This is a genomic window from Rhodococcus sp. NPDC079359 (assembly GCF_040702585.1).
Classification (GTDB): domain Bacteria; phylum Actinomycetota; class Actinomycetes; order Mycobacteriales; family Mycobacteriaceae; genus Rhodococcoides.
This window is the reverse complement of sequence record NZ_JBFBLH010000002.1, coordinates 628576-686246: the sequence shown is the minus strand read 5'-3', so window position 1 is coordinate 686246 and position 57671 is coordinate 628576. Positions and strand designations below refer to the sequence as shown.

53 protein-coding genes (2 of these 53 only partly in view) are annotated in these 57671 nt (G+C 65.3%); 23 read left to right on the top strand and 30 right to left on the bottom strand.

What is annotated here, in order from left to right; genetic code table 11:
* A protein-coding gene (locus tag AB0362_RS07850; RefSeq protein WP_317533459.1) for an ATP-binding protein crosses the window boundary here: on the top strand, positions 1-572 show its final stretch. Its footprint begins 814 nt before the window's first position; only the last 572 of its 1386 coding nucleotides appear in the window; the start codon falls outside the window, past its left edge; its stop codon occupies positions 570-572.
* Positions 573-576: 4 nt separating this feature from the next.
* Here AB0362_RS07850 and AB0362_RS07845 read toward each other — a convergent pair whose 3' ends face one another.
* The 5 genes from AB0362_RS07845 to AB0362_RS07825 are packed head-to-tail and all read right to left on the bottom strand — an operon-like array spanning position 577 to position 5736.
* Entirely contained in the window at positions 577-858 is a 282-nt protein-coding gene (locus AB0362_RS07845; RefSeq protein ID WP_366235391.1) for an alpha/beta hydrolase, read from the bottom strand.
* A 54-nt stretch (positions 859-912) separates the two neighbouring features.
* A complete protein-coding gene (locus AB0362_RS07840) occupies positions 913-1860 on the bottom strand; it encodes a GGDEF domain-containing protein (protein ID WP_366235390.1) in 948 nt (315 codons plus the stop codon).
* 50 nt (positions 1861-1910) lie between these two features.
* On the bottom strand, positions 1911-3182 hold the full coding sequence (locus AB0362_RS07835; protein ID WP_366235445.1) for a glucarate dehydratase family protein: 1272 nt from the start codon (positions 3180-3182) through the stop codon (positions 1911-1913).
* Positions 3179-4105, bottom strand: a complete 927-nt coding sequence (locus AB0362_RS07830) for a 5-dehydro-4-deoxyglucarate dehydratase (RefSeq protein WP_366235389.1) — start codon at positions 4103-4105, stop codon at positions 3179-3181. The genes AB0362_RS07835 and AB0362_RS07830 overlap by 4 nt, the downstream gene beginning before the upstream one ends.
* Before the next feature lie 32 nt (positions 4106-4137).
* Positions 4138-5736, bottom strand: coding sequence for an aldehyde dehydrogenase (NADP(+)) (locus tag AB0362_RS07825; RefSeq protein WP_366235388.1), 1599 nt, complete (start codon positions 5734-5736; stop codon positions 4138-4140).
* A gap of 288 nt (positions 5737-6024) precedes the next feature.
* Between AB0362_RS07825 and AB0362_RS07820 the strand changes: the two genes are divergently transcribed.
* From AB0362_RS07820 to AB0362_RS07800, 5 genes are all read left to right on the top strand, one after another.
* Positions 6025-7371 carry an enolase C-terminal domain-like protein gene (locus AB0362_RS07820; RefSeq protein ID WP_366235387.1) on the top strand — a complete coding sequence of 449 codons (1347 nt, stop codon included), beginning with the start codon at positions 6025-6027 and terminating at the stop codon, positions 7369-7371.
* 14 nt (positions 7372-7385) lie between these two features.
* Positions 7386-8339: a 2-hydroxyacid dehydrogenase gene (locus AB0362_RS07815; protein ID WP_366235386.1), complete on the top strand. Its 954-nt coding sequence runs from the start codon at positions 7386-7388 to the stop codon at positions 8337-8339.
* A gap of 73 nt (positions 8340-8412) precedes the next feature.
* The gene (locus tag AB0362_RS07810; protein WP_366235385.1) at positions 8413-9612 is read left to right on the top strand and encodes a mandelate racemase/muconate lactonizing enzyme family protein; all 1200 of its coding nucleotides are present in this window, start codon (positions 8413-8415) and stop codon (positions 9610-9612) included.
* 183 nt (positions 9613-9795) lie between these two features.
* A complete protein-coding gene (locus AB0362_RS07805; RefSeq protein WP_366235444.1) occupies positions 9796-11109 on the top strand; it encodes a potassium transporter TrkG in 1314 nt (437 codons plus the stop codon).
* Positions 11102-11767, top strand: coding sequence for a TrkA family potassium uptake protein (locus AB0362_RS07800; RefSeq protein ID WP_149406950.1), 666 nt, complete (start codon positions 11102-11104; stop codon positions 11765-11767). The genes AB0362_RS07805 and AB0362_RS07800 overlap by 8 nt, the downstream gene beginning before the upstream one ends.
* Here the strand turns inward: AB0362_RS07800 and AB0362_RS07795 are convergent.
* On the bottom strand, positions 11751-13226 hold the full coding sequence (locus AB0362_RS07795; protein ID WP_366235384.1) for a mannitol dehydrogenase family protein: 1476 nt from the start codon (positions 13224-13226) through the stop codon (positions 11751-11753). The two genes, AB0362_RS07800 and AB0362_RS07795, sit on opposite strands and share 17 nt — an antisense overlap.
* Complete coding sequence (locus AB0362_RS07790) at positions 13223-14245, bottom strand: NAD(P)-dependent alcohol dehydrogenase (protein WP_366235443.1); 1023 nt, start codon at positions 14243-14245, stop codon at positions 13223-13225. Before AB0362_RS07790 ends, AB0362_RS07795 begins: the two co-directional genes overlap by 4 nt.
* Positions 14246-14360: 115 nt before the next feature.
* On the opposite strand from AB0362_RS07790, the gene AB0362_RS07785 reads away from it, so the two are divergent.
* Genes AB0362_RS07785 through AB0362_RS07765 form a run of 5 tightly spaced genes read left to right on the top strand, consistent with a single transcriptional unit; the run spans position 14361 to position 19684 of the window.
* On the top strand, positions 14361-15386 hold the full coding sequence (locus AB0362_RS07785) for a sugar-binding domain-containing protein (RefSeq protein ID WP_094640484.1): 1026 nt from the start codon (positions 14361-14363) through the stop codon (positions 15384-15386).
* Positions 15387-15400: 14 nt separating this feature from the next.
* Complete coding sequence (locus tag AB0362_RS07780) at positions 15401-16735, top strand: sugar ABC transporter substrate-binding protein (RefSeq protein ID WP_094640501.1); 1335 nt, start codon at positions 15401-15403, stop codon at positions 16733-16735.
* Entirely contained in the window at positions 16732-17682 is a 951-nt protein-coding gene (locus AB0362_RS07775; protein WP_037196012.1) for a sugar ABC transporter permease, read from the top strand. The genes AB0362_RS07780 and AB0362_RS07775 overlap by 4 nt, the downstream gene beginning before the upstream one ends.
* Complete coding sequence (locus AB0362_RS07770) at positions 17682-18566, top strand: carbohydrate ABC transporter permease (protein ID WP_068049004.1); 885 nt, start codon at positions 17682-17684, stop codon at positions 18564-18566. The genes AB0362_RS07775 and AB0362_RS07770 overlap by 1 nt, the downstream gene beginning before the upstream one ends.
* A gap of 11 nt (positions 18567-18577) precedes the next feature.
* Positions 18578-19684, top strand: a complete 1107-nt coding sequence (locus AB0362_RS07765; RefSeq protein WP_094640485.1) for an ATP-binding cassette domain-containing protein — start codon at positions 18578-18580, stop codon at positions 19682-19684.
* On the opposite strand, the gene AB0362_RS07760 is transcribed toward AB0362_RS07765, so the two are convergent.
* The gene (locus AB0362_RS07760) at positions 19681-20154 is read right to left on the bottom strand and encodes a DUF3995 domain-containing protein (RefSeq protein WP_082898697.1); all 474 of its coding nucleotides are present in this window, start codon (positions 20152-20154) and stop codon (positions 19681-19683) included. The two genes, AB0362_RS07765 and AB0362_RS07760, sit on opposite strands and share 4 nt — an antisense overlap.
* Positions 20155-20258: 104 nt before the next feature.
* Here AB0362_RS07760 and AB0362_RS07755 point away from each other — a divergent pair, with 104 nt between their 5' ends.
* Positions 20259-21947, top strand: coding sequence for an AMP-binding protein (locus AB0362_RS07755; RefSeq protein WP_366235442.1), 1689 nt, complete (start codon positions 20259-20261; stop codon positions 21945-21947).
* A 68-nt stretch (positions 21948-22015) separates the two neighbouring features.
* Here AB0362_RS07755 and AB0362_RS07750 read toward each other — a convergent pair whose 3' ends face one another.
* The 3 genes from AB0362_RS07750 to AB0362_RS07740 all read right to left on the bottom strand — a co-directional run bounded on the left by AB0362_RS07750 (position 22016) and on the right by AB0362_RS07740 (position 25188).
* The gene (locus AB0362_RS07750) at positions 22016-22801 is read right to left on the bottom strand and encodes an alpha/beta hydrolase (RefSeq protein ID WP_366235441.1); all 786 of its coding nucleotides are present in this window, start codon (positions 22799-22801) and stop codon (positions 22016-22018) included.
* Between the two features lie 97 nt (positions 22802-22898).
* Complete coding sequence (locus AB0362_RS07745) at positions 22899-24509, bottom strand: ATP-binding cassette domain-containing protein (RefSeq protein WP_366235383.1); 1611 nt, start codon at positions 24507-24509, stop codon at positions 22899-22901.
* A gap of 133 nt (positions 24510-24642) precedes the next feature.
* Positions 24643-25188 carry a hypothetical protein gene (locus AB0362_RS07740; RefSeq protein ID WP_366235382.1) on the bottom strand — a complete coding sequence of 182 codons (546 nt, stop codon included), beginning with the start codon at positions 25186-25188 and terminating at the stop codon, positions 24643-24645.
* Between the two features lie 91 nt (positions 25189-25279).
* On the opposite strand from AB0362_RS07740, the gene AB0362_RS07735 reads away from it, so the two are divergent.
* The 3 genes from AB0362_RS07735 to AB0362_RS07725 all read left to right on the top strand — a co-directional run bounded on the left by AB0362_RS07735 (position 25280) and on the right by AB0362_RS07725 (position 29693).
* Positions 25280-27109, top strand: coding sequence for a penicillin-binding transpeptidase domain-containing protein (locus tag AB0362_RS07735; RefSeq protein ID WP_366235381.1), 1830 nt, complete (start codon positions 25280-25282; stop codon positions 27107-27109).
* 108 nt (positions 27110-27217) lie between these two features.
* Positions 27218-28879 (top strand): NTF2-like N-terminal transpeptidase domain-containing protein, encoded by a 1662-nt coding sequence (locus AB0362_RS07730; protein WP_366235440.1) that lies wholly within the window; start codon positions 27218-27220, stop codon positions 28877-28879.
* A 67-nt stretch (positions 28880-28946) separates the two neighbouring features.
* The gene (locus AB0362_RS07725) at positions 28947-29693 is read left to right on the top strand and encodes a sulfite exporter TauE/SafE family protein (RefSeq protein ID WP_068049019.1); all 747 of its coding nucleotides are present in this window, start codon (positions 28947-28949) and stop codon (positions 29691-29693) included.
* Here the strand turns inward: AB0362_RS07725 and AB0362_RS07720 are convergent.
* The 15 genes from AB0362_RS07720 to AB0362_RS07650 all read right to left on the bottom strand — a co-directional run bounded on the left by AB0362_RS07720 (position 29678) and on the right by AB0362_RS07650 (position 44057).
* On the bottom strand, positions 29678-30910 hold the full coding sequence (locus AB0362_RS07720; protein WP_366235380.1) for an MFS transporter: 1233 nt from the start codon (positions 30908-30910) through the stop codon (positions 29678-29680). The two genes, AB0362_RS07725 and AB0362_RS07720, sit on opposite strands and share 16 nt — an antisense overlap.
* Positions 30903-32237, bottom strand: coding sequence for an FAD-dependent oxidoreductase (locus AB0362_RS07715; protein WP_366235379.1), 1335 nt, complete (start codon positions 32235-32237; stop codon positions 30903-30905). The genes AB0362_RS07720 and AB0362_RS07715 overlap by 8 nt, the downstream gene beginning before the upstream one ends.
* Positions 32234-33289, bottom strand: coding sequence for an ArsO family NAD(P)H-dependent flavin-containing monooxygenase (locus tag AB0362_RS07710; RefSeq protein WP_366235378.1), 1056 nt, complete (start codon positions 33287-33289; stop codon positions 32234-32236). The genes AB0362_RS07715 and AB0362_RS07710 overlap by 4 nt, the downstream gene beginning before the upstream one ends.
* Positions 33290-33294: 5 nt before the next feature.
* Positions 33295-33711 carry a low molecular weight phosphatase family protein gene (locus AB0362_RS07705; RefSeq protein WP_366235377.1) on the bottom strand — a complete coding sequence of 139 codons (417 nt, stop codon included), beginning with the start codon at positions 33709-33711 and terminating at the stop codon, positions 33295-33297.
* Positions 33708-34130 carry an arsenate reductase ArsC gene (locus AB0362_RS07700; protein WP_068049031.1) on the bottom strand — a complete coding sequence of 141 codons (423 nt, stop codon included), beginning with the start codon at positions 34128-34130 and terminating at the stop codon, positions 33708-33710. Before AB0362_RS07700 ends, AB0362_RS07705 begins: the two co-directional genes overlap by 4 nt.
* A 36-nt stretch (positions 34131-34166) precedes the next feature.
* Positions 34167-34841 carry an arsenate reductase ArsC gene (locus AB0362_RS07695; protein ID WP_094640490.1) on the bottom strand — a complete coding sequence of 225 codons (675 nt, stop codon included), beginning with the start codon at positions 34839-34841 and terminating at the stop codon, positions 34167-34169.
* Entirely contained in the window at positions 34841-35929 is a 1089-nt protein-coding gene (arsB, locus tag AB0362_RS07690; RefSeq protein ID WP_068049037.1) for an ACR3 family arsenite efflux transporter, read from the bottom strand. Before arsB ends, AB0362_RS07695 begins: the two co-directional genes overlap by 1 nt.
* On the bottom strand, positions 35926-36291 hold the full coding sequence (locus AB0362_RS07685; protein WP_149406963.1) for a metalloregulator ArsR/SmtB family transcription factor: 366 nt from the start codon (positions 36289-36291) through the stop codon (positions 35926-35928). The genes arsB and AB0362_RS07685 overlap by 4 nt, the downstream gene beginning before the upstream one ends.
* Before the next feature lie 31 nt (positions 36292-36322).
* Entirely contained in the window at positions 36323-37576 is a 1254-nt protein-coding gene (locus AB0362_RS07680; RefSeq protein WP_366235376.1) for an APC family permease, read from the bottom strand.
* 66 nt (positions 37577-37642) lie between these two features.
* Positions 37643-38740, bottom strand: coding sequence for a serine hydrolase domain-containing protein (locus AB0362_RS07675; RefSeq protein WP_366235375.1), 1098 nt, complete (start codon positions 38738-38740; stop codon positions 37643-37645).
* A 42-nt stretch (positions 38741-38782) separates the two neighbouring features.
* Complete coding sequence (gene nhaA / locus AB0362_RS07670; protein WP_366235374.1) at positions 38783-40093, bottom strand: Na+/H+ antiporter NhaA; 1311 nt, start codon at positions 40091-40093, stop codon at positions 38783-38785.
* Positions 40094-40243: 150 nt separating this feature from the next.
* Positions 40244-40618 carry a DUF3054 domain-containing protein gene (locus AB0362_RS07665; RefSeq protein WP_255183304.1) on the bottom strand — a complete coding sequence of 125 codons (375 nt, stop codon included), beginning with the start codon at positions 40616-40618 and terminating at the stop codon, positions 40244-40246.
* A 159-nt stretch (positions 40619-40777) separates the two neighbouring features.
* On the bottom strand, positions 40778-41329 hold the full coding sequence (locus AB0362_RS07660) for a YceI family protein (protein WP_149406966.1): 552 nt from the start codon (positions 41327-41329) through the stop codon (positions 40778-40780).
* Positions 41330-41441: 112 nt separating this feature from the next.
* Positions 41442-42572 carry a YbhN family protein gene (locus AB0362_RS07655; RefSeq protein WP_366235373.1) on the bottom strand — a complete coding sequence of 377 codons (1131 nt, stop codon included), beginning with the start codon at positions 42570-42572 and terminating at the stop codon, positions 41442-41444.
* Between the two features lie 9 nt (positions 42573-42581).
* Positions 42582-44057 carry an adenylate/guanylate cyclase domain-containing protein gene (locus AB0362_RS07650; protein ID WP_068049088.1) on the bottom strand — a complete coding sequence of 492 codons (1476 nt, stop codon included), beginning with the start codon at positions 44055-44057 and terminating at the stop codon, positions 42582-42584.
* A 142-nt stretch (positions 44058-44199) separates the two neighbouring features.
* Here AB0362_RS07650 and AB0362_RS07645 point away from each other — a divergent pair, with 142 nt between their 5' ends.
* Genes AB0362_RS07645 through AB0362_RS07630 form a run of 4 tightly spaced genes read left to right on the top strand, consistent with a single transcriptional unit; the run spans position 44200 to position 47449 of the window.
* On the top strand, positions 44200-45378 hold the full coding sequence (locus AB0362_RS07645; RefSeq protein WP_149407095.1) for an AI-2E family transporter: 1179 nt from the start codon (positions 44200-44202) through the stop codon (positions 45376-45378).
* Positions 45365-46534 (top strand): DUF5931 domain-containing protein, encoded by a 1170-nt coding sequence (locus tag AB0362_RS07640; RefSeq protein ID WP_366235372.1) that lies wholly within the window; start codon positions 45365-45367, stop codon positions 46532-46534. The genes AB0362_RS07645 and AB0362_RS07640 overlap by 14 nt, the downstream gene beginning before the upstream one ends.
* A gap of 29 nt (positions 46535-46563) precedes the next feature.
* Complete coding sequence (locus AB0362_RS07635; protein WP_366235439.1) at positions 46564-47190, top strand: response regulator transcription factor; 627 nt, start codon at positions 46564-46566, stop codon at positions 47188-47190.
* A gap of 37 nt (positions 47191-47227) precedes the next feature.
* Positions 47228-47449, top strand: a complete 222-nt coding sequence (locus AB0362_RS07630; protein WP_366235371.1) for an autophagy-related protein 2 — start codon at positions 47228-47230, stop codon at positions 47447-47449.
* Here AB0362_RS07630 and AB0362_RS07625 read toward each other — a convergent pair whose 3' ends face one another.
* Positions 47450-47839: a MarR family transcriptional regulator gene (locus tag AB0362_RS07625; protein WP_269594477.1), complete on the bottom strand. Its 390-nt coding sequence runs from the start codon at positions 47837-47839 to the stop codon at positions 47450-47452.
* Positions 47840-47949: 110 nt separating this feature from the next.
* Between AB0362_RS07625 and AB0362_RS07620 the strand changes: the two genes are divergently transcribed.
* The 3 genes from AB0362_RS07620 (at position 47950) to AB0362_RS07610 (ending at position 51702) form a co-directional block, all read left to right on the top strand.
* Positions 47950-49062, top strand: coding sequence for a glycosyltransferase (locus tag AB0362_RS07620; protein ID WP_366235370.1), 1113 nt, complete (start codon positions 47950-47952; stop codon positions 49060-49062).
* 21 nt (positions 49063-49083) lie between these two features.
* Complete coding sequence (locus AB0362_RS07615) at positions 49084-49734, top strand: DUF1707 domain-containing protein (protein WP_366235369.1); 651 nt, start codon at positions 49084-49086, stop codon at positions 49732-49734.
* Positions 49735-49809: 75 nt separating this feature from the next.
* Entirely contained in the window at positions 49810-51702 is a 1893-nt protein-coding gene (locus AB0362_RS07610; RefSeq protein WP_366235368.1) for a DUF2339 domain-containing protein, read from the top strand.
* A 197-nt stretch (positions 51703-51899) separates the two neighbouring features.
* Here AB0362_RS07610 and AB0362_RS07605 read toward each other — a convergent pair whose 3' ends face one another.
* From AB0362_RS07605 to trmB, 3 genes are read right to left on the bottom strand one after another with little or no spacing between them, the layout of a single operon-like run.
* The gene (locus AB0362_RS07605) at positions 51900-55007 is read right to left on the bottom strand and encodes an MMPL family transporter (RefSeq protein WP_366235367.1); all 3108 of its coding nucleotides are present in this window, start codon (positions 55005-55007) and stop codon (positions 51900-51902) included.
* Positions 55008-55694 (bottom strand): NYN domain-containing protein, encoded by a 687-nt coding sequence (locus tag AB0362_RS07600; RefSeq protein WP_256980771.1) that lies wholly within the window; start codon positions 55692-55694, stop codon positions 55008-55010.
* 14 nt (positions 55695-55708) lie between these two features.
* On the bottom strand, positions 55709-56467 hold the full coding sequence (gene trmB, locus AB0362_RS07595; RefSeq protein WP_366235366.1) for a tRNA (guanosine(46)-N7)-methyltransferase TrmB: 759 nt from the start codon (positions 56465-56467) through the stop codon (positions 55709-55711).
* A 212-nt stretch (positions 56468-56679) separates the two neighbouring features.
* Between trmB and AB0362_RS07590 the strand changes: the two genes are divergently transcribed.
* Positions 56680-57671 carry the 5' portion of a hypothetical protein gene (locus tag AB0362_RS07590; protein WP_366235365.1) on the top strand. 28 nt of this gene lie beyond the right edge of the window, so the window shows 992 of its 1020 coding nt (coding positions 1-992); the start codon lies at positions 56680-56682; the stop codon falls past the right edge of the window.

Below are 57671 nucleotides of genomic sequence, written 5' to 3'. Positions count from 1 at the left end.
TGGCGGAGGCGAGACCCGAACTGCGCGATGCGGCGCTGGTGAACGATTCGTTGCTTCCCGAGGCGCGGCGGATGCGCCGGCTCATCGAAGATCTGTTGGTTCTCGCACGGTCCGACGAAACCGACGCTGCTGCCGTCTCCGGTGACGTGGATCTGGAGGATCTGTTGTACGAGGAGGCCAAACGTGTTCAGGCCACGTCCGATGTAGCGACGGAGTTGTCCATCGTTCCGGTCCGAGTGAGCGGCGACCCCTACGCGTTGGCCCGCATGGTGCGCAATGTCGTCGACAATGCCGTTCGGCACGCGGAATCACGAATCATGCTGTCCTGCTCGGTGTCCGGAGATGATGCGGTGATCGTGATCGACGACGACGGTCCGGGAGTGCCGGTGTCCGAGCGGACGCGAGTGTTCGATCGCTTCGTTCGGCTGGACTCGTCGCGAACCCGGGACGAGGGAGGTGCCGGTCTCGGCCTGGCGATCGTCGCCGATACTGTAGCCGCGCACGGCGGTAGCGTGCGGGTGACGGATGCCGCCACCGGGGGAGCTCGATTCGAGATCAGGCTTCCCCGGTGAGGGTCTACTGCACCGGCACAACCCTTTTCAGGAACGCCAGTTGTTCCTCGACGATGGTCGGGAACAGCGGCTGCACGTAGGGGTCGAAGTGCCCACCCTTGTGGATGTGCACGGTGGCGTCGGGAATATTGCGCGCGACCTTCTGGCACACCGCCGCCGGCGTGATGGCGTCCTCCGACATGATCTGCACCAGTACCGGACAGGTGATCTTCGACGCGGTCCTACCCGGCGAGTACGGCCCGATGCGTAGAAGGATCCGTGCTGCAACGGTTTCGGGCGTGGCCATCACAGCGACATCACCGGGGTAGCCGACGGATTCGACGTACCGGGGGGATTTACGTCAGTCGTGCATGGTCGTTCGGTTTCGGCCCAGCTTCTTCGACTCGTACAGCGCTCGGTCGGCGCGCTCGAGGGTCGCGCGGGCGGTCTCTCCGTCCTGTCGACATGCCACCCCTACCGAGATCGTCAGGTCGGCCGGCAACTCCGTCCGCACCCTATCGATGGCGGTGCGCAGCTCGGCACCCGTGCCGGTGACGCACAGCACGGTGAATTCGTCGCCGCCCGAGCGGCTCAGCAGATGCTGCGGCGGGAGGCAGTTGCGTAATGCATCCGAGACGGTGACGAGTGCGTGATCGCCTGCCGCGTGCCCGAAGTCGTCGTTGATCACCTTGAAGTGATCGATGTCCACCACGGCGACGGCGTCGATCTTTCCGCTCGCGACCGTTCCCGGCCGAGCGTCCAGCTCTCTGGTCAATCGCCGCCGGTTCGCGAGTCGGGTCAGATCGTCGATCTCGGAGGTCGATGCAACGCTCTGGACCCAGGCCGCAGAGATCGCGATTGCCACGAGGACGAGCTCGGCGTTGACCACCAGAACAGGGTGCAGGTCTCCCACCACGATGCCCAGGTACGCGATGTAGCTCGCGTTGAGAACCGTTGTACGCCAGGCGATCCGGTTGGGCAGGACGATGAACGCCGGCGTCACCAACAGTAGCTGGAGAAAGATCCCGGACAAAGCCGCGATCTCGCCGCCCGCAGCGGTGCAGAACAAGGCGATACTCGTCAGGCCCGACAGATGCATCAACAGGTACAGCCGCCGGGAAAGTACCGGTGCTGCGGCGATCATGTAGACGCCCAGTGCGCACCACAGCACAGCCAACGCACACAGGACCGCGGCGGCCCGGGGGGACGCCGCGACGACGATGACGACACCGACCAACCCGCTGACGAGGCAATTGACCCCGGACGTCCGCGCTACCGACGCAGGAGAGTACTGCCAGCCACTGTTCACACCACTAGCCTCTCGCACGGTCCCCACGACCTGCTGGCGAGTTTAGCCCCCTACCAGCGTGGGCACGTGTTCTCGAAGCTCGGATCGATGCCCTGCATGTAGCCGGTGTCGTCGCGGTCGCGGATACCGCAGTCGAGGTACTGCTGATGCAGCGCTGCGAGGGCGGCCTCGTCGATCTCGATGCCCAACCCCGGCCCCGTGGGCACGGCCACCGCGCCGTCCACGACGTTCAACACCCCGGGTACGACGACGTCCTCGTTCTTCCACGGCCAGTGCGTATCGCAGGCGTAGGTCAGATTGGGCGTCGCCGCGGCCAGGTGCACCATGGCGGCCAGACTGATGCCGAGGTGGCTGTTCGAGTGCATCGACAGACCCAGCTCGAAGGTCTCGCAGATGCCGGCGAGCAACCTCGATCGTTGCAGGCCGCCCCAGTAGTGATGGTCGGACAACACCACCTGCACCGAATCCTTCACCACCGCGGGCCGTAGATGATCGAACGCGACGACGCACATGTTGGTCGCGAGTGGCATCTTCGCCTCCCGCGCGACCTCGGCCATCCCGTCGAGTCCTGGTGTCGGGTCTTCGAGATACTCGACGATGCCGTCGAGCTCGGCGGCAACGCGGATGGAGGTGTCGACGGTCCAGGCCGCATTGGGGTCCAGCCGGAGCGGTAGCCCGGGGAATGCCTCCCGCAGGGCCTTGATACCGGCGATCTCCTCGTCGGGCGGGAAGACGCCGCCCTTGACCTTGATGGCCTCGAAGCCGTACTCGTCGATCATCTTTCGAGCCTGCCGAACCAGGCCTTCCGGATCGATCGCCTCGCCCCATTCGTCGGGCTGCTGCCCGGGATGCGCAGCCCACTTGTAGAACAGGTACGCGCTGAACGGAACCGAATCGCGCACCTTGCCGCCGAGTAGATCCGACACCGGTCGTTGCAGCACTTTGCCCTGGACGTCCAGGCAGGCGATCTCGAAGGGTGAGAACACGCGGTCGGTGGTGCTGGCCGTGGTGATCATTCCGGCGACGCCGTCACCACCGGTGATCGACAGGGTTCCGAGTACGGAGTCGACGGCGTCACGAATCGCGTTGAGTGCGAACACGTCCAGGCCGGTGATGGCCTTGGCCGCCGCGTCGAGACGAGCCAGGTGTGCGGTGTCGGCGTACGTTTCACCGAGTCCGACGACGCCTGCATCGGTATCGAGCTGGATGATGGCGCGCAGTGCGTACGGCTGATGTACACCGACGGTGTTGAGCAACGGAGGGTCGACGAACGCGATCGGGGTGATCCGAGCGCCGGTGATCAGAATCGGACCCTGCATCAGTGCACCGCGAGCTCGTCCGCCAGCACGGCCCGGCCGGCGGCGACGATCGCGGTCAGTTCCTCGAGGTGCGGTGCACTGATGTCCACCAGTGGCGGACGCACGGGGCCTGCCTCGATGCCCTCCATCGTCACGCCTGCCTTGATGAGAGAGACGGCGTAGCCGGGAACCTTGTCGCGCAGGCGAACCAGCGGGTGGAAGAACTCGCGCAGCAGTGCGGCTGTGAGCTTCTCGTTTCCGCTGTCGAGGGATCGGTAGAACGCCAGCGCAAGCTCGGGCGCAAAGGCGAACGTTGCCGAGGAGTACAGCGTGACACCGATGGCCCGGTAGGCCTGCTGCGAGACCTCGGCGGTGGGCAGGCCGTTGAAGAACTGGAAGGGCTTGCCCGACGGTTCCAGCGCGTCCAGTACCGCGCGAACGATGCGGCCGACCTGATCGAGATCGCCTGTACCGTCCTTGAATCCGACGACGGTGGGCAGCTGCGCCACCTCGACGGCCGAGTCCTCGGTGAAGCGGGCGTTGCCGCGGTTGTAGACGATCAACGGCAGATCCGAGGCACCGGCAACGGCCTTGGTGTAGTTGACCAACCCGGCCTGCGGCATCGTCACCAGATAGGGCGGGAGCAACAGGATTCCGTCGGCTCCGTTGGCCTTCGCGCTCGCGGCGAATGCCTTTGCCTGGGCGACGGATCCGCCTGCACCGGCGTACACGGGTACGCGGCCGGCAACGACGTCGACCGCGGTGCGCACGATCTTGCCGAACTCCTCGCTTTCGAGAGCATGGAATTCGCCGGTGCCGCACGCGATGAACACTCCACCGGGTCCCGCATCGACACCCTTCGCGATGTGCGCGGCCAGCAGGTCGTAATCGACCTCACCGGTGGCAGTGAACGGTGTGACGGGGAAGAACAGGACTCCGTCGAGCATGGTGGTCTCCTCGAGAACTAGGTGGGGGTGAGTCAGTCTTGGGTGAGCTGGCCGTCGATGCGGCGGAAGATGCCCTCTGGGTTGCCGTCGGCAATTGCACTGGGCAGCAGAGATTTCGGCACATCCTGGTAGGAAACAGGACGCAGGAAGCGCTCGATGGCCAGAGATCCGACCGAGGTGGTGCGGGAATTGGAAGTGGCGGGGAAGGGGCCGCCGTGGACCATTGCGTGGCCTACTTCGACGCCGGTGGGCCATCCGTCGAACAGGATGCGGCCGGCCTTGAGTTCGAGAACCGGGAGGAGTTTGCCTGCCTCGGCGTGATCGGACTCGTCGGCATGGACAGTGGCGGTCAGCTGCCCTTCGAGGAGCGCGGCGACGTCGCGAACCTGCTGTGCATCGGTGCAACGAACGATGAGGCTCGACGCGCCGAACACCTCCGCCTGCGCTGCGTCGGAGGTGAGGAACGTATCGGCGTCGGTGGCGAACAGCGCTGCGCGGCAGGCGTTCGGGGCCTGTGCGTCGGTACCCCTGGCGAGCTCGGTCACGACTTCGCTCAAAGTGTCGACGCCCTCGGCGTAGCTCGCGGCGATGTTCGGGGTCAGCATCGTGGTGGGTGTGGACTCCTGGACAGCGGCGGTTGCTGCCTCGGTGAAGGACTGCAGGCCGGGGCCGTCCACGGCGATGACGAGACCGGGGTTGGTGCAGAACTGGCCCGAGCCCATGGTCAGCGATGCGACGAAGGCGCGGCCGAGTTCGGCTCCCCGGGCGGCGAGTGCGCCGTCCAGGACGAACACGGGGTTGATGGAACTCATCTCGGCGTACACCGGGATGGGCTCGCGGCGACCGGCCGCCGCGGCGACGAGAGCCGTTCCGCCCGAGCGTGATCCGGTGAAGCCGACGGCCTTGATGCGAGGGTCGGTCACCAGAGCGGTACCGAGTCCGCGGCCGGAGCCGAACAGCAGTGAGAATGTGCCCGAGGGCATTCCGGTGGAGGACACCGCGTCGGCGATTGCGCGGCCGACCAGCTCGGACGTTCCCGGGTGGGCGTCGTGTGCTTTGACCACCACGGGGCATCCGGCCGCGAGGGCGGACGCGGTGTCGCCGCCGGCGACGGAGAAGGCGAGCGGGAAGTTGCTGGCTCCGAACACCGCTACCGGTCCCAGGGGGATCTGTCGCTGGCGGATGTCGGCGCGGGGGAGGGGCGCGCGTTCGGGCTGGGCCGGATCGATGCGGGCTCCGTTCCAACTACCCTCGCGCAGAACGGAAGCGAACAGGCGCAGTTGTCCGGTGGTGCGGCCGACCTCGCCGGTGATGCGGGCCAGCGGAAGCCCCGACTCGGCGACGGTGCGCTCGATCAGGGTGTCGCCGAGCGCTGCGATGTTGTCGGCGATGGTCTCGAGGAACTGCGCGCGGGTCTCCGAGGACGTGGCCCGGTAGTCGGCGAATGCGTCGGCCGCTGCGGCACAGGCCTTCTCGACGTCGTTGTTGTCTCCGTGCCCGTAGGCGGGTTCGAGATCTCTGCCGGTGCTGGGGTCGATTCCGTGAATCTGCGCGCCGGCACCGAATACCGGGACGCCGGCGATGATCATCCGGCCGGTGAGATTGGTGGACTGTGTCGTCGACGCTGTCATGGGGTGACTCCTAGGGCTGTGATGCGGTGCGTGCACTGACGCCGAGGCGTGACCTGGCTCATAGCTCACCACGGTAGAAGGGCGATCGATACATGTCCAAGTCTAAAAAAGTCGTATTCGATCCACTCTCGGTATCGATCGCGCTGCCAGGTGTGATGGGCTCCCGTTGTGCGCACCGATGCCACTACTGCATCGGTCGATGCGCAGATGGTCTTGGACATGAATCGATCGGGAGTCCTAGTCTCGTCTGTGAGCCGAGTCACCCATGGCGTATGAGAGAGGTCGGACATGAACGTCCACACGAGCACCCCCGTCGTCACAGAGATGCGCGTCATTCCCATCGCCGGTCACGACGACATGCTGCTGAACCTCAGTGGAGCCCACGCCCCGTACTTCACCCGCAATCTGGTGGTGCTCACCGATTCGGATGGGCGCATCGGCGTCGGTGAAGTGCCGGGCGGGGAGGCGATTCGGCAGACTCTCGAGGATGCGCGGGTGCTCGTCGAGGACCAGGGCATCGGTCGGTACAACGCCGTGCTGGCCGAGATGCGCCGCACGTTCGCGGATCGTGATGCCGGGGGCCGTGGCGCGCAGACCTTCGATCTGCGGATCGCGATTCACGCTGTGACCGCGGTGGAATCGGCGTTACTGGATCTACTCGGCCAGCATCTCGGCGTCAGCGTCGCGGCGTTGCTGGGAGACGGTCAGCAGCGTGAAAAGGTCCAGGCTCTGGGCTACCTGTTCTTCGTCGCCGATCGCACCAAGACCGACCTCGCCTACCGTGGTGCAGCCGACGAGGCTGCTGGGGCCGACGACTGGATGCGCATCAGGCACGAGGAGGCCATGGATCCCGAGTCGATCGTGCGCCTCGCCGAGGCGGCGCAGGCCCGATACGGATTCCAGGACTTCAAGCTCAAGGGTGGTGCGCTGCCCGCCGCCGAGGAGGCCGCTGCGGTGCGCGCACTGGCCGAGCGATTCCCCGAGGCTCGAATCACGTTGGACCCCAACGGTGGTTGGTTGCTCAAGGACGCGATCGAGACGTGCCGTGGACTGCGCGATGTCCTGGCCTACGCCGAAGACCCCGTCGGACCGGAGGGTGGATTCTCCGGTCGAGAGGTGATGACCGAATTCAAGCGCGCCACCGGGTTGCAGACCGCGACCAACATGATCGCCACCGACTGGCGCGAGATGGGCCACACCATCCGATCCGGTGCCGTGGACATCCCGTTGGCCGACCCGCACTTCTGGACGATGGCCGGTTCGGTCCGCGTAGCGCAGCTGTGCGATGCGTGGGGTCTGACGTGGGGTTCGCACTCCAACAATCACTTCGACGTGTCACTGGCCATGTTCACCCACGTCGCCGCGGCCGCTCCAGGAACGATCACGGCCATCGACACGCACTGGATCTGGCAGGACGGACAGCGAGTGACCAAGGAGCCGTTCACGATCGAGGACGGCTACCTCACCGTGCCCGACAAGCCGGGTCTGGGTGTCGAGCTCGACTTCGAGCAGATCGATGCGGCGCACGAGCTGTACCAGAAGGAAGGTCTCGGTTCCCGCGACGACGCCATCGGTATGCAGTACCTGATCGAGGGATGGACGTTCGACAGCAAGCGCCCGGCCCTGGTGCGATGAGTTCTGGTGCGCGGATGAAGATCGTTGTCGGTGACCGTAATGTGCTGCCGCACCGGGAGCAGTTCGAGGCGGGCCTGCCCGCCGATGCCGAGGTGGTCTGGTGCATCCCGTTCGACGAAGACCGAGTCATCGACGAGCTTGCCGATGCGGATGTGTATGTCGGCGGCAAGTTCAGCGCGGCCATGGGTGCCGCAGCACCGAAGCTACGCATGGTGCACGTCGCAGGCGCTGGAACGGACAACGTCGATCGTTCCCGCTTGGGTCCCGATGTGCAGGTGTGCAACACGTTTCATCACGAGCAGTCGATTGCCGAGTATGTCGTTGCTGCGACCGTGATGTTGCGACGTAAGTTTCTGCAACAGGATCGGGCGCTGCGCGCGGGCCGGTTCGCGACCGCTGTCTACGATCCGAGCATCGCGCAACCGTTGTCGCTGAGCGGTGCCCGCATCGGATTCGTCGGGTTCGGGCATATCGGTCGAAAAACGTGGCAGTTGTTTCGGGCGTACGGGGCAACCGGTGCTGCGGTCACCGGGAGTGGACGAGCTCCGGATGAGGGCCTCGAATGGGTGGCTGATGCAGTGGATTTGACGAGGCTCGCCGAGTTCGCGGATGTTCTCGTGGTCTCCGCACCGCTGAACGAGCGCACTCGCGGGATGATCGGCACCGACGAACTTCGGAGGCTGGGCAAGGACGGGATACTCGTCAACGTCGGTCGTGGGCCCTTGGTGCAGGAACAGCCACTGTTCGACGCACTGTCTCGCGACGAGATCGCCGCAGCTGCCATCGATGTCTGGTACCGATACCCGGGGCCGGACGGGGTGGGCGAACCGAGTTCGCTGCCGTTTCGCGAACTCGGCAACGTACTGATGACGCCCCACTCGTCGGGCGTCACGCATCATACGTTCGTGGGCCGAGTCGCCGATATCGCGTCGAACATCGATGCTTTGGCGGCATCGTTGAGCCGGTAAAAGGTGTTGGACGTGCATAGTTCGCCGAAATAGGCTGGGAGGCAACATAATCGACGAAGTCAGGAGTTGCACGATGACCATCGCAACGGACAAGCCCACCAGTGGACTCGCCGCACCGGACGCCGCCGTCAGGGCACTGGCTCCTGGGGATGCAAGCCTCGACCGCATCGTCGAGGTGACATTGTCCTCGATCGTGTTGCCGCTGAAGAATCCGATCAGCGATGCCAAGGTGCTCACGGGTCGGCAGAAGGCGATGACCGAGGTGGTGTTCCTGTTCGCGGAGATTCGCACCGAACAGGGCCATGAGGGAATCGGTTTCGGTTATTCCAAGCGTGCGGGCGGCCCCGCCCAGTTTGCGCATGCCCAGGAGATTGCTCCGGTCCTCATCGGTGAGGACCCGAACGACATCGGCAAGATCTGGAACAAGCTGGTGTGGGCCGGTGCCTCGGTGGGCCGCAGTGGTGTTGCGACGCAGGCGATTGCCGCGATCGACATCGCGCTGTGGGATCTCAAAGCCAAGCGTGCGGGGTTGCCGCTGGCCAAGCTGATCGGCTCGGCGCGCGACTCGGTGCAGACGTACAACACCTCGGGTGGTTTTCTGCACACTCCCATCGAGGAGGTCATGGAGAACGCCGCCATCTCACTGGCCAACGGCATCGGCGGCATCAAACTGAAGGTGGGTCAACCGGATTGGCGTACCGATATCGCCCGCGTCACAGCGGTCCGTGAATTTCTCGGCGACGACGTCCCGTTGATGGTGGACGCCAATCAGCAGTGGGATCGCCCGACCGCTCAGCGCATGGGCCGAATCCTGGAGCAATTCGACCTCGTGTGGATCGAGGAACCCCTCGACGCTTACGACGCCGAAGGGCACGCCCAGCTCGCTCGCAGCCTGGATACCTCGATCGCGACGGGAGAGATGCTGGCGAGCGTCGGCGAGCACGTCCGGCTCATCGAGGCCGGCTCGGTCGACATCCTGCAACCCGACGCTCCCCGCATAGGCGGAATCACGCAGTTCCTGAAGTTGGCCACGCTGGCAGAGCATCACGATCTGCAACTCGCCCCGCACTTCGCCATGGAGATCCATCTGCACCTCGCGGCGGTGTATCCACTGCAGACGTGGGTGGAGCACTTCGACTGGTTGGACCCGCTGTTCGACGAACACCTCGAAACACGAGATGGGCGCATGCATCTGTCCGCGCGCCCGGGATTGGGCTTCACGTTGAGCGAGCAGGGTCGTGCGTGGACCGTGGCAAAAATAGCGGTGCGCTGACGCATCGAGCGCTGACGCGCAGGTGCACGGAAACTCGACCTCTGCTACGAGTTTTCGTGCACGTGCCGCGAAGCGGCTCTTCCACTCACATGGGGCGAGGCGGAGCGTACTGTTTCTCGGGTGACAGACGCTCACCAGGCATCGCGATGGTCCGCGATCTTCAGGCCGACGCCGGTTCGGGTCATGGCCACAGGGTTCGCGCTCGCCATCGCGATCGGTGCGGGCGTGCTGTCGCTGCCGGCGGCGACCGTGCCCGGCAGCGAGACCGGGTTTCTGCAGGCGTTGTTCACGTCCACCTCGGCCGTCAGTCTGACCGGCCTGATCGTGGTGGACACTCCGGTGTACTGGTCGGGATTCGGGCAGGGCGTGATCCTTGCCCTGATTCAGATCGGCGGGTTCGGGATCATGACGATCGCGTCCCTGGTCGGTCTGGTCCTTGCCGATCGAATAGGTCTGCGCGGCAGGCTCAACGCGGCCGCAGAGGTGCGCACCTCGGGTCTGGGTGATGTCCGGAGCGTCGTCGTCGGCGTGTTCCGCACCAGTCTGATCATCGAGAGCGTCGTCGCGACAGCCCTCGCGGCGCGCTTCTTCCTCGGATACGACGAGCCTTTCGGTCGTGCACTGTGGCTGGGGACCTTTCATGCGGTCTCCGCGTTCAACAACGCCGGCTTCGCGCTGTTCAGCGACAACATGATCGGGTTCGCCACCGATCCATGGATCTGCATTCCACTGTTGATGGCGGTCGTGTTGGGCGGCATCGGATTTCCGGTTCTCTTCGAGATCGCCCGTCGAGTTCGGTCCCGAGCCAAGGGCGGTCGCTCGCCCCACCGCTGGTCGCTGCACACACGACTGACGCTGACCGTCACCGGAGTTCTGTTGGTACTCGGACCGACGGTCGTGATGCTCTTCGAGTGGTCCAGAACGCTGGGAGGATTCGGCTTCTGGGACAAGATGGTCGTCGCGACGTTCCAGGGAATCATGCCCCGAACCGCAGGGTTCAACAGTGTCGATTACGCGGATGTCGACAACGCGACTCTGCTGGTCACCGACGTGCTGATGTTCATCGGTGGTGGCAGCGGCGGAACCGCAGGCGGCATCAAGGTCACCACGTTCGCACTGCTGCTGTTCGTCATCCTGGCCGAGATCCGAGGTGACCGAGAGGTGACGGTGTTCGATCGTCGGATCGACGCGCGCGTGCAACGTCAGGCGTTGACCGTGGCACTGATCGGCGTCGCGTTGGTCATGCTCCCGGTCGTCGCGTTGCTGGCGGGCACGGACTTCGACCTCGACGTCCTGCTGTTCGAGGTCGTCTCGGCCTTCGCCACCGTCGGTCTGTCGACCGGTATCACCGCACAGTTGCCCGGGTGGGGACAGATGATCCTGATCGTGCTGATGTACCTGGGCCGCATCGGTTCCATCACTCTCGTCAGCGCCCTCGCCGCCCGCGACCGCGGTCGGCGCTACACGCTCCCCACGGAAAGGCCGTTCATTGGCTAGGAAACCGTCCTCCGACGTCGTCGTCGTCCTCGGCCTCGGCCGCTTCGGCAAGTCGCTGGCGCTGGAACTGATGGGCCAGGGCGTCGAGGTCCTCGGCATCGACACCGACGAGGCTGTGGTGCAACGTGTCTCGGACCGACTCACACACGCGGCCGTGGCCGACACCACCGACGAGGAGTCGTTGCGCCAACTGTCGGTTCACGAGTACGACCGCGCAGTCGTGGGCATCGGATCCGATCTCGAGGCAAGTCTGCTGACCGCGTCCGCGCTGATCAACCTGTCGGTGTCCAACATCTGGGCCAAGGCGATCAGCAACGCGCACGCCAAGATCCTCAACCAGATCGGCGTGCACCATGTGGTGCGGCCCGAGCACGACATGGGTAAGCGCGTCGCCCATCTGGTGCGCGGCCGAATGATGGACTACATCGAATTCGACGACGGTTTCGCCATGATCAAGACCTCTCCGCCCGCCTCCATCATCGGAAAGAAGCTGGGCGAAAGCGGAATACGCACCAAACATCGCGTCACCGTCGTCGCGGTCAAGCGACAGGGCGAAGGATTCACCTACGCCACGGCCGACACGGTGATCGGTGCAGGCGATACCGTCATCGTCTCCGGTCAGGTTCGAGACGCCGAACGATTCAGTGAGTCGACCTGAGCGATTCCAGCGTCTCGCGTGCTCCCCGCTCCTGCAGAGACGACAGTTGTTTCGTGTACTCGGCCACGAACCGCTCGTTGTCGATCAGATCCCCGAACACTGCGCGGTTGGCGATGAACGCCGTGGGGTTCTCGCGCTGACTCTGCGCGATCGGCACCAGTGAATCCTTGAGCTGGTCGACGATCTCGATGGGCTCGCCGGACTCGTCCACGGCCTCGGCGTATCGAGCCCAGCTGGCCACCACCGCGGTGGAGCGGGTGATCTCACCGCCGGTCTCGAGGTTCTTGCGGATGACAGGCAAGAGCCACTTGGGGATTCTGTCCGAGGACTCGGCGCACAGGCGAGCGACGGTATCGCGGATCTCGGGGTTGGAGAACCGCTCGATCAACGTCCTCTTGTAGTCGGTCAGATCTATGCCGGGGACCGGCTGCAGCGTCGGGGTCGCCTCCTCGTCCATGTAGGCGAGCAGGAAGTCGGCGAACAGCGAATCCTGGCACACCTCGTGGACGAGGCGATAGCCACTGAGGTAGCCGAAGTACGCGAGCGCCTGGTGGCTGGCATTGAGCAACCGCAGCTTCATCAGCTCGTAGGGGGTGACGTCCTCGACCACCTGCACGCCCACCTCTTCCAGCGGTGGACGGCCGAGGGTGAAGTTGTCCTCGAGCACCCACTGCGTGAACGGCTCGCCCGCAACGGGCCACTGATCGTCGATGGCGTAGCGCAACGAAAGTTGCTCGGTCACTTGCGGTGTCGTGACCGGCGTGATGCGATCGACCATCGAATTGGGGAACGCGCCTTCGGCTTGGATCCAGTCGGCCAACGTCGGATCCTTCAGGCGCGCGAACGCGGTGAACGTCGACTGCGCCATGTGTCCGTTGCCCTCGATGTTGTCGCAGGACATGATGGTGAACGGTGCCATTCCTCGGCTCTTGCGTCGAGCCAACGCTTCGATCACGAGACCGAATGTTGTTGCGGGCACAGCGCCGTCGGCGAGGTCGGCGACGATGGCCGGATTGTCGGCGTCGAATTCGCCCGTCGTCGCGGAGAAGTTGTAGCCACCCTCGGTGATGGTGAGCGAGACGATCTTCGTGGTGTCGGCGGCCATCTTCTCGATCACGGCCTCGGCGTCGTCCGGTGCGAAGAGATACTCGACGATGGAACCGATGACGCGGGTGTCCCACGTGCCGTCGGAGTGCTTGAGCGCCAACGTGTACAGGCAATCCTGTGCCTGCATGACGTCGTTCATTCGCCGGTCGCCGGGCAGTACGCCGACGCCGCAGATTCCCCAGTCCAGCGCCTGCCCCTGCTGCAACAGACGGTCGACGTACATCGCCTGGTGGGCGCGATGGAAGCCGCCGACACCGAAATGCACGATGCCGACCGTCACCTCGGATCGGTCGTACGTCGGAACCGCGACGTCCTCGATGAAGTCGGCGAGGTTCTGCGAGTTCAACTTCATGCGTCGTTCTCCTTCGAAAGTCCTGGAATCACTACGGCTTTGATGCTTCCGGGTTGCCTGTCCGCGTTCAATGCATCCTCGACGCCTTCGAGCCCGAATCGCGCCGTCACCATCGCGTCGAGATCCACCATGCCCGACGCCACCAGCGCGCGTGCGATCGGCCATGTGTTGGCGTAGCGAAAGACGCCGGTGAGCAGCAATTCTCGGTTCTGGATCAGCGAGATCGGCAGCGGATAATCTGATCCACCCATGCCGACGAGGACGACCGTGCCTGCGGGCCGGACCGCGTGGATGCCGTCGATCACGGCTCGGGCCGCACCGGATGCGTCGATGAACGCGTCGACAGTCAGAGAGCGCACGTCCTCGGCGGCGGGGTCGAGCACGCGAGTCGCGCCGAACCTCTGCGCGTTGGCCCGGCGGGAGGCGTCGATGTCGGTGACGATCACCTCGGTGGCACCGAATGCGCGAGCGACCTGCGCGGTGACGAGCCCGACGGGCCCCGCTCCCGCGATGAGCACGCTCGAGCCCGCGGAGATCCGCGCTTTCTGGGCCGACGCGATGCCCACCGACAGCGGTTCGAGGAGCGCAGCAGCCTCGTCGGAGATGTCGTCGGGGACGTCGTGGGCGAAGGTCGATTGGATCAACACGTACTCCGCGAGCGCGCCGTCGATGGGCGGCGTCGCGAAGAACTCCATGGCCGGGCACAGGTTGTAGCGGCCTGCGCGGGACTGAGCGCTGGTGGGATCGGGGCGCTGCGGCTCGATGGACACGCGCTGCCCGACGCGGGTGTCGGAGACGTCGTTGCCCACGGCCACGATGACGCCCGCGGCCTCGTGCCCTAGTACCAGGGGGCCGTCGACCACGTACTCGCCGATGCGCCCCTCCCGGTAGTAGTGCGCGTCGGAACCGCACACCCCGACTGCCCTGACCTGCACGAGGACCTCGTCGTGCGCGGGAGTGGGGACGGGCCGTTCCTCGAGTCGTATCTCGTGTGCCGCGGTGAGGACGCTGGCCTGCATGAACTGTGGCACGGGTCGCCCGCCGTCGGGGGGTGTTGTGTAGATCACACCTTAATGTTAGCTTAGTGAGCAGATGAACACGAGCTGAGCATCTGCTCACAACTTGGGAGGCGAAATGGATGGATCGTCATCCGGTCCGGCGGGGTCGAAGTCTCCGCGGTCCGGAGAGGATCTGCGCCTGGCTCTGCGCGCCGCGACCATGTACCACCTCGAAGGCGCGACTCAGGCCGAGATCGCCGTGAAGCTCGGTGTCTCACGCCCCACGGCAGGGCGGTTGGTTGCACGCGCCCGCACACAGGGGCTGGTGACCATCGAGATCAACGTTCCCGACGACTTGCAGGGCACCGTGCACGCCGACATCGAGCGTGAACTCGAAGCGCAGTTCGGGCTGACCGAGGTGCTCGTCGTCTCGGATGTCATCGACGGCACGGACGCCGGCTACGGTTCCCTCGGCCGGGCAGCGGCGACGCTGCTCTCTCGTCGTCTCCAGGACAAGGATGTGCTGGGCTTCACGTGGGGACCCGAGACGGTGGCGGTCGCAAGCTCGCTCAAGACCAGGTCCACCAAATGTGCTGCGGTGGTGCAACTCGACGGTTCCATCACCTCGGCCGACTACCAGACCGGCGTCGAGTACACACTCGGACGGTGCGCTGCGTACCTGCAGGCGACACCCATCAGGCTCAATGCGCCGCTGTATGCCGATCAGGCGACTGTCGTTGCGTTGGAGCAGGACTCCGTGATCTCTCGCGCACTCAAAGCCGGGACCGATGCCGATGTGATGATGTACGGCATCGGTCCCGTTTCCACGTCCACCACATTGTTCGAGGGCAGCTTCATCGACCTCGAGGTGCTCGACGAACTGCGCCGACTCGGTGCGGTCGGTGAGATCGGCGGACGGTTCTACGACGCCGACGGCAAGGACACCGGAGGATCACTCCCCGGCCGAACCGTGTCGGTGGGGCTCGACGCCATCAGGGCCTGCGATCGGGCGGTGCTCGTCACGGGCGGAAAACGAAAACACGAAGCGCTGCTCGGTGCACTGCGCGGTGGACTGGCATCGATCTTGGTCACCGACATCGAAAGTGCGCGTTGGCTTGTGGATCGATCCACATCAGCGTCGAATGGAAAGGTATCTCAGTGAAAGTTCTACCGAAGGTGGTTGTCGCGACCTCGCTCGCGACGACCTTGGTGGTGTCCGGATGTGCCGGTGCCGGCTCGTTCGGTGGTGATGGTGACGGTACGACGGTCACCGTCGCGATCGTCTCGAATTCGCAGATGTCCGATGCCATTTCGCTTGCTCCGGAGTTCGAGGCGGAGAACCCGGGTATCAACCTGAAGTTCGTGTCGCTCTCGGAGAACGAGGCCCGAGCCAAGATCACGGCCTCGGTCGCGACCGGCGGCGGTGAGTTCGACGTGGTGATGATCAGCAACTTCGAGACCCCGCAGTGGGCCGAGAACGGTTGGCTGACCAATCTTTCCGAGTACGCCGACGCCACGCCGGGCTACGACGAGGACGACTTCATTCCCACGCTGAAGGAGTCGCTGTCGTACGAGGGCAGCATGTACTCGGTGCCGTTCTACGGTGAATCGTCGTTCCTGATGTACCGCAAGGATCTGATGGAGCAGGCCGGTATCGACATGCCTGCCGAGCCCACCTGGCAGCAGGTGGCCGATGCCGCAGCCGCTCTCGACAGCCCGGGCCTGTCCGGAATCTGCCTGCGCGGCAAGCCCGGCTGGGGTGAGGTGCTCGCACCGCTCAACACGGTCATCAACGCGTTCGGCGGCCGCTGGTACGACGAGAACTGGAACGCCCAGCTGAACAGTCCCGAGGTACGCGAAGCCGTGCAGTTCTACGTCGACACCGTGCGCGAGCACGGTCAGGCCGGCGCGGCGACCAGTGGGTTCAGTGAGTGCGGAACGCAACTCTCCCAGGGCAATACCGCCATGTGGTACGACGCCACCTCGGCCGTCTCGGTCCTCGAGGACCCGTCGTCGAGCAACGTCGTCGGGCAGATCGGTTACGCCAAGGCCCCGTCGGCGGCCAAGGGCGACAACGGTTGGCTGTACTCCTGGGCACTGGGCATCCCCAAGACCAGCGAGGCACCCGACGAGGCATGGAAGTTCGTCTCGTGGATGACCAGCAAGGAATACCTGAACAAGGTCGGTAACGAACTCGGTTGGGAGCGTGTGCCTCCCGGAAGTCGACTCTCGACCTACGAGATTCCCGAGTACGCGGAGGCGTCGGCGGCCTACGGTCAGCTGACCCTCGACTCCATCGACAGTGCCGACCCGAACGACCCCACCGTGGATCCGGTTCCGTACACCGGAGTCCAGTTCCTGACCATTCCGGAGTTCCAGGACCTCGGTACCCGGGTCAGCCAACAGATCAGTGCCGCGATCGCCGGACAGATCAGCGTCGACGACGCGCTCGACCAAGCGCAGCAATACGCCGAAGTGGTCGGCAGGACGTACCAGGAGGACCAGGGATGACCACCACCGAAGAACGGACGGCTCCGGCCGAACCGGAGAAGTTCGTACCGAGACCGAGAACGATCTCCAAGGCAGAGGGGTGGCGTCGACGAGGACCACTGTTGCCGGCGTTGGTGTTCGCCATCATCGTCACCCAGATCCCGTTCCTGTTCACGCTGTACTACTCGACGCAGTCCTGGAACCTCGTTCGTCCGGGTTCGCGTGAGTTCAACGGTCTGAACAACTACATCGACGTGTTCCGCGACAGTCAGTTCCGCGAGGTCGCGATGAACACCGTGATCATGATCGTCGGAACCGTGATCATCTCGGTGGTGCTCGGCCTGGCCCTCGCTCTGCTGCTCGATCGAAAGTTCATCGGACGCAGCTTGATTCGCACGCTGCTGATCACCCCGTTTCTCGTCACCCCGGTCGCCGGTGCACTGATCTGGAAGACAACGATGTTCGATCCCGTCTTCGGCCTGATCAACTTCGCGCTGAGTCCGTTCGGAGTCGGTGAGATCGACTGGGTGTCGCGGTTCCCGCTGGCCGCGGTCATGACGAACCTCGTGTGGCAGTGGACGCCGTTCATGATGCTGCTGATCCTCGCCGGCCTGCAGTCCATGCCGAAGGACATCGCCGAGGCTGCGCGTGTCGACGGGGCAGGCCCGTTCAAACTCTTCCGTGAGTTGACGTTGCCGCACCTGCGCCGCTTCATCGAACTCGGCACCGTCCTCGGTGCGATCTATCTGGTCAACACCTTCGATGCCGTCTACATGATGACCTCCGGTGGACCGGGAGTCGCGTCGGCGAACCTGCCGTTCTACATCTATCAGCGTGCCTTCCTCGGCTTCGACATCGGTCAGGCCGCGGCCATGGGCGTCGTCACCGTGGTGGCAACCATCGTTCTCAGCACTCTGGCGCTGAGACTGATCTTCAAGAGCTTCAGCGCAAACGAGGAGGCGGCGTGATGAGCACGGCAACCACGAGCAAGAAGAAGGCCGTCGCGCAGACCTCCGACGGGCAGGAGATCCGGAAGAAGAGCAAGTGGGGCCCGGGCACGATCTGGTCGTTCGTGGCCTGGGTGGCCGGTATCGCATTCTTCTTCCCGGTTCTCTGGATGGTGATCACCGGCTTCAAGCAGGAGGCCGACGCCTACTCCAACCCGCCGAAGCTGATCTTCACCCCCACCCTCGATCAGTATCGAGGTGTCCTCGAGAGCGGCATCGGCACCACCCTGCTGAACTCGGCGTTCGCGACGATCGTCTCGACGATTCTCGTTCTGCTGCTGGGTGTTCCGGCAGCATTCGCGCTGTCGCTGCGGCCGGTGAAGAAAACCCAGGACGTGCTGTTCTTCTTCATCTCCACCAAGATGCTGCCCGTTGTGGCCGTCATCGTTCCGCTGTACGTCATCGTCGGTGACATCGGCATGCTCGACAACATCTGGGCACTGGTGATTCTCTACACCGCGATGAATCTGCCTATCGCCGTGTGGATGATGCGCTCGTTCTTCATGGAGGTGCCGTCGGAACTGCTCGAGGCCGCCAGCATGGACGGTGCGTCGCTGTGGACGTCGGTCCGCGAGGTGATCCTGCCGCTCGTCTCTCCCGGTATCGCAGCGACGTCGTTGATCTGCGTGATCTTCTCGTGGAACGAGTTCTTCTTCGCCGTCAACCTCACTGCCGTTCAGGCCCAGACGATTCCGGTGTACCTCGTCGGATTCATCACCGGCCAGGGCCTGTACTGGGCCCAGCTTTCCGCCGCTGCGACGTTCGCAGCACTCCCCGTCGTCCTTGCCGGATGGTTCGCGCAGAACAAGCTCGTGCGCGGTCTGTCCTTCGGCGCCATCAAATAGGAGAAAGTCTCATGGCTGCAATCACGTACAAGAAGGCATCCTGCGTCTACGAAGGTGCCGATTCGCTCGCCGTCGATTCCCTCGACCTCGACATAAAGGACGGCGAGTTCGTCGTCCTGGTCGGACCGTCCGGCTCCGGCAAGTCCACCGCACTTCGGATGCTCGCCGGTCTGGAGGAGATCGACGGCGGCGCAATCGAAATCGGTGGCAAGAACATGGTGGGAGTCCCCTCCAAGGACCGCGACATCGCCATGGTCTTTCAGAACTACGCGCTCTACCCCAACAAGACCGTCGGCGAGAACATGGGCTTCGCGCTCAAGATGCGCGGAGTGAGCCTCGAGAAGCGTCAGGCACGCGTGGCGGAAGCGGCCCGTCTGCTCGATCTCACCGAGTACCTCGATCGCAAGCCCGGCAAGCTCTCGGGCGGCCAGCGTCAGCGAGTTGCCATGGGCCGCGCCATCGTTCGTGAGCCGCAGGTGTTCTGCATGGACGAGCCACTGTCCAACCTCGACGCAAAACTGCGAGTGCAGACGCGTACGCAGATCGCGGCGTTGCAGCGTCGGCTCGGCACCACGACGGTCTACGTCACCCACGATCAGGTGGAGGCCATGACGATGGGCGATCGCGTCGCCGTCCTGCGTGGTGGCAAACTGCAGCAGTTCGCCTCTCCCACAGACCTGTACGACCATCCCGTCAACGCGTTCGTCGCAGGATTCATCGGCTCCCCGGCGATGAACCTGATGACGGTACCCATCGGCTCGGGCGGCGTGCAGATCGGTAAGTTCCTGCTCCCGCTCGAGCGCGACGAGCTGACCAAGCTCGCGAGCCTGGGGATCGACGAGGTCACCATCGGAATGCGGCCCGAGAACATCGGCATCGTCCACGGCGGTGGCGAGGGCTTCGAGGGCAAGGTCGATCTCATCGAGGAGCTCGGCAGCGAGTCGTACGTGTACGCGCACCTCGACGACCCGAAGGTGAAGGGACTCGACGGGGGACCCGTGTCGCTCGTCGCCCGCTCGGCAGTGCGTGCCCCGGCGAGGATCGGCGAGAGCATCGGACTGAAGCGCCTCGACGGTGCAATTCACCTCTTCCACCCGGAAACAGGTGAGCGCATCTAGCGCGGCTGGTACGGCGCTTTCCGAGAGAGGATCAGCGCCGTCAGCAGGGCGGCACCCCAGAGCAGGAAGATGCCGTCGAAGAACAGGTGGCCGTACTTGACGCTCCGGTTCTCGTCCGAGGCGATCAATCCGATCACCGCTCCGACGAACGATGCTCCGCCCCAGAGAATCAGCAGCACCGAGCCGGGCCAGGATATGCCGAGGACGATTGCCGGCAGCCTGGTCCGGTTCTGTGCTGCCAGGCGCGGCCGGTTCATGTAGGCGAGAGCGGGAAGAATTGCCGCTGCAAGTTTGACCAGCGTGAGCACCAGCAGCGCCGTTCGCGCAGTCTGCGGTTCGGTCTCGACCCACTCCGTGGCGAATGATCCGACGGTGTTCAACATCCATCGGCCACCTGCAGCCCAGTAGCCGGAAAACGCGGCGTGAACTATCCCCAGTGCACCTGCGATCGCGAAGTATCCGATGGCCACGGTGACCGAGGCTAGCCGAGTTCTCACCCCCGTTCAGGGGTAGCGAGGGATTGTTCATCTCCCCTACCGTGGCGGTGATGAGCATCACAGGCTACGGAGGAAGCATGGCCGAATCGGCACATACGGCATTCAGGAACGCTCGCGACCTGCTACTCGACTCCTACGGCGAGTACGACCGCGCCGTAGAGACTTTCGAGTGGCCGTCGTTCGGAGAGACGTTCAACTGGGCCATCGATTGGTTCGACGCGATCGCCCGTGGCAACGACGGCACTGCGTTGTGGATCGTCGAAGAGGACGGCAGCGAGGCCAAGTACAGCTTCGACGACATCGCGCGTCGTTCCGACCAGGTCGCCAGGTGGCTCGAGCAACAGGGCATCGGCCGCGGCGATTCGGTGATCCTGATGCTCGGAAATCAGGTGGAACTGTGGGAAGCGATGCTCGCGGTGATGAAACTGGGCGCGGTGTTGATGCCGACCACCACTGCCATCGGGCCCGCAGACCTGACCGACCGTGTGGTGCGCGGCAATGCGCGCGCAGTGATCGTGAACCCCTCGGACACCGGCAAATTCGACGACGTACCCGGGGACTACCTGCGCATCGCCACCTCCGCTCGAAATGGTTGGGTCGACTATGCCGAGGCTCGTTCTGTCGAGGCCGCGCCGTTCGAGTCCGTGACGGCTCCCACCGACCGTCTTCTCATGTACTTCACCTCCGGCACCACCAGCAAGCCCAAGCTCGTCGAACACACTCAGATCTCCTATCCCGTCGGGCATCTGAGCACCATGTACTTCCTCGGTCTGCGTCCGGGCGACGTGCACTTGAACATCAGCTCGCCGGGTTGGGCCAAGCATGCGTGGAGTTGCTTCTTCGCGCCGTGGATCGCCGAGGCGACGATCTTCATCTACAACTACGGAAAATTCGACGCGAAAGCGTTGCTCGAGCAGATCCGCCGGGCCGAGGTGACGACGTTCTGTGCTCCACCGACAGTGTGGCGCATGCTGATTCAAGCCGACCTCGCCGGTGGCGGTGGTTCGCTACGCGAGGCCATCGGAGCAGGTGAGCCCCTCAACCCCGAGGTGATCTCGCGGGTGCAGCAGGAGTGGGGCCTCAATATCCGCGACGGGTTCGGCCAGACGGAAACCACTGCACTGGTTGCCAATACACCCGGCGCGGTACTCAAGTCCGGCTCGATGGGGAGGCCGCTACCGGGCGTGCCGGTGGTGATCGTCGACCCCACCACCGGCGAACTCGCCGACGAAGGCGAGATCTGCCTCGACCTGGCGCAGCAGCCGTTCAACCTGATGACCGGATACCTCGGCGACCCCGAACGCAACGCCGCTGTCATGGCCGACGGTTACTACCACACCGGCGACGTCGCATCACGGGACTCCGAGGGCTACATCACCTACGTCGGCCGCACCGACGACGTGTTCAAGGCCTCGGACTACAAGATCTCCCCGTTCGAACTCGAAAGCGTGCTCATCGAACACCCCGCCGTTGCCGAGGCCGCGGTGGTGCCCGCCCCCGACGAGACGCGACTGGCCGTCCCCAAGGCGTATGTGGCATTGGCGTCGGGCTGGGAACCCAACGAGGACACCGCGTTCGAGATCCTCAAGTACGCCCGCGAGCACCTTGCGCCGTTCCTGCGGGTGCGCCGAATCGAGTTCTTCGAGCTACCGAAAACCATCTCGGGCAAGATCCGCCGAGTGGAACTGCGCGCCCGCGAGGACGCGGCCGTCGGACCGCTGGAGACCGAGTGGCGCGACGACCAGTTCCCTGCACTGAAGAGGTGATGTGGCTGTCCACCGTCTGGGTTCGGACGCGGGATCCCGCTTCTCGAGCCGAATTGTGGACACTGAGGTCACTTGTCCCAGAACCGTTCGAGAATCCCGAGCACTTCCGGGGTGGCCGCCATCGTTGTCGCGTGGTCGAATCCGCGGATCACGTGCAATTCTGAGTTCGGTACCAGCGCCGCGGCAGCCCGGGTGTCGTCGAGCCTGGTGCCGTCCTGACTGCCGACGTAGAACAGCGACGGCTGGGTGAACTGCTGCAACGCGTCGTCGGGTAGGCCGGGATCGGCGTCGGACGCCCGAATGTACGCGGCCATGGCCTGGGCGTCGTTGGCGGAGAACACCGCTCGCGTGCCGGCATCGATCGGGAACATACGGTGGCTGTTCCACGCCTCGAGGAACCCGTCCATGCCGCCCTGCTCCAACACGTCTGCGCACCCGGGGAAGAACAGGCGATCGAACGCGCCGGCCTGAGCGCCGTGACTACCGCCGCCGACGGCCAGCGATCGCACTCGTTCAGGAGCCGCTGCCGTCAGCGCCAACCCGGCCCGAGCCCCGAACGAATACCCCAGATAGTCCACGGTCTCCGCGCCCACCGCGTCGAGCACCGCCGTCAGATCGCCGACTATCGTGCTCATCGCGTACGCGTCGGGAGAATGGGGTTTCTCGCTGCGGCCGTGCCCGCGACTGTCGATCAGAATCAACTGCCGAGCTCCGCGTAGCGCCTTCACGTAGCCGAACGTCCGCCAGATCGTGTGCGTCAGAAAACTGCCGTGCACCATCAACAACGGCGGCCCCGACCCCACCACCGTGTACGCGATTCGTGTCCCATCGTCTGCATTCGAGGCGTACTCCACCCCGCAATCCTCCCGAACGAAGTCCACTCAATGTGACATTGACCCCCGAACTGCGCTTGTGGGTCGTTCCGCAGGCTCCACTCCCGTCCACTGAACGTCACATTGACTCCCTACGGGCGGGCGCTTCTTCGGCGGACTCGGGAGACTCGACGGTCGGGGTGAGGTCGACGGTGCGGGTGGTTCCGATGGCGTCGAGGAACGGTCGATCGTGGCTGGCGATGATCAGCGCACCCTCGAATGTGTCGAGCGCGTCGATGAGGTGTTGTCGGCTGGTGATGTCGAGGTTGTTGGTCGGCTCGTCGAGTATCAGTAGTTTCGGAGCAGGCTCGGCCAGCAGTATTCGGGCCAGTGCGGCCCGCAGTCGTTCGCCACCGGAGAGGGTGGCGACGACGGCGTCGGCGTCGGATCCGCGGAACAGGAAGCGGGCGAGTTGGCCGCGGATCTGTTCGGCTGTGGCCTGCGGGGCGACGTCGGCAATGTTCTCGGCGACGGTGCGGGATTCGTCGAAGACGTCGAGTCGCTGCGGCAGATACTTCCACGGCACCTCTGCCCCGGTGGCGTCCAGGGCCCGCAGCAGCGTGGTCTTGCCGCTGCCGTTCGGTCCGATCAGTGCGATGCGCTCAGGGCCCACGATGCGCAGGTCCTCGTGCGCAAGAACCACCTGTCCCGCGTGGACTTTCGTCGCCGGGAGGTCGACGCGTATCTCGCGGTCGTCGCGCAGGAGATCCTCGGCGGCCGACAGGGACGATCGGGCGTCGTCGACGCGGTCGCTGTGGGTTCCGTGGAGTTTGCCTGCCGATTCCTGGGCGGCCCGCTTGCGTCGGCCCGCAAGGATCGGCGGCACGCGCTTGTGCTCTTCCATCTTCTTGCCGAAGCGCAGGCGTCGGTCGAGTTTGATTCGGGTGTCGATCAATTCGCGTTCCTGCTTGCGGACATCGTTCTTCGCATCGCGGATCGTCGCCCGTGCCGCCTGCTGTTCCGCGTCGACGACCGAGCGGTAGTGCTGGTAGTTGCCGCCGAACATGCGCAGCCGGGACACTCCGTTGCGCTCTGCTCGCACCTCGGCGATGGTGTCGACGCGTTCGAGCAGCTCGAGGTCGTGAGTGCACACGATCAGCACACCCGGGTAGCCGTCGACCGCCGTGTACAACCGCTCTCGCGCACCGTGATCGAGATTGTTGGTCGGCTCGTCCAGTAGCAGTACGTCGGGTTGGGCGAGCAATTGTGCGGTGAGTGCCAGCAGTGTCGTCTCGCCGCCCGACAGGGTGCCGACGCGGCGATCCAGGTCGCCCACAGAGCCGACGATGCTGCCGAGGCCGAGTTTGTTCAGCAGTGCCAGAGCGCGTTCCTCGACGTCCCACGCCGATCCGACGATTGTGAAGTCGTCCTCGGTGGAGGAGCCGGATTCTATGCGATGCAATGCTTTTCGCACCGACTCGATGGCCAGCACCCTGTCCACGGGTAGATCGGGGTCCAGTGCGACGTCCTGGCGTAGATGGCCCAGCACGCCGGGAGTCGAGATCGAACCGCGCTGTGGAGTCAACTCCCCGGCGAGCAACTTCAGCAGCGTCGACTTTCCGGCACCGTTGGAGCCGATGAGACCTGTTGTGCCGCTATGAAAGATGACCGACAAGGCGTCGAACACGGGGTCGCCGTCGGGCCAGGAGAACGACAGGTTCGAGACAGAAAGGGAAGATGAATGAGGCATGGGCGCTCCAAAGGTGTGCATGCGAACGATCTGCAGGCGTCTAGAACCTTTGGAAGAGCAATGGCCTCTCCGAATCTGTGGACGACAAGGCAAGGATCACGGTAACCCTGAGCCTGACGTTCGCGCAATCGAATTAGACCGACGGCCCCTTCTTGCGTAGCTCGTCGACCGTCTCCATGGCCCCGCGGAGCTCGTCCAGCCATTCCTGCGTGTGTTCGCCGACCAGCTTGACGGCCCAGGCCAGAGCGTCGGCCCGGGAGCGAGCGACCCCGGCGTCGACGAGGGTGTCGAGGACGCGACGCTCGGGCTGACGCAGGCGTGTCATGACCGGGACGGCGAGGTGGGTGAACAGGACCACCTCGGACCCGGTCCGAACGCCCCACGCGACCTTGCGCCCGTAGCGCTTCTCGGCCTCGTCGGCGATCTGCATGCGGTCGCCCCGGGTGCTTTCGCGGAATCGCGCGATGCGGCCCTCGGTGGCTGCGGATGAACTGTCCTGCTCCACGGGCAGTGTTCCGACGACGACGATTTCCTCTCGGTCGACCTCGACCGAGGCGGCACCGTCGAACCAGGTGTCCGGGAGTCGGCCACCGAACCAATCGGCTGCATCGGTGGCATCCGGAATGTCTGCGTGCTGCCAGCCGCCGGGGCGACCGAACGAGCGACCGTTGGGTTTCATGGGGACTCCTCGGTGGGTGTTGTAAGACTAATTACAGAATTACACCTCATTTCGAGATCGTGCCACCGGTGTTTCGCGGATGCACTGGGGCATGATCGACCCCGTGCGCACTTCGAGAAGACCGACGACTCTGGCCGCGATCGTGTCCGTACTGGCACTGGTGCTCGCCGCTTGCGGGCAGAGTGGGCCGGATCAGCCGCAGACTGTCGCCGAGCAGTTCGTGGAGGCGGTGAACAGCTCGAACATCGACCAGGCCGCCGCGTTGACCACCGACCCGGCAGGCGCGACGGCAGCGCTCACCGAGCTGTACGACGGGTTGTCGGCCGGCGGAACGGTGACGGCCACTCCCGATTTCGAGGCCGTCGACGCCAACGAGGATGCGGGCACGTTCACGTTGAATGCCGGCTGGCGGTTCTCGACGACCACCGACGGCACCGCCGAACCCGACGGCGAGCCGAAGGAGTGGAACTACACCACCTCTGCGACAGCCGCCGAGACCGAGCAGGGCTGGAAGATCACCTGGGATCCGGCGATGTTGGTTCCGGGCCTGACCGCCGACTCGTCGGTGCGTTTCACTCCCACCGATGCGCTCGTCGCACCGCGCATCTTCGACGGCAACGGCGTCGAGCTGATGTCGCAGCAGGTGGTGACCCTCGTCAACGCCGATGCGAAGGCCGATCCGGTGGCGGTCGCGAATCTCGTCGGCTCCGTCGTTTCGGGTGTCACGGCCGAATCGGTGGCAGCGACTGTTGCCGGCGCGCAGGGTAACTCAGCGACGATCGTCACCCTTCGTCAGTCCGATATCGACCCCATCGGTGGTCAGCTCGCGGCCGTCCCCGGAGTCACTCTGGCTCCGCAGACGCGGCTGCTCGCCACCGACCGCAACCTCGTTTCGCCGGTCCTCAACGACCTGACGACGCTGTGGGAGCAGGAGCAGGCCGCCAATCGTGGATGGGCTGTGCAGGCCGTTGCCGCAGACGGCTCCATCACCCCGCTTGCCGGCCGCGACGCCGCAACGGGAGACGACATCGCGACCACCCTGGATTCGGCACTGCAGCTCAAAGCCGAGAATGCTCTCGCGTCGCTGCCGCAACAGGCGGCCATCGTTGCGCTTCGGCCGTCGACGGGGGCGGTTCTCGCCGTGGCGCAGAACGCCGCCGCGGACGCCGAGGGTCCGATCGCCCTCACCGGTCTGTACCCGCCGGGGTCGACGTTCAAGACGGTGACCACCTCGGCTGCACTGCAGTCCGGTGCAGTCACCCCCGATACGGTGCTGCCGTGCCCGGCGACCGAGAACATCGAGGGTCGGCAGATCCCGAACGACGACAACTTCGATCTCGGCAACGTGCCGCTGCACACCGCTTTCGCCAGGTCCTGCAATACGACGATGGGCCGCCTGGGCGTGGCACTCCCACCGAACGGGCTGACCGACGCGGCCGCGCAGTACGGCCTCGGCGTCGACTACGTCACCCCCGGTCTGACGACCGTCACCGGTTCGGTGCCGTCCGCCGACACCCCGGCGCAGCGGGTCGAATCCGCCATCGGTCAGGGGCAGGTGACCGCGTCGCCGTTCGGAATGGCGCTGGTCGCGTCGTCGATCGCGAACAACGGATTGCTCCCACCGACGGTGGTCCCCAGTGAGCCGGGAGTGGGAAACATGCAGCCGGCAGCGGTGAACCCCCAGGTCACCGAGCAGATCAAAGCCATGATGCGCGAAACGATCACCGGCGGCACGGCCACAGCGCTGAACGACATCCCCGGGTTGCTCGGCAAGACCGGCACCGCCGAATTCGGTGCGAACAACGAAGGAGCGCACGGCTGGTTCGTCGGTATCTCCGGTGATCTCGCGTTCGCGGTGTTCGTCAACGACGCCGGCAGTTCGACGCCTGCCATCGACGCTGCGGGTCGCTTCCTGAGGTGAACAGCCTGAGGTGAACCGACCACGGCGTATCCCAATCGTGACCGGCTCGTATGAATCCCGTGCTTGTTACTCGTGTGACTACAGTGAATATTGTGACTCATGAGTTCTATGAGTCGTGCCCGTCGTGGCCCGCGCAAGGTCCGCGGTCGCTACCTCGTCGCCGTTGCAGCATCGGCGACGTTGACGGTCTCGGCAGCGTTCTGGATGGTCGATCGCCCGCCGAGCGAGGCCGAGGTGCTGGTCTCGAAATTCGTCGACGCCCTGGACAACCGAGACGTCGCTGCGGCTGCCGCGATGACGACCTACCCCAACGCCGCGACGGCCGCACTGAACCAGATGTTCGACGGCTTGTCGGCCGACGGCACGTCCACCGGGGATTTCGACCTGACCCAGTACATGGACCTCTCCGACGAGAGTGGCTACTTCACTCTCGCGTCGGCATGGAATTTCGGTGAGGGCAAGGACTGGAAGTACAGCGCTCAGGGCTCGACCAAGAAACTCAGCGTCGGCTGGCGCATCGCGTGGGATCCGGCCACTCTCGTCCCGGACCTCACCTCGGGCGGATCGGTTCGATACACCCGGACCGACGCTGCCCCGCCGCTGATCTTCGACGCCGCGAACAACGTGCTGATGAGCGAGCGAACCATCAACGCCATCTCCCTCGACCCGGCGCAGACGAGCGATCCGGCGGCGTCCACCGCGCAACTCGCAGACGTCATCGATGTCGTCGCACCGCTCATCACTTCCGAATCGATGCTGGCCGAATTGAACTCGTCCGGCGGTGCACCGATCACCGCGGTGACCCTGCGCGACGACGATTTCGCCGTCCTCGAAGACGACCTGCGCGCCGTGCCGGGAGTGGTGGTTTCTCCGCAACCCAAGCTCATCGTCGACGACCGTCGGATCACCTCACCCGTGCTCGATTCGTTGCGAAGCGCATGGCAGGAAGGACGCGACGCCACCGCAGGCTGGGCCGTCGACACCTACACCGTCGACGGAATCGGCGAGCGCCGTGTCGGTTTCCAGGGGCCCGGTGGTCCTGACCTGCACGCGACGCTCGATCCGCGCGTTCAACTCGCCGCCGAGAATGCGGTTGTCATGGCGGGGTCGTCGGCGTCGATCGTCGCTCTGTCCACCTCGACCGGTGCGATTCTCGCTGCGGCACAGAACAGTTACGCGAACGAGCAGGGCGACGTGGTGTTCGGGGGCTCGTACCCGGCCGGCACCGCATCGGAGTTGATCGAGGCGGCACAGTCCGATCGCGGTGACGACAGCGCCGAGGATGCGGCTGCGGCACTGGGTCTCGGTATGAGCTACTCGATGCCCGGACTCGACGCCTACACCGGAACTCCCGCCGACAGTCGCAGCGCGATCGACGGCATCAGGGCCGTGTCGACCGCCTCCGGCGACGAGGCGACGGTGACTCCGTTCGGTCTCGCACAGATGGCGGCCGCGATCTCACGGGGCAGCGCTCCGACTCCGACGATAGTCGCCGGTCAGACCGCGGTCGCGAATCGTGAGTCCCATGCACTCGGGTCGGATGCGGCAAATCGGTTGCGCGGCATCCTTGCCGACTCGTCCCGCAGTAGCGGTCTCGACACGTTCGACGGGGTGCAGGGATTCGCCGGGGAAAGTGGCGACGATCGCTTCGTGCTCGCCACCAGCGGTGATGTCGCGTTCGCGATCTACATCGAGGACGCGGACGGCGGGGATCAGGCAGTGCGCATGACGAGCCGGTTGCTGCAGGAGATGGCGAACCCCGTCGAGTAGGGCAGGAGTGGAGCCTGCGAAATGACCAGGGATTCGGGTCGATCGTTAGGCACGGTAGTTTTATTCGGTGACTGTGCTCGATTTCGGACTCCTGGTGGTGGCCGGGTTCTTCGCCGGGCTCATCGGGTTCGTCACCGGGCTCGCATCGCTGGTCTCCTATCCTGCGCTGCTTGCGGTTGGTCTGCCTGCGGTGTCTGCGAACGTGACGAACACGGTCGCATTGGTCGCGGCCGGTGTCGGGGCGACGGCGAGTTCCTCGGCCGAGCTCGCCAAGGACGGCAAGCAGCTGGTTCGCTACGCGATCTACTCGGCTCTCGGCGGTACCACCGGTGCGGTTCTGTTGCTCAATACGCCGGACGGTTCGTTCGAGGTGGTCGTACCGTTCCTGGTGGCGATGGCAGCCATCGCGCTTCTGCTGCAGCCGAGTATTCGAAAGCTGTCCGGCGGCAGAGAGTTTCCGACGCTCTATCCGCTGGCCCTGTTCGCCGTGGCGATCTACGGCGGCTACTTCGGGGCCGGGGCAGGCGTCATCTTTCTCGCGTTGGCGTTGATCTGCACTTCGGATACCTTCTGGCGCGCAAGCGTTCTGAAGAGCTTCTTCCTCGGCATCGCCAATCTGATTGCGGCGATCATCTTTTCGTTCTTCGGTCAGGTGCACTGGTGGGCGGCACTTGCGCTGGCCATCGGATGTTTCGTCGGCGGTGCCTGCGGGCCACCGACGGTCAAGGTGATCTCGCCGATCATCCTGCGCGTCGGCGTCGGGATTCTGGGGCTCGGTCTCGCCGGGTGGCTGGGGTATCAGGCCTTCGGCTGATGGTCGGTGTTCGGCATGCTCAGCGCAGCCAGCCCGACGGCGGTCAGCGCCAGAAGGCCGAGAATCACGTACGCACCCGAGTAGCTTCCGGTCCATTCGGCGAGCACGGCACCGGCCCAGGGGGCCGAGGCCATCGCGATGACGATCGGCGCAGACATGATGCCGCTCAGATGCCCGTACTGGCTCGGACCCCATCGATCGGTGATGGCGGTGGCCTGGACGAGTGTGAACAGTCCGCGCGCGAGTCCGGCACCGATCGCGACGGCGATCAGCGCCACGACCGAGGTGGCGACGCCGAGCAGGATGGTCGACAGGGCAGTTGCGGCGATGATCCCTACGGTCCTGGTTCGGGTACCGGCGAAGCGTTGCAACGGAAGGTAACCGATGCGGCCGAGCACCTGCCCGGCTCCGCCGAGACCGAGACCCGTTGCCGCGAGAGCGGTATCGGCACCGTGTTCGATCAGCAGCGGAACCAGATTGAAGATTCCGGCGAACGCGACGAAGCCGGTGACGCTCATCGCCGCGGTGAGCATGACGAACGGACGACTACGGACGGTCTGTGCAGCAGTAGGTACTGCTCGCGCGTGCGCGGACTCACCCGTCGACGGCCACTGTCCGCGCAACCCGATCGTGTGCGCTGGAACGGTGACGACCAGTAGGACGACTGCGAGTACGAGATACGTTCGACGCCAATCGGAGTGGCTCGACAGGATCGCGGTCAGCGGAGCGAAGACCGTACTGGCCAGTCCCGCGGCCAGAGTGAGGATCATCAGGGCTCGGACGCGGTCGGTGCCCCACCACCGTGTCAGTGCCGCGAACGCAGGGGGATACAGCACCGCCCCCATGGCGATACCGGCCGCGAACCATCCGAGAAAGAACAGCGGAAGTGTCGGGGACGTCGCGATGAGAACCAGCGCGGGTATCGCGAGAATCGACCCTGCGCTCATCACCCAGCGCGGTCCGCGGCGGTCGAGGATGCGACCGACGGGAACTCCGACCAATGCTGCAACGAACTGGCTGATCGAGAACGCGGCCACGATCGACGTCGTCGACCATCCGGTATCCGCGGAGATCGCAGGCGACAGAACGGGGAAGGCGTAGTACAGAATTCCCCAGCTGGTTATCTCCGTGACGCACAGAACCGACAGGATTCGGCGTCGCCCCGGGTGCGAAATTCCCAGGCGTAACGCCGAATCCACTGCCGCAGAGTCAGTCACGCGACGGTGCGCCGAGAGTGATCAACTCCGGCGCAGCAGGGGCACCGCAGCAACCGCCGCTCGACGGGGCGTCGGGATCGTCGAACAGGCCCGCGCCGCCGCAGACGCCGGTGTCGGGCAGCGTCAGCTCGACCTTCCGTGCGCCCTCGTGATCACCGGCGAGTTCGGCTGCGATGCTGCGAACCTGCTCGTATCCGGTCATCGCGAGGAACGTCGGCGCGCGGCCGTAGCTCTTCATGCCCACCAGGTAGAAGCCGGGCTCGGGTTGGGTGAGTTCTTCGACTCCGTGCGGTGACACCGATCCACACGAATGCATGTTGGGGTCCACCAATTCGGCGACGAACTTGGGTGCCTGCAGCGTGGGATCGAGATCGAGGCGAACCTCGGACAGCCACGACAGATCCGGCCGGAAGCCGGTGAGTGCGACCACGCGATCGACGTTCCCGATGCGAGCGCCGGTATCGCCGACGAGGGTCATCCGATCACCCTCGACCGCAACGGTTTCGGTGCGGAATCCCGATTGCACGGTGAGGAAACCGTCGTCGACGGCTTTCTTGGCGCGTTGCCCCAGAGCGCCGCGAGCAGCGAGTTCGTCGGCTTCTCCGCCGCCGAACACGTCTGCGGTGACGCCTCGGCGCACGGCCCAGGTGAGCGTCGTTCCTGGTTCATCGGCCGCGAGTTCGGCGAAGGTGATGATGGCGGTCAGGGCGGAGTGGCCGCTGCCTGCGATGATCGTGTGCTTGCCCGCGAACTGGGCGCGAATCGCCGGATCGGTCAGATCGGGGACTCGGTAGTCGATTCTGTCGGCGGAGAACTTCTCACCGATGGCCGCAAGCCCTTCGCTACCCAGTGGATTCGGCGATCCCCAGGTGCCCGACGCGTCGACGACCGCGCGGGCGAGCACACGTTCCTCGCTGCCGTCGGAATGCCGGATGTGCACGGACAGCGGCTCGGTGTCGCGGCCGGCGTCGACGACGCGGTCGCGTCCACGGCGGGCTACGCCGACCACTTCGGAATCGACTCGAACAGCGTCTCCGAGGACAGTTGCGAGGGGGGCGAGGTACCGCTCCACCCATTCGCGACCGGTGGCGTAGGTGTCGCCGTCCGGTGCAGTCCAGCCGGTCGGCTCGAGCAACCGTGCGGCAGCGGGATCCACGACCTCGGACCACGGGGAGAACAACCGCACGTGGTTCCATTCGGACACTGCCGCGCCTGCGGACGGTCCGCGTTCGAGAACGACCACGGCAGAGCCGGTTTCGGTGAGATGTGCTGCGGCGGCGAGACCGATGGGGCCTGCGCCGATCACTACTACGGGGTATTCGTTCATGACTGATCTACCTTTCCTCGTCGAGCGAGAGTGTTCACTGCTGCGCGTGCGGTAAGGCCGACGCCGATGAGCGTTGCCGATGCCGGTCCTGTCCAGTCGCCGTACCCCAGGAACATCAGGGTCGACTCGCCATGAATATGATTGTCCTCCAACGTGATCCGAGGTCCGTCGGTGTGCAGGTGCAGCGGTTGCAGATGCCGCAACGCGGGCCGAAAACCGGTGCACCAGACGATCGCATCCAGTTTCTCCGTCGTGTGCCCGTCCGTCACCCCGTCGGCTGTGATCGCCGTGAACATCGGCCGGGCCTGCAGGACGCCGCGATCCCTGGCCTCCTTCACCGGCGGGACCATGACGATGTCGCCCAAGCCTGCGACCCCGCCGGTATCGGTGTCACCCGCTGCCAGCGCTCGGGCGCGGTCGCTGGCGACATCGAACAGCACGCGCCCATCGACGTCGTCGGGCAGGAATTTCGGCTCACGGCTGGTGTACCAGTAGGTATCGGCGACGGTGGAGATCTCGGCAAGTATCTGAGCAGCCGAGTTTCCGCCGCCGACGATCCCTACTCTCTTGCCTGCGAAGCGGTCCGGTGTGCGGTAGTCGGCGGCATGCAGTTGGGTCCCACCGAATTCACGCATGCCCGGGTAGCTCGGCCAGAAGGGCCGAGACCATGTTCCCGTCGCGTTGACGACTGCTGTGGCGGTGTACGACTCGCCATCTGTGTCGATTCGGTAGCCGCCCGGGACCCGACGCACGGCCGTCACCCGGACGGGCCGGTGCACCGGCAGTTCGTACTTCTCCTCGTACGCTCGCAAGTAGTCGACCACATGAGACGCGGGTGGGAAACCGTTGTGCCACGAAGGCATCGGCCAGCCGGGAAGTCTCGAGTACTCCGCCGGTGAGAACAGGTGCAGCGACGGCCAGTAGTCCTGCCAGGACCCTCCGGCATGCGTCTGGTCGTCGAGAACGACGAAGTCGAGCCCGGCTCGTCGCAGGTAGTAGCCGGCGGCCAGTCCTGCCTGACCGCCGCCGATCACCACCACGTCGTACTTCATTCGAGTCAAGCGTCGGTGCCGTGCATTCGAGATGCGAGTTCCTCGACGCGAGCGGCAATATCGTCACGGACCAGACGCATGCGTTCGATGCCGTCGATACCGCGCTCGGACGGCTCGTCGGTGTTCCAGTTCTCGAACGTCGGTCCGTCCACTGGTTCCACGTGTGCCTCGCTGCCGAGGGTGACGACGTAGTCCATGCGGGCGAGCAGATCGGGATCGATCGGCTTGGGTGCTTCGCCCGACAGGTCGACGCCGACTTCGAGAAGAGACTCGGCCGACAGCGCGTTGACGGCGCCACCCGGTTTCGTTCCGGCCGAGTGCACCTCCACCGAATCGCCCGCCGCCTTGCGCATCAGACCGGCGGCCATCTGAGACTTGCCGCCGTTCTTGACGCAGACGAACAGCACGCTGGGTGTCGTCATGACGCCGAACTCTGCTTCGCTGGAACCAGTTCGGCGATCAGGTCTTCGATTCGGCCTCTGATCTCGTCGCGAATCGGCCGCACCGCCTCGACGCCTTTGCCCGCCGGATCGGCCAGTGCCCAATCGCGGTAACTCACTCCGGGGAACACCGGGCAGGCGTCGCCGCAGCCCATGGTGATGACGACGTCGGATGTCTCGACGGCCTCGGGTGTGAGGATCTTCGGAGACTGCGACGAGATGTCGATGCCGACCTCGGCCATGGCCTCGACCGCCGCGGAATTGATGGTCTCTGCGGGTGCGCTACCGGCAGAACGCACTTCGACGGTATCGCCGGCGAGGTGGGACAGAAAACCGGCGGCCATCTGAGATCGACCGGCGTTGTGGACGCAGACGAAGAGAACGCTGGGTGTGTCGGACATAGAGTTGTATGCCTTTCGAGCGCGGAGGCCGATGCCTCAGGCCGGTACGGTGGTGGTGGTCAGCTCGGTGAGCAGTTGGCGGACACGCGCGTCGAGATCATCGCGGATGCGACGCACTTCGTCGATGGATTTGCCGTCGGGGTCGGTCAGTTGCCAGTCCAGGTAGCGCTTGCCGGGGTAGACCGCGCACGCATCGCCGCATCCCATGGACACCACGACATCTGCGGCGGCGACGACGTCGTCGGTCAACGGCTTGGGGAATTCGCTGCCCAGGTCGATGTCGAGTTCTTCCATCGCCTGCACGACGATCGGGTTGATTTCGTAGGTCGGGGCCGAGCCCGCGGATCGGACGTGGACCAGTCCCCGTGCGTGATGTTCGAGCAAGGCCGCGGCCATCTGGGAGCGTCCGGCATTGTGGACGCAGATGAACAGCACCTCGGGCACGAGTTTCGGTGCGTCACCCTGTGATTGGGCGAGTGCAGTGAGACGATCCGCGGCGAACTTGCCGGCCAGAGTGGTCAGGTGCGTGTGAATCTTCGAGGTTCGACGCAGTGCGGTGTAGGACTCGAAGACGTAACGCTCGACGGTTTGGGTGGAGAAGATGCCCTCGTATTCCGCAGCGAGTCTCTCTGCGGTGCGCGAGAGAATTGCTTGGGGCATCAACAGTTCGGGCTGGGCGCGGTGGCTGCTGGGAGAAAGGTTGTCGGACATCAGGACTCCTTTGTCGCTGTGGTCGCGGACGAACTCGGGGCGAAGCGTTTACGCAGTGCGAGCGAGACGTAGACGAGGCCGACCAGTACCGGCACCTCGATGAGTGGTCCGACGACTCCGGCGAGTGCCTGCCCGGATGTCGCGCCGTAGGTCGCGATCGCGACGGCGATGGCGAGCTCGAAATTGTTGCCTGCCGCGGTGAACGCGAGGGTGGTGGTGCGCTCGTAGCCCAGACCCATCGCGGCACCGAGGGCGTAGCCGCCGCCCCACATCACCGCGAAGTACACCAGTAGAGGCAGCGCGATACGCACCACGTCGAAGGGCTGTGACGTGATCTGATCACCCTGCAGCGCAAAGAGAATGACGATGGTGAACAGCAGGCCGTAGAGCGCCCACGGGGCGATCCTGGGGATGAACTTCTCCTCGTACCACTCGCGGCCCTTGGCGCGTTCACCGAAGAAGCGCGAGGCGAATCCCGCAATCAGCGGGATTCCGAGGAAGATCAGCACCGATTTCGCGATCTGCCAGGGCGAGGCCTCGATGGTCGTCTGCTCCAACCCGAGCCAGCCGGGCAGGACGGAGAGGTAGAACCATCCGAGGATGGCGAACATGAAGACCTGGAACACCGAGTTGATCGCCACCAGAACCGCGGCGGCTTCCCGGTCGCCGCAGGCGAGGTCGTTCCAGATGATGACCATCGCGATGCATCGAGCCAGGCCGACGATGATGAGACCGGTGCGGTACTCGGGCAGGTCGGGCAGGAAAAGCCATGCGAGAGCGAACATCAGGGCCGGACCGAGGATCCAGTTGAGGACCAGCGACCCGATCAACAGGCGCTTGTCGCCGGTGACGGTGTCGAGACGGTCGTAGCGCACCTTGGCCAGCACCGGGTACATCATGATCAGCAGGCCGATGGCGATCGGGAGCGACACGCCGTCGATGGAGATGGACGACAATGCGTCGTTCAGCCCGGGGATCATGCGTCCTAGGATCAGGCCGACGACCATGGCCACACCGATCCATACGGGCAGGAACCGGTCGAGGGTGGAGAGCTTGCCGACTACGGCAGTATCGGTCGTCGTACTCATACCATGACCTCCGTTGACTCTGCAGCGTTCAGCACTGCCGACAGTTGCTGCAGCGCAGCGGGAATCACCGAGTAGTAGACCCAGGTGCCGCGTCGTTCGCAGTCGAGCAGCCCCGCCTCGCGCAACACCTTGAGGTGATGGGAAATGGTGGGCTGCGACAAGTCGAATGCGGGGGAGATATCGCAGACACACGCTTCGCCGCCTGCATGACTGGCAACGAGGCTGAGCAGACGCAGGCGGACTGGATCTCCCAGTGCCTTGAACATCCGGGCCAGATCTCCGGCCCAATCCTCGGTCAGGGGTTCGTGGATCAGCGGCGAGCAGCACTCGCCGTCGACGGACGACCGGTCTTGGTTCGACATGCGTCTATATTGACGTTCATCGAACCAGCCGTCAAGTGAACAGTTGCCGAACGCGGACCAGTCGATAGGCGACACCGAGCACGACCACGACGATTCCGACGGCAATGGAGGTGGCGGGCAGCGTGGCAATCAGCACGACGCATCCGATACTGCCGACGATCTGCAGAACCTTGGGGTACCGCCGGTTCTCGGTGTCCTGGGTATGGGCGCTCAGGTTCGCAACCAGGTAGTACAGCAACACCCCGAACGACGAGAAGCCGATGGCGTTCCGCAGATCGACGACAAGAACGAGGACGCAGACGATCACTGCCAGAGTGATCTCGGCGCGATGCGGAACCGAGTAGCGCGGATGCACCGCGGTCAGATACGACGGCAGGTCGTGGTGGCGGGCCATTGCCAGTGACGTGCGGCCGATGCCTGCGATCAGCGCGAGGAGGGCTCCCAGCGCGGCCAACGCCGCGCCGATGCGCATCAGCGGTGATGCCCACGAATGCCCCGATGCGACAACCAGATCGACCAGAGGAGCCGACGAAGACGCCAGTGAGTCCGGGCCCAGTACCGACAACAGGGTGAAGGCAATCACGGCATAGACCAGCAATGCGATACCCAGGGCGGAGACGATGGCGCGCGGAATGGTGCGTTCGGGTCGAACGACCTCCTCGCCGAGGGTCGCTATGCGGGCGTAGCCGGCGAAGGCGAAGAACAACAGGCCGGCCGACTGCAGAATTCCGTACCACCCGCTGTCGGTGAACGAGCCGAGCCCGTCGACGTTCGGCTCGATCGAGCCCGTCAGTCCCAGGACGACACCCACGACGAGCACGGTGAGCACGGCGGCGACCAGAATCTTCGTCAGCACGGCCGTACGGGTGATGCCGAAGTAGTTCACTACCGTCAACGCAACGATGGCAAGAACAGCAACGACTTTCGTGTACCCAGCAGGTGCGACGTAGGCCGCGAACACCAGCGCCATGGCTGCGGAACTGGCGGTTTTGCCGATGACGAAGCTCCACCCGGCCAGAAAGCCGGGCCACTCGCCGAGCCGCTCTCGGCCGTAGATGTACGTTCCGCCCGACGTCGGATACTGCGCGGCGAGCTGCGCCGACGAGGTGGCGTTGCAGAACGCGACGACCGCAGCGATGCCGAGCCCGATCAGCAGACCCGTGCCCGCGACGGCCGATGCGGGGGCGAACGCCGCGAACACCCCGGCTCCGACCATCGAACCGACACCGATCGCGATGGCGTCGAACAGCCCGAGTCGACGGGCGAGCGATGGCGGATTCGTCATGCCAGGAACCGATTGTCGATCACGGCGACAACTGTAGGTGCTGCACCCGACTCAGCGTCGATCCTGTCAGCGCAGTTCCTGGAACTCCGATAGCAGCGCGAAGGTGGCCTCGCACAATTCGGTCTGCGTCAGCAGGATGCCGACCGTCCCGTCCGGGTCGACGAAGAAGTCGGTGCCCTGCCCGCCGGACCATCCGTAACGACCGAGGTGCTCGCCTTCGGTGACGACCGAGACGCCGAATCCCCACCCCGTACCAGGCCAGAAGCCCGGGTAGAAACTGTCGTCCGTCTTGATCGAGGCGGGCACCTGGTCGTGTGTCATCAGCTCCAGGTGCTCGGTCGATACGGACGTGGGGATCGCACGGAGAAAGCGATGAAAATCGGTCACGGTCGACACCAACTCGCCGTGACTCACGTCGACTGGGGGCGGTCCCGCATAGGGTCCGCCCGCGGCGGGTTCGGTCTCGATCAACGACCCGTCCTCGTACCGGTACGCCGCCGTCAGGCGATGGCATCGGTCTGTCGGTACCCACAGTCCGGTGTCGGGCATGTCGAGTGGCCCGAACAGGTCGTCGCGGAGGTGATCCTGCAGAGACCGGCCGACGATACGAGAGACGAGGATGCCGAGGATCGCGAAGCCGTGGTGGTAGCGCCACCCGGAACCGGGCTGAAAAGCCAGCGGAAGATCCGCCATACGTGCCAACCACTCGTCCGCGCCGAGCGGAGACGGCGCGGGCCCGGCTTCCGTGTCGTTGTCCCTCATCGCCCGGGCGAGCGGGGTGTCTCCCATCTGAATTCCGTACCCACTGGTGTTGGTGAACAAGTGCCGCAACGTGATCGGCCGGTCCTGCGGAACGGTGTCGTCGAGTGCAGCGTCGGGACGGGTGAGCACAGGGCAGTCGGCGAGTTCGGGAAGCCAGGACACGACGTCGTCGTCCAGCGTCAGCCGGCCCGCCTCCACGAGCCGCAGGGCGGCCACACCGGTGACGATCTTGGTCATCGACTGAATCCGGACCAGTGCGTCGACCGCCATCGGTGGACCGCCGACCGCCGATGACCCGACCGCGACGGGTTCCGCATCGGGGCCACCCAGGAGCGCTGTTGCTCCCGGCATCAGTCCAGCGTCGATGTGCCGGGTCAACAGTTCGCGCACGGTCTCGCTCACGGACTCATCGTGTCACCGCAGCGGTCCGGATTCCAGCGCTCGCTACTTTTGATACACGTCCGGGATGCCGTCGTGATCGTCGTCGCGGGTTTCTTCGGTGTGGATGTCCCGGTATGCCTTGTTGCGGCTGCGCAGGATGACGGCGGCCAGCGATGCCGCGATGATCGAACCGGTGAGGACGCCGACCTTGACGTGGTCGTCGCGCTCGGTTCCTTCGCCGAAGGCAAGGTCGCCGATCAGCAGCGAGACGGTGAATCCGATACCCGCGAGCATCGAGACGCCCAGGACGTCGAGCCATTTCAGTCCGGCGTCCAACGTCGCCCGGGTGAAACGGGATACGAGGTAGGTGGTGCCGAAGATGCCGATGGCCTTACCGATGACGAGGCCGGTGATGATGCCGATGGCGATCGGATCGGTCAGTGCGCTGGCCAGGCCGGAGAATCCGCCGACGGTCACACCGGCCGCACAGAATGCGAACAGGGGAACCGCGATGCCCGCCGAGATCGGCCGAATCTTGTGCTCGAAGTGCTCGGCGAGGCCGGGGCCTGCTTCGGGGCCACCGTTGGCCTTGCTGCGCATCACCGGAACAGCGAAGCCGAGCAGCACGCCCGCGACGGTGGCGTGAACGCCGGACTCGTGCATGAGTACCCAGGTCACGACCGCCAGCGGGATGAGAATCCACCACGAGCGGACGCGCATCTGCACGGCGACCGCGAACAGCGCGAGCGGAATCAGTGTCAGGCCGAGCGCGATGAAGTTGATGTCGTCGGTGTAGAAGATGGCGATGACGCTGACGGCCAGGAGGTCGTCGACCACAGCCAACGTCAGTAGGAAGGTACGCAGCGCGGTCGGCAGGTGGGTGCTGATCACGGCGAGGACGGCAACGGCGAACGCGATGTCGGTCGCGGTGGGGATTGCCCAACCGAGCAGTGCGCCGTCTCCGGTGCCGAGGTTGATCAGCACGAAAATGACTGCCGGAACTGCCATTCCGCCGATCGCCGCGGCCACCGGTAGTGCGGCGCGCGCGGGATCGCGGAGATCGCCTGCGACGAATTCCCGTTTCAGTTCGAGTCCGACGACGAAGAAGAAGATGGCCAACAGTCCGTCGGCGGCCCATGTCGAAAGCGTCAGATCGAGATGCAGCGCCGACGGTCCGACGCGGGTGCTCATCAGCGAGTCGTAGGCAGCGGACCACGGTGAGTTGGCCCAGACCAAGGCGATGAGGGTGGCGACGAGGAGCAGTGCGCCACCGACGGTCTCCTTGCGGAGGATCTGTGCGACGCGATCTGCCTCGGACCAGGAGCCCCGGGAGAACAGCGGCAATCGCGTTTTCGGGGTTGATGAATCTGTCACGGAGAGAACGCCTTTCGGTAGCTTCGTCGAGCTGCGAACCGACCGAACATCAGGCAGTGGGTACGCAGCACAGAGTTGTTGCCGACCAGACTTCCCGGCGCACCGTGGATCATCCTATCGCGTCGAGGCCGTTCCCGACGAACTCGCAAGTCAACGAACGCTCGGCACGAATTTCGCCAGTGCACGCCAACCCAGTAGCAGAACTGCCGTGGCCAGTGTTGCCACGACGATGAACGACCCGGCTGTTCCCTGCCCGGTCAGTGCACGCAGCACCATGCCCACGACAACCGTCATCACCCACACGACGATGCCCGTCGGGACGATGAGAAAAGCGTCGAACTTGTTGCGGTACAGAGCAAACGCGACGACCCAGCCGATGGCGGCACCGACGACGAACGGCCAGGCGGTGTGGAACAGGCCGGACAGTGCGGTGGCCTCGGCGTGACTGCGCCGACCGATCGCGGCGAAGAGCAAGACCATGGCCAGATCGAGGACGCCGGCAACTACAGGAGAACGAAACTTCACGCGCACCACTGTAGACACCGACGGCGAAAGACCCGCACCGACGAATGCGATGCGGGCCTTTCGCTGGTCCACCCAGGGCGGATCAATGTGGGTTTCAGTCAGTTGGACTGCAACAAAGCCGCATTGATCCGGCGGGGGAGGGGGTGAAGCGGGGCGGGATTACGCCTGCAGGCCCGCTTCGATTTCGAGGTTCAGCGTGATCTTGTCGCCGACGACAGCGCCGCCGCCTTCGAGGGGCATGTCGATGCTGATGCCGAAGTCCTTGCGGTTGATGACGGTGCTGGCCTCGAAGCCGGCGACCGGTCCGTTGCCCATGCCGGCGTTGACGCCGTTGAACTCGAGCTTCAGGTCGATGGAGTTGGTGACGCCGTGGAGGGTGAAGTCGCCGGTGACGATGAAGTCTCCGCCGTCGGCCTTGACCGAGGTGGACTTGAACGTCGCGGTGGGGAACTTCTCGACCTCGAAGAAGTCGGCGGTCTTGAGGTGGCCGTCGCGCTGCGCGTTGTCGGTGGTGATGGACGCGACGTCGATCTCGGCGTCGACGGACGGGGTGCCGTCGGCGTCGACGGTGATGGTGCCGGTGAAGGCCTGGAAACGGCCGCGGACCTTGCTGACCACCAGGTGGCGGACGGTGAATCCGACGGTGGAGTGGGCCGGGTCGATGGCCCAGGTGCCTGCGGTGAGCTCGGGAAGTGCGATGGCGGTGGTCATGAGGACTCCTAGTTGGGTTGAAGGTTCAAACTCATAGTACACAAGCGGACCGGGGTCCGTATATATTCCGGGTGAACAGAAAGTGACGGACGCCATACCGTGTGGGGAGTGACTACGCGGTTTCCGGATCGCCCTTGGTGTCGCGGATGCCCTCGGTGCGCCGCAGCTCGGCGGTCTCCTGCTGCTCGAGCGCGATGTCGAATTCCAGATCGGCGTGCTGATGCCCCCGGAACAGCACGAGAAACACGATCCACCCGACGATGGCGACGAGGATGAAGCTCACGCCGCGATACACCAGCGCGGAGGCCACGGCCTGCGATGCGCTGATCGAGGCAGCGCTGGTGAGGAATGCGATGAGGGTCGCGTCGACCACCACCAGGCCGCCGGGTGCGAGAGGAACCGATCCCACGGCCTTGCCCGCCGCGAACGCGATCAGCAATCCCGACAACCGGGGATCCGCGCCGACGGCGAAGCAGGCGAACGCCAGGCAGGCGACGTCGGCGAGTCGATGCACGGCGGACCACGACAGAGTGAGCGCGCCGTCGCGTTTGCCGAGCTGGACGGACTGGATCTGACCGATGATCTTGTCGATGCCCTCGGCACCGGCGTCGAGCTCGTGGTTGCGGAACGCGTTGTATCGACGCAGTCCCCAGCGCGCGATGTTCTTGATCGACTGCGGATGGTTCGAGATGTAGCGGACGGCGACGACGATCGCGATGACACCGGCGATCGGCAGAACCAGGGTGAAGGTGTTGAACGAACTCCCGACCACCAGTCCGCCTGCTACGCCGAGGACGGCAAGACCTGCAGCGGCGATCACGCCCGAGATGGCCAGCTGCCAGGACGCGACGACCGGGCTCGCACCCCAGCGGCGGGTCTCGCGGTAGGTGAACGCGGTGGAGAACACCTGGCCTGCGGGGAGGGTGAGCGCCATTGCGGTGCTGCCGTAGATGACGGACACGGACTTGCGCTGGCGTACTTTCACACCGCCTGCGTCGAGCAGTTGCTTCTGCACTCGGCCGAATGCACTCAGCGACACGGCCTGGGCGAAGACGCAGGCCGCCAGCCAACCCCAGTGGATTTCGCGGACGGCGGTCCAGGATTCGTGCAGCCGCGGCCAGAGGTAGATCGCCTCGCCCACCAGCAGGGCCACCAGGGCGATTCCGGCGATCCACTTGGCCCACCGGAGTCGGTTGCGCGGACGTCGTACTGCGGGTCCGCTGGTGGAGCTGGGGTCGGGCACCCTGTCAGACTAACCGTCGCTGGAAGAGGAGTCGGGATACTCCACCGGCCAGGCCAGATGGGTGGCACGTCGTCGACCACGTAGTTGTACCTGGTCTCCCAGCTCCCACTGTTCCTGTTCCTCGTCGTCGGCGAAGTACAGGGCCGAGGTCGATGCCAGGACGCGTCCGGGACGCAGTTTTGCCAGCTCGGTGAGCCTGGACGCCTCGTTGACCGGGTCTCCGATGACCGTGTACTCGAAGCGCTCCGACGCACCGATGTTGCCGGCGACGGCCAGTCCTGCCGATACGCCGATGCCGATGTCGAGGCCGGTGATCTCGTCCAACGCGAATCGCAGTTCACGCGCGGCGGCGAGCGCGGCGGTCGGGGCGTCGGGACGATCCAGTGGGGCACCGAATATCGCGAGGGCCGCGTCGCCCATGAATTTGTTGACGAACCCGTGATGACGCCCGACGACGTCGACGACCACCCGGAAGAACTCGTTGAGCAACACCACGACCTCGCTCGGTGGGCGCTCGGACGCGGTGGCGGTGGAGCCGACCATGTCGACGAACAGCACTGCGACGAATCGGGTCTCGCCGCCGAGCTCGGTTCCGAACTGCAATGCCCGACGCGCCACGTCCTCACCGACGTGTTGGCCGAACAACTCTCGCAGGACGCGTCGTTCGGCCGATTCCTCCATCATTCGGTTGAAGCCCACCTGTAGGCGTCCGATCTCGGAACCGTCGAACACGTCGACCTCGACATCGGTCTCGCCTCGCTGAACTCGCTCGATGGCGCTGTGCAGCTGACTGATCGGGTCGGAGATCTGGCTCGCGGTCAGCATCGAGAGCACGAATGCCTGCACGATCGCCAGCACGCTGAGCAGGATGATGGCCACGGCGAGCGCGTTGGGGGAGAACACCAGATCGGTGGTCAGCTGCGTGGCGCACAGCAGAATGATGCCGATGACGGGCATCAAGGTGCCCAGGCCCCAGGTCATCGCCATGCGGGTACCGACGCCGGGGGTCATCGTGCGGTCGAATCTGCCCTCGCTCAACGCCAGTGCCGCGACCGGTCGCAGGATTCGCTCGCCGAGCATGTAGGTGAATCCGAACGTCACGGTGGCCGCCATACCGACGGTGACGATGACGGCTATGGACAACGACGGCATCTCCGCGATGGTCAACAGCACGAAGATGATGCCGCCGATGATCCACAGAATGAGGTGCACGATCGCCTGACGCAACGGCGCGTGCAGCGTCGTCATCTGCTCCTTGCGGGTGGGTGGGCCACCGCGGAGCTGCCACCGGATCACCGAACGCAGGAGGAAGTACGCGTAGATCAGGCTGACGACCAAGGCCACCAGGAGGTAGGCCCCGAAGATGTACACGTTGCGGACGCGGTCGGCGACGATCGATTGCGACTCGGGGATGGGCAGGCCGTACCGCACGAAGGCGAACACGAGCACCGCACCGAAGACGTTGGCGATGAGCATCGAGAGCATATAGAGCGGCCAGCGACTCTTCAGGGTGAGCGAGACCGCTCGGAAAGATGCCAGCACGGGTTAAATTTAGCGGGTGAGCACCGACGAGTTGCGGGCGCAAGGTACGGGGGCGTCCCCGGGCCCCAGTTCGGCTGCGGATTCGGTGCATCCGCTGGTGCGGGTCGGCGCGGAATGGACGTGGCGACTGCTTGTCCTGTTTGCCGGATTCATCACGTTCTGCCTGGTGGTAGCCAAACTCAGCACCGTCGTCATTCCGCTCGGTCTTGCGCTCCTGGCGTCGGCGATGCTCGTTCCCGTCGTCGATTGGATGCACCGACGCGGAGTGCCACGCGCCGTCGCGGTGATCGTCGTGATCATCGCCAGCATCGGTGTCGTCGCCGGCATCATGACCTTCATCGTCGAGCAGTTCATCGAGGGCCTACCGCAGGTGGGTGATCAGTTCACCCAGTCCATCAACGGCATCGAGGAATGGCTCAGCAATGGCCCGCTGCACATCAGCGAGGATCAGATCAGGCAGGCCACGGACAGCCTCGTGAAGGTCGTTCAGGACAATCAGGAGGCCGTCACCAGCGGAGCGCTGACCACTGCGGCGGTGATCGGCGAGATACTCACCGGCGCGTTGCTCACGCTCTTCGTCCTCATCTTCTTCCTGTACGGCGGAGATCAGATCTGGCAGTTCGTCACCCGGCTGGCACCGACCGCGGCACGCAGAAGAATCCGCACCGCGGGCATCCAGGGTTTCGGGTCGCTGGTGGGATACGTCCGGGCGACGGTTGCCGTCGCAGCCGCCGATGCCATCGGCATCGGAGCCGGGCTGGCCATTCTCGGTGTGCCACTGGCACTCCCACTGGCCTCGTTGGTGTTCATCGGCGCGTTCATCCCGATCATCGGTGCGGTGCTGACCGGATTCGTCGCGGTGTTCATCGCACTCGTCACCAAGGGCCTGATCACCGCGGTCATCACCCTCGGCATCGTGGTGGCCGTCATGCAGCTCGAAGGCCATGTGCTGCAACCACTCCTGCTCGGCCGCGCCGTGCGACTGCACCCGTTGGCGGTGGTCCTGTCCATCACCGTCGGCATTCTGCTCGCGGGCATCGTCGGAGGCCTGCTGGCCGTACCGATCGTCGCCGTCCTCAACACCGCTGTGCGGTCGCTGCTGGCCGCCGACCCGGACGAGGTCTACGAGGAACTCGAGGTGCCCGACCCGCTGTACTCCGCCGAGCCGAGCGACCCGCACACTCCTCCCGGTAGCGACGAGCCGGAGCGACTCCCCAAGGGAGAGTTGAAGACTCCGAACGAGAAGACCGATGCAGACGGCTGATCGGGCCAGGACCACGCTCACCTCGTCCGATCCCGACACCCCGCTGTGGCGTGCCTCCCAGGTCTTTCGGCTGGTCACCCTCGTCTACGCCGTCGGCTACCAGGTGGCCACCGTCGACAATTACACCAATCCGCGGTTGAGCTGGATGTTGGTGGCGTCGATGGCCGTGTGGTCGGGGGCGTCGGCTCTGATGCTCGCGCGCGCATCGCTTCCGCGCTGGCAGGTGGTGCTCGCCGATCAGATCATCGTCGTCGCCCTGATGGCGTCGACACGGCTGGTGGCCGACTACGACTGGTACAGCACCCGGCAAACATTGCCGACCACTCTGTGGGCGACCAATGCGGTCATCTCCGCCGCAATCCTGTTGGGTCCCAAGGGCGGGATCGCGTCGGGAGTGGCGATGTCGGTGGTCAGTGCACTCGTCCGCGACCGGTTCGACTCCGACCTCTGGTCCGACGCCACCGCCCCGGTGCTGCTCTCGGCCGGACTGGCGCTGGGGATGGCGTCGAACACCGCCCGGCGCGCCCACGAAGAACTGCGTCGGGCAGCACGGTCGGCTGCGATCACCGAAGAGCGTGAACGGCTGGCGCGGCAGGTGCACGACGGAGTGCTGCAGGTACTGGCCCTGGTGCGACGGCGTGGGCTCGAAATAGGCGGGCCAGCAGCCGAACTCGCCGAGCTGGCCGGCGAGCAGGAGGTCGCTCTGCGCGTGCTGATCTCCGAACAGGCGGCCCCGCGTGGCGATCACACCGATTCGATCGTCGACGTCAGGGCGCTGCTGCGAACCCAGGCGGGTACCTCCGTGGCTGTCTCCACTCCGGCCGATCCGGTGCTCGTCGACTCCGACGTCGCCGCCGAGCTCGCCGCTGTCGTGGCGACCGCGCTGTCCAACGTCGAGCTGCACGCCGGAGCCGATGCGAAGGCCTACGTGCTGCTCGAGGACGTCGACGGGGAATTGATCGTCAGTATTCGCGACGACGGCCGCGGAATCCCGGCCGGACGGCTCGCCGCCGCCGAAGCCGAGGGCCGGATGGGCGTCTCGAAATCGATACTCGGCCGCGTCGAATCTCTCGGTGGTACTGCGATACTCGACACCGAGGAGGGCGAAGGAACCGAATGGGAGATCCGCATTCCTCGAACGAAGGGACTTCGATGACCGAGGACACGAATGCCGACATCGCGGTGATGGTCGTCGACGATCACCCGATGTGGCGCGACGGCGTCGCCCGAGATCTCGAGGCCGCGGGATTCAGGGTTGTCGCGACGGCAGACGGTGTCGCCGCTGCCGGCCGCCGCGCCCGAGCCACCACTCCCGACGTCGTGCTGATGGACATGCATCTGCCCGACGGCAACGGAGCCGACGCCACCGTCGCCGTCCTGGAGGCGTCGCCGCAGACGAGGATTCTGGTGCTCTCGGCGTCCGCGGAACGCAACGACGTGCTCGACGCCATCAAGGCGGGAGCGACGGGTTACCTGGTCAAGAGTGCATCGGCCGAGGAATTGTTCGACGCGGTCCGCGCCACGTCGGCCGGGCAGGCGGTGTTCACTCCCGGCCTCGCGGGCCTGGTGCTCGGAGAGTTCCGGCGGATGTCGTCGTCGCCGCAACCGAATTCCGACACTCGCCCGACGCTGACCGACCGCGAAACCGAAGTGCTTCGCCTGGTCGCAAAGGGTCTGAGCGCCAAGCAGATTGCGACCCGACTGACGCTGAGCCATCGCACCGTCGAAAATCACGTCCAGGCGACTCTGCGAAAATTGCAACTGGCCAACCGCGTCGAATTGACCCGATACGTCATCGAAAAAGGGCTGTGAGGGTTTGCGTCGGTAGCTCAGGGGCACTCTGCATCCCATGACCGACAACGAAAAATCAGTGGACACCACCGTCGACCCGACGAAGCACTCGAAGGGTGTCGACGCCGATCTCGATCAGACCGGCGACGAGCGTGACGAGGCGATCGACGAGTTCGACGGCCATCTGGACGGATCGGGTGAGGATTCCTCGCTACCGACGCCCGAGCCGACCGACGTCGCCGACAAGTCGGACGAGAAGACCGTCACACGGTCCGAATAGCTACTGGGCGCACAACCTGCCGAGCGCGAACTTGGCGACCGGCACGTACGGCAGAACCAGCGGCAGTGGGCCGTCGATCGTCAGCCACGCCCTGGTGCCGCTGGGGCGTGAGACCACGCCGTGCGTCAGGTCGACCCCGATGGCCTGGTTCTGGAACCACGCCGACCACGCCCACGTCCACGACTGCTCGTCGACCGAATGCACCCGGAAGTCGATCGGCACGCCCAACGGCCCCAGTACTCGGCCGGTGGTGTCGGCGTCCAGACGCTCGCCGCGGTACTCGACGCCGATGATCTGCGGTGCCCAGGTCTTCCAGGCCGTCGGTTCCATGTAGCGCTCCCAGACCTCGGCGGCGGGGGCGTTACCGGTGGATTGCAGTGTCACTCGCATCTGTTCCACCTACCCGTTGGTAGCGATCCCCACACAGAAATTCCGCGAAGGTTCGGTCACCATCCATCGCCGCGCCGTCGGGCGGACTTGTCGCTGGGAAGACTGGTCGAGTGCGCATCGTCCAACTCGCCAACTTCTACGGACCGAGGTCCGGGGGATTGCGGACGGCCGTCGACCAGCTCGGATCAGGGTACGTCGCGAGCGGCCACGAGGTGATTCTGATCGTGCCGGGAGATCGACGGAGCGAGACGCTTCTGCCGTCGGGAGTGGTGCGGATCGAAGTGCCTGCACCGCAGATCCCGCTCACCGGTGGGTATCGAGTGGCCGACCCGCGCCGGGTGTCCTCGGTGGCAGCCGGACTGCGGCCCGACGTGATCGAGGTATCGGACCGCCTGACGCTGCGCGGCATGGGCGGCTGGGCAGCGCGACGAGACGTACGCAGCGTGATGATCTCCCACGAACGCCTGGACCGACTGCTCGCCCAGACGATGCCGATGCGCTGCGCCCGTCCGTTGGCCGACGTGGCCAACCGGCGTACCGCCGAACAGTACGACGCCGTCGTGTGCACCACCGAGTTCGCGCAACAGGAGTTCGAGCGCATCGGCGTTCGCAACGTGCATCGGGTACCGCTCGGTGTGGATCTCGACCTGTTCCATCCGCGTCGCCGCATTGCCGGCGAACGATCCGCCTGGCTGGGCAGCGCCGACCGGCTGCTCGTGCACTGCGGCCGACTGTCGGTGGAGAAGCATGTCGAGAGAAGCATCGATTCGCTTGCCGCACTATGTGATTCGGGAATGCGGGCGCGGCTCGTCATCGCCGGCGACGGCCCCCGCCGAGCCGGCCTCGAACGACGCGCCCGCGGTCTACCCGTCGAATTCCTCGGGTTCGTCGACGGCAGAGCGGCCGTCGCAGCCCTGCTGGCTTCCGCGGACATCGCTCTCGCGCCTGGACCGCACGAGACGTTCGGGCTCGCCGCGTTGGAATCGCTCGCCGCAGGTACGCCCGTCGTCGTCTCCGAGACCTCGGCGCTGGCGCAGATCGTCACCCCGCACTGCGGTGGCTCCTCCGAGAACACCGCAGACGGATTCGCCGCCGAGATAGAACGAGTACTCGAATTGCCGGTCGACGGCCGCCGCATCGCCGCCAGGTTGCGCGCCGAACAGTTCGGATGGCCCGCGTCGGTGTCCGGGATGCTCTCCGTCCTGGGCGGTCGCGCAGCGTGAGATCTTCGCTACCCTGATCACATGGAGGCAAGGGATCTGCGAGTGTCCGATGCCGAACGCGAGCACGTCGGAGAGCTGCTGCAGCGCGCCGTGGGCCAGGGCATGCTCTCGCTCGGTGAGTTCACCGAGCGAATGGACACCGCATTGGCGTCGAAGACCCGCGGTGAACTGAACTCTGTTCTCGCCGACCTGCCAGGGATGCAGATCGCCGAGGAACATCGCCCGGCACCGAGATCCTTCGCCGCGCCCACTCCGCAGCCGACCCCGCGCCGCGTCGTTCAGGAGCATTGGGGGCACGGCGGCGGCGCCTCGGACACACTGCGCGGCACCATGTCCACCATCACCCGCAAGGGACCGTGGAACGTGCCGTCGAACCTGCGCCTCGCCACCCGCATGTCCACGGTGACACTCGACTTCACCCAGGCAGTCATGTCCACCCAGGTGGTCGAGATACACGTCGACGACTACTGCAGCACCGTGACCCTGATCGTGCCGACCGAGGCGACCGTCGATCTCAACGGTGTCGACACGGTGGCGGGCAGCGCCACCAACAAGGTCCGCACCGGCCCGCCGTACGGGCCACTGCATCTCGTGGTCTCGGGCAAGGTCCGCCTGGGCTCGGTGACCGCCAAGCATCCGTTCGGTAGCTCGTTCCGCCGCATGTTCGGCTAGCGAGGCGCTTCTACTCGAGGAATCCGAGTAGCACTACTCACGCTTTTCGGCCGCGACGGTCGCAGGATCTAACCCATGACTTCTTCCCAGAACTCCGGGCTGGATCCGCAACTCGTCGCGCGACTGTCCAGCCGCTTCGATTCTCTGGGCGACCACATGCGCCAGGTGGCCGTCGATCTGCAGACACTGCAGTCGCAACTCGGTGCCGCGAGTGCCGCCCCTCGTCAGGCCCCTGCTCCAGCCCCTGCTGCGCCGCAGCCGGTGGCGTCGCCACCGTTGCCCCCGCAGCCCTACGGTCAGCCGTTCGGCCAAGCTGTCCGTCAGCCGATGGGACAGCAGATGGTTCGGCCCCAGCCTGCCCCGCCCTACCCCACGCCGCCGAGGGGACCGGTCGTCGCACCCAGGCCCCCGGCTCCACCGCGGGAACCGTGGTGGCAGCGCGACGGTGTCATCAGCCGTCTGCTGGCAGTCGCCGGCGCAGGCGTCACTCTCGTCGGTGTCGTGATGCTGCTCGTTCTCGCCGCCCAGGCCGGGTGGTTCGGCCCTCCGCTGCGGGTCGCGGCGGGCGCAGTGTTCTCACTCGCGCTGATCGGTGCGGGCGTCCGAGTGTTCGGCCGCTCGGGCGGACGGATCGGCGGGATCGCCCTCGCCGCCACCGGCATCGCGGGCCTGTACCTCGATGTACTCGCGACATCCGTCCTGTACGGCTGGCTCGACCCAGTGCTCGGTCTGATCACCGCGTTCGCAATTGCCGCAGCCGGAACGGCACTCGCAGTGCAGTGGAAATCGCAGCCGATGGCGGTGCTGATCCTCGCCGGCGTCGCAGTGTGTGGACCGGTGCTGACCGACGGCCTCACGCTGGCCTTGATCGCGTTCCTTGTCGCCACCTATGTCTCGAGTTTCCCGGCGCAGATCGGTCGGAATTGGCAACTCCTGCAGGTTGTTCGGACAGTACCGCTCGTCGGCGCGGTACTGGCTGCCATCGCGAGTGCCGATCTGTCCGGATCCACCGGCGACCTCTGGCTGTTCCTGATCGTCGTGGCGGTGGCCGTCCTCGGCATCGGCACGTCATTGGAGTTGTTGCGCCGCAACGTCTCCGATGTGGTCGCCACCGTGATGATCGCTCTCACGTCTCTGCCGGTACTGGTCTCCGCGGACGTTTTCGATCGCGGGGCCACCGTCGCCCTCCAGTTGGTTCTTGCTGCTGCGGCTGTGGCGATCGTGATTCTGGTGCACTGGTTGCCGGGGCACGCTCGCATCACCGTCGCGGTGGTCGGAGCCCTGGCGACGTTGCAGGCCGCGGTCGAGTCGACGACCCTCGAGATTCGCCCGGTCGTGATGTTCGCAGTCGCCTCGGCTCTGATCGCGGTGGCTCACAGCACCCGCTCGACTCTCGCGTACTCGATCGGCAGCGGATTCGGCGTGATCGGTACGTTGATGTTCGTCTCGGTCAGCCCTCCCCAGGCGCTGTTGGACTCCGATCTCGCCGTCGGCAGCGTCGGTATCGCTGTCGGTGGAATCCTGCTCGCTGCAACGGCACTCGCCTTCGTCTACGTGCTGGCCGAACTGAAACTGGTCGACGACGGACTGCAGACCCTCGGCATCGTCTCCGGCGTACTCGCGCTGTACGGCCTGACGACGGCAACGGTGACCCTCGGCATCGGAATCGGCGGCGAAACAACAGGATTCACCGCAGGCCACACCGCGGCAACCATCGAGTGGATGATCGCAGCCTTCGCGCTACTGGCCTTCGGGTTGCGCAGTGTCACCCACGCTCATCTGGCCCTGCTGGCCGGACTGTCCCTGACCGCCGCAGCCATTGCGAAACTGTTCCTGTTCGACCTCGTCGCTCTGGACGGCCTGTTCCGAGTCATCGCCTTCATCGCCGTGGGACTACTGCTCCTGATCGCCGGTACCCGATACGCCAAGGTGTTCGCGGACCGAGAAAGTGCGGCAGTTTCCCGCTGATCCCCCTGCTGCGTCAATGGACCACTGCATACGTCTCGACGGTGCAGTGGTTCATTCACGCGTCCGACCTGGGGCGGCCGCACCGCGTGAATGGACCGTTGCATACGTCTCGACGGTGCAGTGGTTCATTGACGCGGTGTGGGGGCGGGGGGGCGGGGGGAGTTCTCGGGAGTTGTTTCGCCCCAATCACATCGGGGTCAGCGGGAACGGTTGCGCTCGCGCGCGAGCAGTTCGCTGACGCTGAGAACGTGTCCGTTCTCCCCGCCGCGATGACGACCGCTGTCGCCGCCCTCGGTGGTCGGTGCGGCCCGACGGCCCGACGGCTTCTCGGACGGGGTCTCGCTCGACGCGGACCCGTTGCGTTCGGTGCCGTTCGGCTCGGTGCCGTTGCGTTCGGACTCGACGCCGCTGTGGCCGTTGCGTTCGGAACCGTTCTGCGGCGAGCTGTTCTCGTCGTCACCGCTGTGGTTCGAGCCGTTCGCGGTCGAACCGTTGTGGTTCGTACCGTTGTGGTTCGAGCCGTTCGCGGTCGAACCGTTGCGCGGTGCGCTCGGGGGCGGTGATGCGCTGGGTGCTCGCAGGTCGGCGAGCCAGCTCTCGATGGAACGCGAATCCGGTTCCTCCGCGCGAGGTGCGCGAGCAGCACGGGTTCGGCTCGGCGGCTCGACGGTCGGACGCGGTGCGCTCGGTGCACGAGGCGGCTCCGCCGACGGGGGAGCAGCCACCGGGTTGACCGGCGGTGCGGGCCGGACGATCTCTGCTGCCTGGGTCGGCTCCGGCTCGACGTTCGGGCGCGGTGCCACCGGCCGGCTCGGGGCGGGCCGAGCAGCCGGTCGGTCCTGCGGAGCAGCCTGGGCCCGGGGAGGAGTCTGGCCCTGGGGAGGAGTCGGTCGTGCAGCCGGTGCCGGAGGTGTGGTGGGCACCGCGCGGGTCGGCTCCGGTGGGGTTGCCGGACGTCCCGTCACACTGCGTCGGGATTCTTCTTTCGCGGCGTGGGTGGCCCGAATGGGACCCCCACCCTGCGGTGCGACCACTGGAATGGGTTCGGTGAGGGGCTCGTTGCGGCGCGGTGCCGGACGCATCGGCGGCGCGACGGTACTCGACGGTGCACCGCCTGCGAGCGCGAGCTCGGGCACATCTCCCATGGGGAGAAGCTCGTCCTCGAGGATGGTCTCGCCGAGTCCGAGTTTCTGCTGAATTCGCTTCATCCACTGCGGAGCCCACCAGCAGTCGTCGCCGAGCAGCTTCATCGTGGCCGGCACGAGGAACATGCGGATGAGGGTGGCGTCGATGATGAGCGCCGCGATCATGCCGTAGGCGATGTACTTCATCATCACCAGGTCGGAGAACGCGAACGCTCCGGTGACGACGATGAGGATCAGGGCCGCGGCGGTGATGATACGTCCGGTATGCGAGGTTCCGATGCGGATGGCTTCGCTTGTGCTGGCACCCTTTTCGCGTGCTTCGACCATGCGAGAGAGCAGGAACACCTCGTAGTCCGTGGACAAGCCGAACACAATCGAGATGATCAGCACCAATACCGGAGCCATGATCGGCCCAGGGGTGAAATTCATCAGCCCCGCACCGTTGCCGTCGATGAATATCCACGTCAATATGCCCATGGTGGCACCGAGGCCCAGGACGGTCATGAGCACCGCCTTGATCGGCAACACCAACGATCCGAACGTCAGGAACATCAACAGCGTCACGATGAACACCACGAGCACGGCCATCAACGGCAGCTTGTCGATGAGTGCACTGATGGAGTCTTGCTCGATAGCAGGTGTTCCGCCGACGAGAACCGACGCTCCCTCGGGTACGTCGATACTGCGTAGGTAGTCGATGGCGGGCTTGGAGTCGTTGCGATCGACCAGTCCGGCCTTGAAGACGATGATGCCGTCCTTGCTGGCCCCGTTGGGAGTGAACTGCTCGATCAATCCCGGCGCATTGTTGGCCTGGTTGGTGATCGCTGCGAGGTTGGGCCCCTGTGCGTTGCTGATCACCAGCTTGATGGGCTCTGTGCGCTGGCCGGGGAAGAGCGAATCGAACTCGGCCTGCGCCTCGCGGGTGACGTTGTCCGGAGGCAGGTAGGTCTCGTTGATACCGCCGAACTTGATGTTGCCGACGGGCAGCGTCAGCAGCACCAGGCCGAGCACGATGGGGACGGTGACCTTGACGGGGTTGCGCATCACCCAGCGGGTGAGCCGGCCCCACATGCCGTTCTCGATCTCCTCGCTCGACTTGGTCTTGCGCATGAACTTCAGACCGAGCGCGTCGACGCGAGGGCCGAGGATAGCGAGCATCGCGGGCAGGATCGTGATGGCCGTCAGGGCGGCGAGTGCAACGGTGGCGATGGAGCCGTAGGCGACCGATTTGAGGAAGCCCTGCGGGAACAGCAACAGACCACCGAGGGACGCGACGATCATCGTCGCGGAGAACACCACGGTGCGACCGGCCGTCATGACGGTCCGGCGCACGGCCTGTGGCGTCGAGTATCCGTCGCCGAGTTCTTCTCGGAATCTCGAGACGATGAACAATCCGTAGTCGATCGCCAAGCCGAGGCCGACGAGCGAGACCACGGGCGCTACGAACGAGTTGACCTCGGTGAAGTTGGTGAACACCTTCACGATGCCGTTGGCTCCGACGACCGTCAGGCCACCGATGATCAGCGGAAGAGCGGCCGCGACGACGCCACCGAAGATGAAGAACAGCAGCACCGCCACGGCAGGGATGGCCAGAATTTCCATGCGTTGGATGTCGCCGGCCATCGTCGACTGCAATGCCCCCGCGACGGCCTGCAGACCGGTCACCTGCACGTTCACGCCGTCGATGTAGAAGACGTCCTTGACGGCCTGGAAGTTGTTGGTCAGTTCGGTGTCGTTGGCACCGGCGATGGCGATGCTGGCGATGGCGTGCTGTTTGTCGGTGGTGCCGAGTGCAGCGAGGTTGGGCGCGCCCGTCCCGGGAAAGTACGTGCCGTTGATCTTCTCTATCTGGTCCGGATGGTCGGCAACCAGGGAATTCAAATTATCGGTGATCGCCGACTGGAACGCCGGATCGTCGATGGTCGAGCCCTCGGGAGCGGTGTATAGGACGATGACGTCGCCCTGCTTGTCGCGACCGAACGTGGTGTCTGCCAGACGGGCAGCCTGAGCCGACTCCGACGTCGGATCGTCCCAACCGCTCTGACTGAGATGGCTGTTGAGATCGAGACCGTAGGCGGCGAAGCCCAGCAGTCCGGCCACCATGACACCGATAACGGTGTACCGCAGCCGGTAGACGATGTCTCCCCATCTGGCGAACACTTAAGAAACTCCTTGGCGCCCGACGAGCAGGGCGGACAGCGGTCGGAAGGGCTGCAGCCACGCGCCCTCGTCGGGGAGCGAATCGAGACTCACCCGAGGCAGTGGCTCACGGAAGACGCCCGGGATGTCCTCGAGGTCGAGGAATTCCAGGATGTCCGACGTGACAGCCCAGCTTGCGTGCTCCCGGAATCCCAGTACCTGTACGGGCACTCCGGTTGCTGCGATGGCCTCCAGCGGCCCCTTGAACGCTTGACCGTCGGCGGACGCGACCATGACACCGGCAAGGCCGCCGTCACGGTTGCGGAAGTCGATGTGGTCGAGCATGTCTGCGTCGACGTCACTGTCTTCGTCGACTTTGGGCTTGGCGAACACCGCGAAGCCCACGTTACGCAATGCTTCGACCCAGGGTCGGACCACATCTGCGCTGCCGGGGGCGATGTTGGTGAACACCGTGGCCTCGGGTTCGAGTGTCGCGGTGCCCGAGGTGGAGAGTTCGGCGGTGCGGCTGAGCAGCCATCGGCCCAGGGCATCGAAGCGTGGACGGTAGGCGGCGGTGGGTCGGCCACCCAGAATTGCGCCCAGTCCCATGTCCAGGTTCGGGGCATCCCAGACCAGCAGGACGCGTTTGCTGTGGCGCGTTTCACCGATGGCGCCGAGTTCTGAGGGGTCGACCACGGTGTCGGGCATGTCCGTACTGACGCTCATGCTGTCTTCTTTCCCCAGATCAATTCCGTCACCGAGCTACCGACCAGCTGTGCCTTGCCCTCGAACTTGGTCACCGGTCGCTCGTGTGTCATGGGCGATTCCCAATCGAGAACGGTCAGACCGGGCTCGGCGTTCCCGGCCTCGGCAATCCACTCAGCGTATTCGGCATGATCGGTTGCCACGTGCAGAACGCCACCGGGCTTCAACCGATCCGCGATCATCGCGAAAGTCGGCCCCTGCAGCAGCCGACGCTTGTGGTGCCGAACCTTGGGCCACGGGTCCGGGAAGAAGACACGGACGCCGGTCAGCGACTCCGAGGACAGCATGTTCTCGAGCACGTCCATCGCGTCACCGCGCAGCAATCGAACGTTCTGGATGCCTTCTCGTTCGATCTGCTGCAGTGTCTGCGCCAGGCCGGGGCGGTAGACCTCGACGGCCATGAGGTTGACGTGCGGCTCGGCCGAGGCCATCGCCGTGGTGGCCGTGCCGGTACCCGAGCCGATCTCGAGAATCGCCGGGCCGCTGCGCCCGAACCAGGCGTCGATGTCGATCTGCTCGTCGGCGACGTCGCGACCGATGCGCGGCCACAGGCTGTCCCAGGTGGTCTGCTGCGCCTCGGTCAGCGCTCCGCGCCGAGAGCGGAAACTCGTCACGCGTGGGTAGAGCCGTGAGCCCCGTTCCTGGGTCTGCACGGCGTTCTCCTCGGTGTCGACAGAGGTGTCCTGGGGCTCGTTCACCGGTCCATTGTCGCGCATCGGCGGGGCGTGTGACAGGTGGGTCTCGAGTTGAAGTTGAGACTTGCCGTCCCACCGCTGATCAGCGGTAGGACGCACCCGACTAATTACAACGATGCAATTCGTTTCGATAGGCTCGCGAGCCCCAGCATGTGCCAGAATCGGTGCCGCAGCAGGGGGCTGTGCGTCGCGTCCTGAAAGTGGCGGCGGGATCGTTCTGGGGGGAATCGATCATGGATGTCGCCGAGGCCGGTCTCGGCCTGTTGCGTGACCGGGTCGCGTCGACCGACGCACGCGAGGCCGTCGAAAACGCCGTCCAGGATCGCCTGCGGCCGCTGACCGCACGGGTGACCGGCCGCGCCGGCGTCGGGAAATCCGCTGTTCTCGCAGTTCTCGAGTCGGTGCCGCTCGACGCCGACGGCCTCGATGTCCGATGGCGCGAGGGCAGAACGGACAGCAGCGACGGCGAAGTGCTCGTCCACGTGATCGCGGGAGCGGTGTCGCCGGTCGACACCGCATTGCTGAGTTCGAGGCCGAGGGGTGTTCTGGACGGGACCGTCGTCGTGCTGACGAAGGCGGACACACTCGACGATCCCGCAGCAGACGCAGCAGCGGCCTCGCAACAGCTGGGGCGGACGGTGTTGCCGGTGATGGGAGCGACCGCGGCGGGATTGCGGGGAGCCGGCGCGCCTCTGGACATGGCCGACGTGCGAGCCGTGGCGGCAGCGGATCTGTCCCCGGCCGATCTGATGACCGTCGATCGGTTTCGCGCCGTCGACATCGACGTATCGACGCGTCGCAGAGAAGCTCTGATCGAATGCATCGAACTGCGTGGTCTCGCCCTGCTGGTCGACGTACTGCGGCAGCGACCCGCCGTGTCCGACGGCGATGCGGTGCGCATGCTGGCCGACGCCACCGGTGCCGACGCCCTGATCGCCGTGGTCTCTGCAGCCGTGTCGGCGGCCGCAGCGGCTCGGGACGCCGAGTTGCATCGCAGAATGCAACAGATCTCCGCCGGCCATCGGCGTGTTCGTGCCGCCGTCGAGTCGTACTTGGCCTCGGACGAGGCGGTGGCTGCCGAAATGCGTTGTGCAGCGTTGTGTCTGGGTGTGCCGATCGAGACCGGTTCGGAGCAGGTCGCGTCGGAGCAGGCGGTGCTGTGGAAGAGGCGGGCGGCCGCAGCCGGGGTCCCCGACGTACGTCGCGCCGCACTCGCACTGTGCCG

Bases quoted from the DNA above. Each gene is read 5' to 3' on its own strand.
- AB0362_RS07735 (WP_366235381.1), top strand. From the start codon at position 25,280: ATGATCGACCCCGTGCGCACTTCGAGAAGACCGACGACTCTGGCCGCG.
- AB0362_RS07630 (WP_366235371.1), top strand. From the start codon at position 47,228: ATGACCGACAACGAAAAATCAGTGGACACCACCGTCGACCCGACGAAG.
- AB0362_RS07625 (WP_269594477.1), bottom strand. From the start codon at position 47,839: ATGCGAGTGACACTGCAATCCACCGGTAACGCCCCCGCCGCCGAGGTC.
- AB0362_RS07635 (WP_366235439.1), top strand. From the start codon at position 46,564: ATGGTCGTCGACGATCACCCGATGTGGCGCGACGGCGTCGCCCGAGAT.
- AB0362_RS07615 (WP_366235369.1), top strand. From the start codon at position 49,084: ATGGAGGCAAGGGATCTGCGAGTGTCCGATGCCGAACGCGAGCACGTC.
- AB0362_RS07710 (WP_366235378.1), bottom strand. From the start codon at position 33,289: ATGAAGTACGACGTGGTGGTGATCGGCGGCGGTCAGGCAGGACTGGCC.
- AB0362_RS07770 (WP_068049004.1), top strand. From the start codon at position 17,682: ATGAGCACGGCAACCACGAGCAAGAAGAAGGCCGTCGCGCAGACCTCC.
- AB0362_RS07795 (WP_366235384.1), bottom strand. From the start codon at position 13,226: ATGAAGTTGAACTCGCAGAACCTCGCCGACTTCATCGAGGACGTCGCG.
- AB0362_RS07730 (WP_366235440.1), top strand. From the start codon at position 27,218: ATGAGTCGTGCCCGTCGTGGCCCGCGCAAGGTCCGCGGTCGCTACCTC.
- AB0362_RS07790 (WP_366235443.1), bottom strand. From the start codon at position 14,245: ATGCAGGCCAGCGTCCTCACCGCGGCACACGAGATACGACTCGAGGAA.
- AB0362_RS07660 (WP_149406966.1), bottom strand. From the start codon at position 41,329: ATGACCACCGCCATCGCACTTCCCGAGCTCACCGCAGGCACCTGGGCC.
- AB0362_RS07755 (WP_366235442.1), top strand. From the start codon at position 20,259: ATGGCCGAATCGGCACATACGGCATTCAGGAACGCTCGCGACCTGCTA.
- AB0362_RS07830 (WP_366235389.1), bottom strand. From the start codon at position 4,105: ATGCTCGACGGAGTCCTGTTCTTCCCCGTCACACCGTTCACTGCCACC.
- AB0362_RS07765 (WP_094640485.1), top strand. From the start codon at position 18,578: ATGGCTGCAATCACGTACAAGAAGGCATCCTGCGTCTACGAAGGTGCC.
- AB0362_RS07700 (WP_068049031.1), bottom strand. From the start codon at position 34,130: ATGTCCGACACACCCAGCGTTCTCTTCGTCTGCGTCCACAACGCCGGT.
- AB0362_RS07680 (WP_366235376.1), bottom strand. From the start codon at position 37,576: ATGACGAATCCGCCATCGCTCGCCCGTCGACTCGGGCTGTTCGACGCC.
- AB0362_RS07685 (WP_149406963.1), bottom strand. From the start codon at position 36,291: ATGTCGAACCAAGACCGGTCGTCCGTCGACGGCGAGTGCTGCTCGCCG.
- AB0362_RS07775 (WP_037196012.1), top strand. From the start codon at position 16,732: ATGACCACCACCGAAGAACGGACGGCTCCGGCCGAACCGGAGAAGTTC.
- AB0362_RS07640 (WP_366235372.1), top strand. From the start codon at position 45,365: ATGCAGACGGCTGATCGGGCCAGGACCACGCTCACCTCGTCCGATCCC.
- AB0362_RS07815 (WP_366235386.1), top strand. From the start codon at position 7,386: ATGAAGATCGTTGTCGGTGACCGTAATGTGCTGCCGCACCGGGAGCAG.
- AB0362_RS07785 (WP_094640484.1), top strand. From the start codon at position 14,361: ATGGATGGATCGTCATCCGGTCCGGCGGGGTCGAAGTCTCCGCGGTCC.
- AB0362_RS07650 (WP_068049088.1), bottom strand. From the start codon at position 44,057: ATGCTCTCGATGCTCATCGCCAACGTCTTCGGTGCGGTGCTCGTGTTC.
- AB0362_RS07610 (WP_366235368.1), top strand. From the start codon at position 49,810: ATGACTTCTTCCCAGAACTCCGGGCTGGATCCGCAACTCGTCGCGCGA.
- AB0362_RS07845 (WP_366235391.1), bottom strand. From the start codon at position 858: ATGGCCACGCCCGAAACCGTTGCAGCACGGATCCTTCTACGCATCGGG.
- AB0362_RS07705 (WP_366235377.1), bottom strand. From the start codon at position 33,711: ATGACGACACCCAGCGTGCTGTTCGTCTGCGTCAAGAACGGCGGCAAG.
- AB0362_RS07805 (WP_366235444.1), top strand. From the start codon at position 9,796: ATGGCCACAGGGTTCGCGCTCGCCATCGCGATCGGTGCGGGCGTGCTG.
- AB0362_RS07745 (WP_366235383.1), bottom strand. From the start codon at position 24,509: ATGCCTCATTCATCTTCCCTTTCTGTCTCGAACCTGTCGTTCTCCTGG.
- arsB (WP_068049037.1), bottom strand. From the start codon at position 35,929: ATGAGTACGACGACCGATACTGCCGTAGTCGGCAAGCTCTCCACCCTC.
- AB0362_RS07825 (WP_366235388.1), bottom strand. From the start codon at position 5,736: ATGACAGCGTCGACGACACAGTCCACCAATCTCACCGGCCGGATGATC.
- AB0362_RS07715 (WP_366235379.1), bottom strand. From the start codon at position 32,237: ATGAACGAATACCCCGTAGTAGTGATCGGCGCAGGCCCCATCGGTCTC.
- AB0362_RS07600 (WP_256980771.1), bottom strand. From the start codon at position 55,694: ATGCCCGACACCGTGGTCGACCCCTCAGAACTCGGCGCCATCGGTGAA.
- AB0362_RS07695 (WP_094640490.1), bottom strand. From the start codon at position 34,841: ATGTCCGACAACCTTTCTCCCAGCAGCCACCGCGCCCAGCCCGAACTG.
- AB0362_RS07810 (WP_366235385.1), top strand. From the start codon at position 8,413: ATGACCATCGCAACGGACAAGCCCACCAGTGGACTCGCCGCACCGGAC.
- AB0362_RS07820 (WP_366235387.1), top strand. From the start codon at position 6,025: ATGAACGTCCACACGAGCACCCCCGTCGTCACAGAGATGCGCGTCATT.
- AB0362_RS07740 (WP_366235382.1), bottom strand. From the start codon at position 25,188: ATGAAACCCAACGGTCGCTCGTTCGGTCGCCCCGGCGGCTGGCAGCAC.
- trmB (WP_366235366.1), bottom strand. From the start codon at position 56,467: ATGCGCGACAATGGACCGGTGAACGAGCCCCAGGACACCTCTGTCGAC.